The sequence below is a fragment of the Polaribacter sp. genome, assembly GCF_051251875.1.
GTDB lineage: Bacteria > Bacteroidota > Bacteroidia > Flavobacteriales > Flavobacteriaceae > Polaribacter.
On record NZ_JBPOGL010000017.1, the window covers coordinates 1 to 57,671 of the forward strand.

A 57,671-nucleotide genomic window follows, 5' to 3' on the forward strand; every position below is an offset into this window, starting at 1 on the left:
GTACTTTAATATACTAAATATTCTGCTTTTTTTATAGGTTTAATTAAAATTTCTTACATCGAACTCACGTTTAATAGTACGATATCTTTGATGGGGTAAAATGTAGTTTATATTGATTTATTATAAGAACAGAAAATAGCATTTCCTTTTTTAAGTGCAATCATATTAGTTCTTATAGTTCTTAATGGTGATATGCATTTCAAGGTGGTTAATACTAAATTAAGTAGTTTTTAAAAGTTGTATTAGCTATGCTAATGAGTTTTGTAAGGTATTTGTAACAATTAATTAGGTATGAGTTTCCAATTAAGGTGCAATGTCTGTTTTATTTGAATGCTGATATCTTTGGTAGTAATATCAAAATATGGAATAAAAAAAAGCCGAAGCATTGAGCTTCGGCTTTTATAAATACTAAATGAATAGTATTTGTAATTATTTTTGATTGATAACTCTAAAAGTTGTTCTTCTATTTCTTCTGTGTTCAGATTCAGTACAAGAAACACCGTCAGAACATCTATTTGTTAACTTTCTTTCACCGTAACCGTTACCAGTTAATTGGCTAGGATTAGATCCTTTAGAAATTAAGTAGTTTGTTACAGCTTGCGCTCTTCTTTGAGATAAGTTTTCATTACTTTCAGCAGTTCCTCTAGAATCTGTATGAGACTCAATTGCTACAGCTACACCAGTTTTTAATATTGGTAATAATCTAGTATCAATGATTCTTTTTGCTGCAGAAGTTAAAGTAGCACTTCCTAAATCCCAATTAATTGGTAAAGGAGTATTGTTTACTAATTCACACTCAACTTCTTTCCAAGTAGTTAAACCACCTTTATTAACTAATACTTCTTTAGTTACTGTTTTATATTTTGCAGCAACAGTTACTTCTTCCATCCAAGCATCTTTAGCTAAAACTACTTTTGTAATTGTGCTATATACTGCAGGAATTTCAACAGTTTTAGTTGTTGGACCAGAAACCATTACTCTTTTAGTATATGTTTTTTCATAACCAGGAACAGGGCTTTTAGTAGTACTTGCATTAGAAGCTAATTTTGTTAAAGGCACAGTTACGTATCTAGCTGGTACTGGCTTATAACACCAATATCTACAGTCATTAGGATCACTTGATTCACAATCTGGAGCTTTTTCGCTCATTTCCCAGTTTGCAGAAGCTGCTTTGGTTTCAATTGTTTGAGAATCAGGAGAAAAAGAAGCACTTACTGCGTTTAATTTACTAGCATCCTCTTTTGCTACATAAGTAACAACTTTGTTTTCCCATACTGCAGGTACAATTACTAAATTTTGACCAGCTTCTTTTACTAAAACTCTTTCTGTGGTAGTTTCATATTCTGCAGGATGTGTAATAATTTTTTTGTAGGCCGGAGCTACTTCAATTGTTACATCTTCGTTTTTCCATACTTCAGGAGTTTTACAACGTACATAACATTTTCCTGGTTCTGGGTTTGACGGTAAATCTTGTGCAAATGCTGTTGCTCCAAACATTAATAATAATCCGCTTAATAAAATTTTTTTCATGATAATTAGTTTTGAATTTTTTGTTCGTTAATAAGACACTAGTATTTCTCTTGAGTCACACAAATATAGAAAAAAGTTTTAAAAAAGTTAAAGAACAGTTAAAGTATATTTATAGTTTGTTGTGAAACAAACTTTTAATAATTCCGTCAGATAAACCTATTTTTGGAACATAAATCTTTCTAGCTCCGCTCCATTTCATTGCAGACAGGTATATTTTTGTGGCAGGAATTATTACATCGGCTCTATCTGGGTTTAAACTTAATTCAGAAATTCTTTCATCAAAAGACATTTGCTTTAAGAATTGGTATTGTGCATTTAAGTATATAAAAGAAATTGGCTTGCCTTCTGTTCTACCAGACATTTTAAACAACTTATTAATATTACCACCAGAACCTATTAAGGAAATGTTTTTTAAATTATGAGTGTTGCTTTTAATCCATTTTTCAACATTTGCAAATATTTTCTTGTTAACAGATTTTTTATTGTTAAGAAGACGTACTGTTCCCATTTTAAAGGATTTGGAGGAAATAATTTTACCTTCAGAAAATATTGTAAATTCGGTACTACCACCACCCACATCTACGTATAAATATGAATTATCTCCTTCTATAAGTTGATTTAAATCTGTAGATGATATAATTGCAGCTTCCTCTTTACCGCCTATAATATCTATTTTTACACCAGTTTCTTTGAGTATTTTTTCTACTACTTCTTTACCATTTGAAGCTTCTCTCATTGCAGAAGTTGCACAGGCTTTGTATTTTACAACACCGTGCACATTCATTAATAATTTAAAAGCCTCCATGGCATTTACCATTCTAGTAATATTAGAATCACTAATAATTCCTTCTCCAACAAATGCATCTGCACCTAAACGGATAGGTACACGCACTAACGAAGATTTTTTGAACTGAGGTTCTTTGTGTTTACTTACAATTACGTTTGATACTAACAATCTAATTGCATTAGAGCCAATATCTATGGCGCCATATTTTTTTATTTCTAACAAACTAAATTTATTTATGGTTTTTGGGATATTCTACAAGAAATGTTTTCCCTTTTTTTATATTTTTCCAATGTTTATCTTCAAATTGTATTCCAATAATACCGCATGTACTAACATGTGATATAGGAGTACTTCCAAATTTGTTTACAAAAGTATTGATTCCATGATCATGGCTAAAAATTATTGCTGAATTGAATCCATCGTCTAATGCTTTTACTGTTTTTACCAAATAACCATCGCTAAAACTATATAATTGCCTTTTTATTTGCAAGTTGGCTAAAGGATATTCAAAGTTTTCACAAAAGATTACTGCTGTATGCAAGGCTCTGTTTGCACTACTGGATACAAAAACGCCCGGTCTTTCAATCTGTTTTGAAAGGAATTTAGACATTAAATGAGCGTCTTTTATTCCACGTTTTTTTAGAGGTCTGTCAATATCTTCTATGCCTAGATATTCCCAAGAAGATTTTGCGTGTCTAACAATGTATAATGTTTTCATTAAATTTTAATTGTTGAAGTGTAAATATAAAAATTTATGGCGCTAATCGTTCAATTTTCCAAAAAAAATCTTCGGTTAATGTATATCTTATTCTATCATGCATTCTATTAGGTCTACCTTGCCAGAATTCTATAGAAATAGGTTTTACTAAATAACCGCCCCAGTGTTTTGGTCTTACAATTTCTTTACCACTAAATTTTTTTTCAAAAGTTTTTAATCGATTGTCTAATTCTTCTCTAGACAAAACTACAGAACTTTGATTTGATGCCCAAGCACCTAATTTACTACCATCTGGTCTTGATTCAAAATAACCATCAGATAAATTTTCTGACAGTGTTTCTGCTTTGCCTTTAATAATAATTTGCTGTTCTAAAGCTGGCCAAAAGAAAGACAGACATATATTGTTGTTGGTTTCAATTGCTTTCCCTTTTTCTGAATTATAGTTGGTGTAAAAAATAAAACCTTCCCAAGTGAATTTTTTTAGTAAAACAATCCTGGTTTTTGGGAAGCCATCTTTTCCTATGGTAGCAATAGTCATGGCATTACTTTCATCAACCATATCAGAAGTATCGGCATTTAAAAACCAAGTTTGAAACAATTCTATAGGGTTTTCTGGACAAGTACTTTCTAAAAGTTCTTGTTTTTCGTATGATTTTCTGTAATTACTTAAATCTTTTTGCATTTTGTTTACTTGAATACAGTAAAAGTAGGAATTATTTTAAGAGTAGTTACATTCTAAATCTACCTTTTTTAAGGAATTGTATTGATATATTTTGCAAGGTAAACACCAGAACTTACACATCCTTGAATTAAATATCCACCAGTGGGTGCATCCCAATTAACCATTTCGCCAATACAATATTGATTTGGAATTTTATGTAACTGAAAATGAGTGTCTATGGCATTTAAATGAACTCCGCCAACAGTAGAAATGGCTTCGTTTAAGTTTCCTAGTGCTGTAATAGTTAAAGGAAAATTTTTAATTTTTTTTGATAGCATTTCAGAATCTAGATAAGCTGCTTTAGATAGATTTAATTTTAGTAAATCTATTTGTGAATTGCTTAGTTTTAATCCTTTCTTTAAAATTTGTGTGGTGTTTTTAAAGGTTGAATTTGTAAGTTTAGAAGTTACTTTTGCTAGCGTAAGTGTGGGTTTAAAATCGATAAAAATCAACGCTTTTTCTTCGGATTTTAGCTGTTTTCTAATTTGCGGACTTAACCCATAAATGGCGTTTCCTTCTAAGCCAAATTTTGTAATTACAGCTTCTCCTTTTTGTGTTTTATCAGCACAAGAAATTGCAATATTTTTTAAAGGTTTTCCTTCGTTTTTGTTGATGAATTCAGGATTCCAATCAATTTTAAAAGCACAGTTTGAAGCTTCAAAAGGAGTTGTTTTAATTCCCTTTTCTTTAAAAGTTTCTAGCCAACTTCCGTCAGATCCTGTAATTTTCCAGCTTGCTCCGCCTAAAGAGAAAACAGTGTAATCAGATTTTATAATTGTGTCATTAATTATTAAATTATTTTCAGCATTCCAACCAGAAAAAGTCTGTTCAAATTTAAAAACAATTCCTTTTTCTTTCAAATGCTTTAAAATGGTATTTAAAACGGTAATTGGTTTCATACCTTCTTCTGGATACACTCTTTTACTGCTGCCAATATACGTGGGAATTCCAATGGATTTTAACCAATTTCTAAAATCATCATTGGTAAAACTTAATAATGAATTTTCTAAAAAATCACTAGGTGTATAACGTTCAATAAGTTGGGTAATAGGTTCTGAATGTGTGAGGTTAAAACCACCTTTACCTGCAACTAAAAATTTTCTTCCTGCGGTTTTATTCTTTTCATAAATAGTAACATCAAATTTTTTAGTATCTAAAAAAGCAGCTAAAAGTAAAGACGAAGGTCCGGAACCAATAATGGAAATTTTGTTTTTCATTTTATTGATGTATTCAATTGTCTATAAACTTAAGAAGGTAAAATTTTATGATGTTTTTATTTTGTTCAAAAAGAATTCGCCAACATTATCAAGTTTATTCAACGTTTTAATTTTTTAATGTTTCACTAACTCAGCAAGTGAAGTAATCCGAATTTAAGTTTAGAAACAAGCTAAATTATTTCTTAACTAGATACAACCCAATAAAAGTTAATGCACCATTTAATACCAACACAAAAAATCCAAAATCGAAACCAAATTTTTCTTTTGAATAATAACTAATTATCAGAGTAAGAACAGGAGCAATTAAGCAAATGGCAGGAATTAATTTATCCTGAACTTTTATTTTTGTAAACATTCCAAAAGCATACAAACCAAGTAACGGGCCATACGTATAACCGGCAAATGTGAAAATTTTTGCAATAACACTGGCATCGGCAATAAAATATTTAAAAACAAGAATGGTTGCTATCAATACAAAAGAGAATATAATATGAATTTTCTTTCTTATTTTTTCTTGTTCATTTTTATCTTTCTTTTTATTTATTTCTAAAATATCAATACTAAAAGAAGTGGTTAAGGAAGTTAATGCAGAATCTGCGCTAGAATAAGCAGCTGCAATTAACCCTAATAAGAAAAATAGGGCAGTAGCTAAACCTAAAGTTCCTTTGGTTGCTATTATGGGGAAAAGTTGGTCTTTGTGTGCGTCAATGCCGTTTTGTTGTGCGTAATCGGTTAGTAAAACACCCAGGGCTAAAAAGAAAAAGTTAACAATTACCAAGACAATGGTAAACCAAAACATGTTTTTTTGTGCATCTTTTAAGTTTCTACAAGTTAAGTTTTTTTGCATCATATCTTGGTCTAAACCCGTCATAACAACAGCAATAAAAGCACCTGCTAAAAATTGTTTCCAGAAATAATTACCAGCATTTACATCGTCAAAATAGAAAGTTTTAGACAATTCACTATCTGCAACATAGGTAAATAGATTGTCTATTTTCATTTCACCTGAAATGGTGTAAATACAAACGCCAACAGCAATTAACATAAATAAGGTTTGCAAAGTATCTGTCCAAACAATAGTTTTTATTCCGCCTTTAAAAGTGTACAACCAAATTAATAAAATAGTGATAGAAACAGTTACCCAAAACGGAATTCCGTAGGCATCAAACAAAATTATTTGCAGCACATTTGCTACTAAAAAAAGCCTGAAAGCGGCGCCAATTACTCTAGAAAGTAAGAAAAAACTTGCGCCAGTTTTGTAAGAATAGTTACCAAAACGATCTTGTAAATAAGTGTAAATTGAGGTTAAATTTAGTTTATAATAGAGTGGAAGTAAAACCAAACCAATAATTACATACCCAACAACGTATCCTAAAACCATTTGAAAATAACTCATAGAATCTGTTTCTACCCAACCCGGAACTGAAATAAATGTAACTCCAGAAAGTGAGGCGCCAATCATACCAAAAGCTACTAAATACCATGGAGAGGAGTTGTCTGCTTTAAAAAAAGTTTTGTTGTCTGCAGATTTTCCGGTGATGTAAGAAATACCTATTAAAACAGAAAAATAAGCGATGATTAATAATAAGATATAAAGTGGTTGCATTTGATAAATTACGAATTATGATTTAGCAAGCACGAAGATATAGTTTTTAAATTTTTAATTGATTAATTCGTAATTGATAATTGATAATTCGTAATTTTGACGGCTATGGATTTTTCGTCAAAAATATTAGAAAATGCAGTGAATGAAGTATCACGTTTACCAGGAATTGGAAAACGAACTGCTTTACGTTTGGTTTTACATTTATTGAAACAACCATCGGAAACTACAAAATATTTATCAGAAGCGTTGCTACATTTAAGAAATGATATAAAAACGTGTGAGAAATGTCATAATATTTCGGATACTGAATTGTGCAATATTTGCAACAATGTAAAAAGAAATCCAGAAATTGTGTGTGTGGTAGAAGATATTAGAGATGTAATGGCTATTGAAAGTACCTCTCAGTTTAACGGGTTGTACCATGTTTTGGGTGGAAAAATTTCTCCAATGGAGGGTATTGGACCTCAGAATTTAGAAATAGAATCTTTAGTAAATAAGGTAGAAAATGGCGATGTGAAAGAATTAATTTTTGCTTTAAGTTCTACAATGGAAGGTGATACAACAAACTTCTATATTTTTAAACAAATTGAAAAATTTGATATCACAACTTCTACAATTGCCAGAGGAATTTCCGTGGGTGATGAACTAGAATATGCAGATGAAGTTACTTTAGGAAGGAGTATTGTGAATAGAATTCCGTTTGAGCAGAGTATACGAAATTAAAAAACTCATTTTAATAGTTAAAATGAGTTTTAAAAAGTAATTAAAAGTAATGCTATATTTTTTTATAGATGGTTATATAAATATTGTTCGCATCTGTTTCTGTAATTGACATTACGGTGTTGTTTTCAGTAAAATTTACTTTAGAACTATAGGTTTCAGTATCATAAGTTACAGAATAATTAGAGCTACCCGTGTTTTTCCAAGTGCCGTTTTCAGTTTCACTGATGCAATTATTATTTCCATCTTCATAAAAATAGATATCTACAAGATTTCCGGTTGAAGTAAATTCTAACGTAGATTTTTTACTACAAATTGTGGCCCATTCTTTTCCGTTTTCTAAATCAGAAGTTAATTGCCATTGACCAACAATTGGGTCTGAATCTGATAAATCATTGTCATTAGATTCACAAGAAAACAAAATAGCAGAGGCAATAAAGAAGTACAGTAATTTTTTCATAATAGTTTATTTTAAATAATAAAACAAAACTAGAATAAAATTGAGGTTGAAAATATCCCTATAAATAGGTAAAATAAATTTTATTACTTTTTATCATTTTCTAAAACTTCTTTCTCAGCTTTTTCCCAAGACTTTTTTTCTCTTATTTTTTTGTAGAGTCTAATTCCTAACATTAGTAAAACACCAAATAATATAATGCCCACAACGCCCCAAATCCAGTTAATGGCAGATTTTAGGGTTACTAAGAAGACTACAGCAAAAAGTATGATTGTTGGTGCTTCGTTTATAATTCTTAGTTTAAATGCGGTATATTTTATAATATCATTTTGTAATTGTTTGTATATTTTATGACAAAATCCATGATAGACATATAAAGCTAATACAAAAGAAAGTTTTATGTGCATCCAAGGCATTTCTAGATAATAAGGGTTTTTATACATCATCCAAAAACCAAATATACTTGCTAAAATTGCAGATGGCCAAGTAATAATGTACCACAACCTTTTGCTCATTAATTTGTATTGAGTTTGTAAAATTGTTTTTGCAGGTTCGTCTTTTTTTTCTGCTTCTACATGATACATAAATAAACGAACAATGTAAAATAAGCCTGCAAACCAGGTAACAACAAAGATGATGTGAAGTGCTTTTACGTATAAGAAATCCATAGATTTTCAGTTATCAGTTATCAGTTATCAGTTATCAGTTATCAGTTATCAGTTATCAGTTATCAGTTATCAGTTATCAGTTATCAGTGTTCAATAACAACTGATAATTGTTTATTAGTTTTTGTTTTTCCAATCGTTAATCCATTTTACCATTACAGCTACCCAATCATCATTGTCATTCATACAAGGGATGTGTTTGTAATCTGTGCCACCAAATTTTAAGAATTCGTCTTTTCCTTCCATGGCAATTTCTTCTAGCGTTTCTAAACAATCTGCCACAAAAGCAGGAGTAATTACGGCTAATTTCTTTTTTCCTTCTGAAGGAAATTTTTCTATTTCGAAATCTGTATAGGGCTTTAACCAAGGGTCTTTTAATAAACGAGACTGAAAAGAATTGCTATAAGTTCCTTCTTTTAATTGTAGGGTTTTGGCAATTTCTTTGGTGGTTTCGAAACATTGATGTCTGTAACACGTGTGGTGCGCTACAGAATTACGTTCGCAACAAGAACCGTCTATTTTACAATGATTTTTAGTTACATCAGACTTTAAGATATGACGCTCTGGAATGCCGTGATAAGAAAATAAAATATGATCGTAATCAAAACCTTTTAAATGATTGGCAATGTTGTTGCTCATTGCTTTTATATAATCTGGTTCGTTATAAAAAGGAGGTAAAATATCTAATTTTACTTGCGGATATTTCTCTGCTAAAATTTGTTCTGCTTTTACAACTACGGTTTCATAAGAAGACATGGCGTAATGCGGATATAAGGGCGCTAAAAATATTTCTGTAACACCTTTGTCTACTAATTCTTTAATACCGTTTTCCATGGTCATAGAACCGTAACGCATTGCCAACGCAACGGGTAGGTCTACTTTTTTTACTAGTTTATCTGTAAATCTTTGAGATATTACAACTAGCGGAGAACCTTCTTTCCACCATATTTTCTTGTAAGCTGCACCCGATTTTTTAGGTCTCGTTTTTAGAATAATTCCATTTATAAGCAACCAACGTTTCCAATACGGAATGTCTATTACACGTTCGTCCATTAAAAATTCTCCCAAATAACTTTTTACGTCTTTTGTTTCTGTTGAATCTGGTGATCCTAAATTGTTAAGTAAAATTCCTTTCATAAATAAGCCCACCTTAATCCTCCCAAAGGGAGGAGAAGGTTGTGGAAGTTTTTAGTTTTTATTAATTTTTTCAATCTGAACTTGTCTCAGAATTTGATTTTTTTTATATTCTACGTGAAGTTGAAATAAGTTCAGCTTCACGTTTTGTTACCGTATTTTATCCCTTCCCTTTGGGAAGGTTAGGATGGGCTTTTAACTGATTTGTAACTTCATACAGAGTAATTGCCAAACTATGAATAACATTCATGCTAGAGTTTCTACCGTACATTGGTATTGCAACTGTTTCATCAACTAAATGAATGTTTTCGATACCGTTTCTTTCGCTTCCCAAAAGTAATACGATTTTTTCATGATTTTTAAAATTAAAATCTTGAATATCGATGCTTTTATCAGTAATTTCTATACCAATAATTGTGTTGCCTTCTGCTTTTAATTGATGAATGATTTCATTAAAATTACTGTAAACCTCATGGTCTATTTGATTTATAGTATTTCTCGCTGTCTTTTTAACAATTCTATTTTCTGTGGAAGGTGAACTCTCATGAAAATAGATTTTTTGTACTCCAAAACTTTCAGAAATCCTGAAACACATTCCTATGTTTTCTGGTGTTCTTATAGCATCGCAAACAATTGTTATTGGAAATTGCTTTTGATTGTTTACTATGTTATAATGTGTTAATTGTTCCAAATTAATTGATATTCAAAGGTTTAGAGTTCAGTTTCAGCACCGTAAAATTTTTATTTTTACTTACTACTTAAGGTTTAAGACTCATTACATATTTTTTAGGCGTTGTGCCAAACTTCTTTTTAAAGGCGGCTATAAAATGGCTCGATGTACTGTAACCAACTTTAACACCAACTTCATTTACGTTAAACTGATTGCTTTCTAACAATCTACGTGCGTGTTCCATTTTATAATCAAATAAAAAACTGTACACGGTGTCTCCGTAAATTTGTTTAAAACCTTCTTTTAATTTTTTAATATTTAATCCTATTTCATTTGCTAAATCTTGCAAACTTGGCGGTTCTGCCATTCTAGAAATAATAATATCCTTTGCTTTTCTAATTTTTAATACATTTTGTTCATCAACCAAAAAAGGACAATATTCGCCATTTGTATTTTCTTCTTGTTGAAAATGAAGACTTAACAACTCGTATACTTTTCCTTTTACATACAATTCTCTTATAGAACTGTTACTATTAGAGTTTATAATTTGTTGTAATACAATGGCAACAATTGGTTTTATTTCTTGATCATCATAGTATTTTTTGTTGCTATTTTCATCACTTAAAAAAGGAATGTAACCAGATTCTTTTGAGAATAATGAATGAAATTTTTCAATAGAAATTAACAATGAAACTAATGTTGTTTTTGGTTGAATTTCTAAATTGATGGGCAAAGTTCTTTGCGGATTGTATAATAAAATAGATCTATTGTCTAAAACATCAAAAGTATATGAGCTGTTGTTAAATAAGAACTTAGAATTTCCCTTTAAACAAAAATGAATTTGAATAAAAGTACTATTAATTTCTCGTTCAAAACTTTGAACTTCCATACTTTCATTCTGAAAATGAAGCACATAAAATCCTTTTTCTAAAATAATTTCTTCAAAAGTACTTTCTCCGACATTTTTAAACATAAATATTCTTTTGTTTTATTTAGAATCATTCTATATAAAAATAATTCAGAACGACAATTCATCAACAAAAATAGTGCTTTTCGTGATTTTATCGGTAAAAAAGTATTTAAAAAACATCTAACGTTATAAAAAGTACTTCAAGCGACATTTTTTTCTAATTGATGTTTATACTTTTGTTGCACTTTATAAGTTTATGAAAGAATTCGGGCAAGAGCACTTTTACAATATTGGCGTAAGTTATAAAAAAGCAGACGCAGAAACGCGTGGTAAATTTTCTGTATCAAAAGAAAATCAAGTTAAGCTATTACAATCTGCATCACAGAGAGGAATTGCTGGCGTTTTTATAATCTCTACATGCAACAGAACTGAAATATTTGGTTTTGTAAATCGTCCTTGTTTATTAATTGAACTTTTATGTGAATTTTCTGAAGGTAACTCTAAAGAGTTTACAGATATTTCTAATGTTTTTAAAGACCAACAAGCAATACAACATTTGTTTAGAATTGGTACAGGTTTAGAAAGTCAAATTCTTGGAGATTACGAAATTGTTGGTCAATTAAGACAGTCTTTTAAAACGGCCAAAGAATACAAAACCACAAATGCATATATAGAACGTTTGGTAAATAGTGTTTTACAAGCAAGCAAACGTGTTAAGAACGAAACTAAATTAAGTTCTGGAACAACTTCTGTTTCTTATGCTGCGGTTCAATATATCATTAGAAATTTATCTGATTATAATACTAAAAATATTTTGGTTTTTGGTTTGGGTAAAATGGGGAAACATACATGTAAAAACCTTGCAGAATATACCAAAAACAAACAAATTTGTTTAATTAATAGAACAGAAGTAAAAACTACTGAATTTGTAAAAGACCATGTGTCTATTAGAAAATCTGTGATAGAAGATTTAAATGAAGAGGTTGCAAATACAGATGTTTTAATTGTTTCTACAGGATCAGATAAACCTACCATTACAAAAGAACAAATAGCAAAAGATAAAAAAATTCTTATTTTAGATTTATCTATGCCAGAAAATGTTGCGCATGATCTTGCAGATTATGAAAACGTAACCTTGGTAAATGTTGATGAATTATCTAAAGTTACAGATGAAACTTTAGCCATAAGACTTGCAGAAGTTCCGTTTGCAGAAGCCATTATAGAAACTCATAAGTTAGAATTCAATGATTGGCTAAATCACAGAAGGTTTACCCCAGCAATATCTGCTTTAAAAAAATCATTAGAAACCATTAAAAATGATGAAATTAATTTTCAGAAAAAGAAAATTTCAAATTTTGATGAAAACCAAGCAGAAATATTAACATCACGCTTTATACAAAAAATTACCACTCAGTTTGTAAAACACTTAAAAGATGAAAATACTTCTGTTTCAGAAAGTATAGAAGTTATTCAAAAAGTGTTTCAATCTTAATAAAAACTCCATGCAGAAAATAATAAGAATAGGTACTCGCGATAGCCAATTAGCGCTTTGGCAAGCTAATAAAGTGCGCAAAGAATTATTAGAATTAGGCTATGAGTCTGAGTTAGTACCCATAAAATCTATCGGAGATATTGTTTTAGACAAACCCTTATATGAAATGGGGGTAACAGGAGTTTTTACAAAAAATTTAGATATTGCCATGTTAAATGGTGATATTGATATTGCTGTACATTCCTTAAAAGATGTACCAACAGTATTGCCAGACGGAATTGTACAAGCTGCAGTTTTAAAACGAGCAGATTATATAGATGTATTGGTTTTAAAAGATACAGAAGAGTTTTTTGGACAACCAAATGGTGTTATTGCTACAGGAAGTTTGCGAAGAAAAGCAATGTGGTTAGATCGTTATCCTACTCATAAAGTAGAAGATTTACGAGGAAATGTAAACACACGTTTAGAAAAATTACAAAATAGTGAAACTTGGAATGGAGCAATTTTTGCTTCTGCCGGTTTAGAAAGATTAGGTCTTAGAAATGCAGAAGCAATTCCATTAACTTGGATGATTCCTGCGCCAGCTCAAGGTGCAATTATGATTGCTTGCTTAGAAAAAGATGAGTTTGTAAAAGATGCTTGCGAACAATTAAATCATCATGAAACTAAGGTTTGTGTAGGTATAGAACGTGAGTTTTTAAACTTGTTAGAAGGTGGTTGTACTGCGCCCATTGGCGCATTGGCTTATGTAGATGCTAGAACGGAAGAGGTAGTTTTTAAAGGAGTTTTATTAAAAAAAGACGGTTCTAAGAAAATTACAGTTACTAAAAATGCAAAATTAGGCAGCCACAGGTATTTGGCAAAAGATTGTGCAGATTATGTAATTAATAGAGGTGGTAAAGAATTAATGTTAGAAGATGAAGCAACCAATTCAAAAGAGGTTACTGTATATGCTACCAAAAAACTTTCTGAACTTCAAAAAGAAACCTTATCTGAAACCATAGGGATAAAAGATAGCGATTTTATTAAAATTCGTTTTAATAGAATACCAGCTAAAGTGATGAAAAATCAGCATGAAAATGTGTTAATTACTAGTCAAAATGGCGCAGAGGCTCTTTTAAATTCTTTCACCAAAGATGAAATAAATATTAAGAATATTTATTGTGTTGGTAGACGAACCAAAAAATTGATTGAAAAGCGAATTGGTAAAGTTACATATGTTGCCAAAAACGCATTAAAATTAGCAGAATATATTTCTAAAGAAACTGAAATTAAAGAGGTTACGTATTTTTGTAGCGATCTTAGATTAGATGTTTTACCAACTTATTTACAAGCACATGATATTGTTGTAAATGAAGTTGAAGCATACAAAACCATGTTAAGTCCTGTAAAAATGGAAAATGATGTTGATGGAGTTTTATTTTTTAGTCCATCAGGTATCGAAAGTTATTTAGAAGAAAATAACACAAGTAAAGTTGCATTTTGTATTGGTGAAACTACCGCTGTAGAGGCCAGAAAACATTTTAATAAAGTAGAAGTTGCCAACATGCCAAGTGTAGATAGTGTCTTAGATTTGGTAAATACATATTACTCAAAAGAATAGAGAATGTCTTCTCGAGCATTACTGAAATCAGAATGTTTTTTTTGATTAAAAGATTAAACGTAGTTTTCGAGAGGTTTTTATAAATTAGGGTATGCCTTTGCTTAGCCTAACATACATATAAAAATTATGTTTCGTACAAGAAGATTAAGAAAATCAGAAGGAATTAGAAGATTAGTTAGAGAAACAAAACTTTCTGTTGATGATTTTATCTACCCTCTTTTTATTGAAGAAGGAGAAAATATAGAAACGGAAATTGTTTCTATGCCAGGTATCAAACGTTTTTCTTTGGATAGAATTTCTAAAGAATTAGATGAAGTGGTTTCTTTAAATATTCCTGCAGTTTTATTATTCGGAATTCCATCTACAAAAGATAATGAAGGAACAGAAACATGGAATGATAACGGAATTATGCAGCAAGCAATTCGTTTTATCAAGAAAAACTACCCAACCTTATTTGTAATTACAGATGTTTGTTTTTGCGAATATACGTCTCATGGGCATTGTGGAATTATACATGACAATGATGTTGACAATGATGCTACTTTGGTAAATATTGCCAAACAAGTTATTTCACACGCAAAAGCAGGTGTAGATATGGTTGCACCTTCCGGAATGATGGACGGAACCATAGATATGGTACGTCAGTCTTTAGACAATACAGGTTTTGTAAATTTGCCAATTATGGCCTATTCTGTAAAATATGCATCGGCATTTTATGGTCCTTTTAGAGATGCAGCAGATTCTGCACCTAGTTTTGGAGATAGAAGAACGTACCAAATGGATCCGGCAAATAGAGATGAAGGAATGCGAGAAGCTACTTTTGATGACCAAGAAGGAGCCGATATTTTAATGGTAAAACCAGCATTATCATATTTAGATATTATTAGAGATTTAAAAAATAATTTCGACAGACCCATTGCATGTTATAATGTAAGTGGAGAATATGCAATGATAAAAGCCGCAGCAGAAAAAGGTTGGATTGATGGCGAAAAAGTAATGATGGAAAGTTTACTGTCTATGAAAAGAGCAGGAGCAGACATTATTATTACGTATTTTGCAAAAGAAGCAGCAAGATTATTAAATAAATAAGTAAAATGAACCTTTATACTGTTTGTCGTTCTTGTAAAGAAAGCAACAATCTTAAATTTGAGGCTATAACTAGACCAGATTTACAAATGCAAATAGGTTCTGAGTTTGATTTTAAATGTGCTAAGTGTGGTAATTCTGAAAAGGTTCATATAAACGATGTGAGTGCAGAACCCAACAAAAAAATTATGAGAATTGGACTAATTATCGGAATTGTGCTGGCTATATTTTTATTTTATTTCTATGGAGCAATTGCAATGGTTAGTATAATTATACCTTTTTTATTTTGGCAAGTAGAAATACAATCAATAAGATCATTTAACGGTTATATGATAAGAAGAAAATAGAAAATTAACATTTTATCAATGTGGTATCCTAAAGTAATCTCTTAATTTAGAGGTAGATTACGAAACTACGTTTACAATGACAAAAAGTTTAAGAAAGATGGAATTTAAGAAATCACAAAAGTTATACGAAAAAGGGTTGGTAAACCTTGTTGGAGCAGTAAATTCTCCGGTAAGAGCATTTTCATCTGTTGGTGGAAATCCGTTGTTTATAAAAAAAGCAAAAGGCACTAAAATTACCGATGTTGATGGTAATAAATATATAGATTTGGTACTTTCTTACGGACCAATGATTTTAGGTCATAGACATAAAAAAGTACAAAAAGCTATTGAAAAAGCATTGAAAAAAGGGTATACTTTTGGTGCGTCTACAGAAAACGAAATAAAATTAGCAAAAATAGTTTGCGATGCTTTTCCAGGAATGGATAAAGTTCGTTTTGTAAATTCAGGTACTGAAGCTGTTTTAAGTGGAATTCGATTAGCAAGAGCATTTACAGGAAAAGATAAAATAATAAAATTTGCAGGTTGTTATCACGGGCATCAAGACGCTTTGTTAGTTGCGGCAGGTTCTGGTTTGGTAACCTTAAGTTTACCTGGTTCTAAAGGTGTTCCTGAAGGAGCCGTAAAGAATACGTTAATTTCTAATTATAACGATTTAGATAGTGTAAAAAAACACTTTAAAAAATATGATGATATTGCGGGAGTTATTATTGAACCAGTTGCCGGTAATATGGGCGTTGTAGTTCCTGAAGATAATTTCTTAGTAGAATTAAAAAAATACTTAGAAACTAAAGGAGCATTATTAATTGCTGATGAAGTAATGACGGGTTTCCGTTCTAAATTTGGTGGAGCCCAAGAATTACTTGGTGTAGAAGCAGATATTACATGTTTAGGTAAAGTAATTGGAGGTGGTTTTCCTGTAGGAGCTTACGGCGCGAGAGAAGAAATTATGCAAGAAGTTGCACCTTTAGGCGGCATGTATCAAGCAGGAACATTAAGTGGTAACCCAATTGCAATGGCTGCAGGAATTGCTACATTAAAGGAATTAGAAGCGCAAAATCCTTATGAGCAATTTGAAGAAAATGCCAGTATTTTAGAGGTCATGTTATTAGAAACAGCTAAAAAATATAAAATTGGTTTAGTCGTAAATAGATTTGGTTCTATGATCAATCCTTTCTTTGTAAAAGGAGAAGTAACTAATTTTGTAGAAGCTCAATTATCGGATACTAAAAAGTTTGCAGTTTTCTTTTGGGAAATGATAAAAAATGGAGTTTTCCTACCGCCAAGTCAGTTTGAAGCATGGTTTTTATCATCAGCTTTAACAGATAAAGATATTCAGAAAATAGCAAAAGCAATTGATGCAGGAATGAAGAAAGTAGCTGAAATGAAAAAGTAACCGCAAAGAGGCAAAGGAAAACGCAAAGTTCGCAAAGAGTTTTAAACTCTGCGAACTCTGTGAAAAAACTTAGGACCTCTGTGTTTAATAAAATTGCGTTTAAATTAAAAGTAACCGCAAAGAGGTAAAGTAAACCATAAAGGTCGCAAAGAAATATTATAAAATCTTTGCGAACTTAGCGAAAAAACTTAGCGCCTCTGCGTTTAAAATATAGACAATGACAGAGAACGAAATTTCTAAAATAATAGTAGACTGCGCTTTAAAAGTTCATAGAGCTTTAGGTCCAGGTCTTTTAGAAAGTTCTTATGAAGAATGTTTGTTTTATGAGTTAAGAAAAAGAAATTTAAAAGTAGAAAAACAAAAAGCACTACCTTTAATTTATGAGGAAGTAAAACTGAATGTAGGTTATAGAATAGATTTAATTGTTGAAGATAAAGTAATTGTTGAGTTAAAGTCAGTAGAAAATATAAATGATGTTCATTTAGCTCAAGTTTTAACCTATTTAAAACTATCAGAATGTAAATTAGGGTTGTTAATTAATTTTAACGTTGCTTTATTAAAATACGGTATTAAAAGAGTAGTAAATAATTTGTAATTTAAATGAACCGCAAAGAGGCAAAGGAAAGTGCAAAGTTCGCAAAGAGTTTTAAACTATGCGAACTCTGCGAAAAAACTTAGCGCACTTTGCGTTTAAATTATTAAATAATTTGTAATATAAATGAACCGCAAAGAGGCAAAGGAAAGCGCAATGTGCGCCAAGAATTATTCATAAAACCTTTGCGAACTCTGCGAAAAAACATAGCGCCTTTGCGTTTAAAGTTATGATAAAAAACGATTTATTTTTAAGAGCATTAAAAGGAGAAACTGTAGATCGTCCACCAGTTTGGATGATGCGTCAAGCAGGAAGATATTTACCAGAGTTTCAAGAAATCAAGAAAAAGTACGATTTCTTTACCCGTTGTCAAACTCCAGAGTTGGCATCAGAAATTACGGTGCAACCAATTCGTAGATACGGAATGGATGCTGCAATTCTGTTTTCAGACATTTTAGTCATTCCACAAGCAATGAATATTGAAGTGGAAATGAAACCAAATTTCGGACCCTATTTACCAAATCCAATTCGTACTCAAAAAGACTTAGACTCTGTTATTGTACCAGATATTCAAGACACCTTGGGGTATGTAATGGATGCCATTAAAGCAACCAAAGAAAAGCTAAATAATGAGGTTCCATTAATTGGTTTTGCAGGTTCACCTTGGACAATTCTTTGTTATTGTGTACAAGGGCAAGGCTCTAAAAATTTCGATAAAGCAAAAGAATTATGTTTCACAAATCCTGTGGTAGCACATTCTTTATTGCAAAAAATTACCGATACAACTATAGCATATTTAAAAGCAAAAGTTGCTGCAGGAGTAGATGCCGTTCAGGTTTTTGATTCTTGGGGAGGAATGCTTTCTCCAGTAGATTATCAAGAGTTTTCTTGGCAATATATGCAGCAAATAATCGATGCTTTAAAAGATGAAACTCCAGTAATTGCTTTCGGAAAAGGTTGTTGGTTTGCACTAGACAGTATGGCTAAATCTGGCGCTTCTGCGTTGGGTGTAGACTGGACATGTTCTGCTAGAAATGCTCGTTATTTATCCGGTGGAAAAATTACATTACAAGGTAATTTCGATCCTTCAAGATTGTTTTCTCCTCCATCAGAAATCAAAAAAATGGTTACTCAAATGATTAATGAGTTTGGTAAAGACAGGTATATTGTAAATCTTGGCCATGGTATTTTACCTAATATTCCGTTAGAAAATGCAAAAGCATTTGTAGACGCCGTAAAAGAATACAAAGCTTCATAAAAAAATAATTTGGGCGTTACCACACAGAAAAAGTGTGGTCGCGCTTTCCGTTATATCTTTTTTATGCTGAATTTAATTCGGCATCTGTTCTATCATAGAGGAATTTGATAATTAAAAAAAGATACTGAAACGATTTCGGCATAAAAAAGGGTGCCACTTCAATCGCTAACGCAAACCAACGCTAATGATTAAAAATATACTTTCAGGCATTCAAGCCTACGCAGGTGCTTTTGGTTTAATTTCAAAATTAAAACTTTGGAGCTATTTTATAATACCCATTGTTATAAGTGTTGTAACAGCAGCCGTAATTGGTTTTACAGCGTATGGTTTATCCGATACTATTGGTCATTTCTTAGCTAAAATCTGGATTTGGGATTGGGGAAAAGAAACATTTACAACCATTACCTCTGTAATAGGAGGCATTTTTGTTTTAGTCATTGGTTTAATTTTATACAAGCATATTGTTTTGGCATTATCAGCGCCATTTATGAGTGCTGTTTCAGAAAAAATAGAAATTCATATCAACGGAGATTTAAAACACCATCACAGAAAAACTTCTTTTCAAGAGCAATTGTGGAGAGGAATTAGAATTAATATCAGAAATTTAGGAAAAGAATTGTTGATTACTGTTCCTATTTTATTACTAAAATTTATTCCTGTTGTAAATATATTTTCTACTATTTTGTTGTTTTTAGTGCAAGCTTATTACGCAGGTTTTGGTAATATGGATTATACGCTAGAAAGACATTTTAACTACCGAGATAGTATTAATTTTGTAGGGAAAAATAAGGGAATTTCTATTGGCAACGGAATTGTATTTATGCTGTGTTTGCTAGTTCCGGTAATAGGAATCATTATTGTTTTACCGCTTTCTGTTACTGCTGCATCTGTAAAAACAGTAGGTTTATTAAATAAAGAAAATGAAAGATCAGTTTTATAAATACATAGAAAATTTACAAGACCAAATTACTTCTAAACTAGAAGAAGTAGATGGCGGAGCAAAATTTAAAGAAGACCTTTGGGAAAGAGAAGAAGGAGGTGGAGGTAGAACACGAGTTATAGAAAATGGAGCTGTTTTTGAAAAAGGAGGGGTCAATATTTCTGCAGTACATGGCAAATTACCAGAGGCGTTAAGAAGTCAGTTTAAAGTAAAAGAAGGAAACTTTTTTGCATGTGGATTAAGTTTGGTTTTACATCCCATTAATCCGTTTGTACCAACTGTGCATGCAAATTGGCGTTATTTTGAAATGTATGATGAAGCCGGAAATGTGGTAACCCAATGGTTTGGTGGCGGACAAGATTTAACGCCATATTATTTATTTGATGAAGATGCCACTCATTTTCATCAAACTTGTAAAACTGCTTGCGACCGTCATAATAATGGTTTTTATAATCAATTTAAAGAAACTTGCGATTCTTATTTTTGGAATTCCCACAGAAATGAAGCACGTGGAATAGGAGGTTTGTTTTTCGATTACTTAAAAGAAACAGAAGATTTTTCTATTGAAGATAGATTTAACTTTGTTACAGAAGTAGGAAATAGTTTCTTAGAAAGTTATGTGCCTATTGTAGAGAAAAGAAAAGAATTAAAGTTTACAAGAGTACAAAAAGATTGGCAAGAAGTGCGCAGAGGACGTTATGTAGAGTTTAATTTAGTACATGATAGAGGAACGCTTTTCGGTTTAAAAACAAACGGTAGAATAGAAAGTATTTTAATGAGTTTACCGCCAATGGTACAATGGAAATACAACCATCAACTAGAAGAAAATTCTGAAGAAGAAAGACTTGTAAAGGTTTTAGAAAATCCTAAAGAGTGGGTTTAGTAGTTCTTTAAAAGTTTTACCTTGCTTCATATACAAGCCATAAAGAAACGCATATCGGTAGTAATTGTAGCTTCAATTATAAGTTTTAAAATGGGCTCTTTTTTGCATCAACTTTCCTTTAGTTGGGGTGTTTTATTTTGGTATAAGAACCCTAATGCAAACATATAATTTTTAAAAACATTTTATTATAGATAAAATTAATGAATTTTAAGAGTTGTATATTAATTTGTAGTACATTATTACCGTTTTTAGAACATACGAAATAGATGCACAAAAATGGAAATGTTAATTAATTATTAATTATGTTATTTTTAGTAATACAGGCTTAAAATTGAATTTTATATTGAAAAATGTATTATTAGGTTTTTATTTTTGAGAATAATATAATTATTGATTTTTTTAAATGTTATTTTTCATACGTTAATTTGATGAAAAATCAACGATTTTTAGTACTTTTGCATTCTGTAAAATCAGAAAGAAATGGCAAGATTTGAATTAAAGTTACCAAAAATGGGAGAAAGTGTTGCGGAAGCAACCATCACTTCTTGGTTAAAGGAAGTTGGAGATACCATTGAATTAGATGAAGCTATTGTTGAAATTGCTACAGATAAAGTAGACTCTGAGGTGCCTTCTGAAGTAGAAGGAACCTTAGTAGAAATCTTTTACCAAAAAGAAGATGTGGTTGCTGTTGGTGAAACAATTGCTATTATAGAAGTGGACGGTGAAGATGCTGAAATAGATACAGTTGTAGCTTCTGATAAAGATGAAGTATCTAATGTAGCTGAGGTTGAAAAGATGGTAGATAAAGCTGTTGAGGTGGTCTCAACTACTATTAGTAAAACTTCAGATTCAGGAAAATTTTATTCGCCACTTGTTAGAAATATCGCCAAGGCAGAAAATGTTTCTATGGAAGATTTAGAATCAATTGCTGGTTCTGGTGTAGATGGAAGAGTTACAAAAGAAGATATACTTTCTTATATAGAAAATAGAGGAAATAGCCCTAAACCAACACCTATTACTACTTCTGTAGAATCAATCGCAACTAAACAAGTAGAGAGAACTGTTACAAAAGCAGCACCTATTTCTGTAAATGGAGGTGATGAAATTGTACCTATGAGCAGAATGGGTAAATTGATAGCAAAACACATGGTAGATTCTACTCAGAGATCTGCTCACGTGCAATCATTTATTGAAATTGATGTAACCAATATTGTAAAATGGAGAGAGAAAGTAAAAGAGACTTTCCTTAAAAGAGAAGGGGAGAAACTTACTTTTACACCTATTTTAATGCAAGCAATTGCAACAACTATAAAAAAATATCCTTTAATTAATATTGCTGTTGATGGTGATAATATCATTAAAAAGAAAAATATTAACTTAGGAATGGCTGCTGCGTTGGCAGATGGAAATTTAATTGTTCCAGTTATAAAAAATGCAGATCAATTAAATTTAGTTGGCATGACAAAAGCTGTAAATGATTTGGCTTTTAGAGCTAGAAATAATAGTTTAAAGCCAGAAGAAGTTCAAGACGGAACCTATACAGTTACAAATGTTGGTAGCTTTGGTTCTGTTATGGGAACACCAATTATAAATCAACCGCAGGTGGCTATTTTAGCTTTAGGTGCCATTAGAAAAGTACCTGCAGTAATAGAAACTGCGGAAGGAGATTTTATTGGCATCAGACAAAAAATGTTTGTTTCTCATTCCTATGATCACAGAGTTGTAAATGGAGCTTTGGGTGGTATGTTTATTAAAACTTTAAAGGAACTTTTAGAAGCCTGGGATGTGAATCAAGATTTTTAAAGAAACATAAAATAGATACTTAAAACGCTGGCAATTAGCCAGCGTTTTTTTGTAGGTATTTTAATGTTTTTCTAAATAATGACAAATATGAAAGTAGAGAAGCATGAACTAATAATTTAGGTTACAGTTCTTTTTTAAATAATTTAGAGGAGCCTTCAAACTTTACTAACAAAATTTTTGGGTTGCCGTAAATTTCTGTACTACTTTTTTCAGAAGCTTCTATGTTAATTGTATCCATACATTGTATGGAAAAATCGGCAACATCTTTAATTACTGAATTGCATTGTTTTGCAATAAAATTTTTGCCTTTAAATTTAGAAGAATCTATAAAATTTGCTTGGGCAAAACTAGCACTACCAGAAATATCGGCAAATGAGTTTTCTTTCATAAGTACTTGTAAACTATCTGTTCTAATACTAATATCTGAGTTGCTAGATTCATTTAAAGATAAATTAGCATTTACACTTTCTATATTTAATTTAGTTTTTGAACGTAATTGAATTCTAGATCTATTGTTGTTGATAAGTCTAAAATTTTGAGACATGATAATCAAATCAGCTTTTGAATAATCATTTATTTTTAGTACAAAATTAGGAGATTTAATAGTATTTAAAGCTTCCATTTCTGCATCTTCATTTAAAATTATTTCCTCAAGGGGTTTGTTATAAGAGACGGTAATATTTAAACGTTTCGATTTTAGTTTATTACTAGTTGAAATTGAAAGAATAGAATCTACAATACTAAAATCTATTACTTGATGTAGGTTCTCATCTGTTTCTATTTCTATAGAAGATTTTTTTGATTGTACTAAAACTATTTTAAAATCGTTATTAACCTTAATTTTATTAAAGGGCTTTAAGGGTGTTTTTACTATTGTAACATTCTTGTTTCCTTTAATTTTACTTTGAGAAAATGACGTATTTGATAAAGTACACAATACTAAAAGTATTAAAATATTTTTTTTCATAAGATGTTTTTTAGTTCTATTTCATAAAAAAACCATTTCAAAAGTAATCTTTTGAGATGGTTTTTTTTTATTGTGTACTATTTTTTTTTACAAATTATCTATGCTAACATTGTAACTGGGTTTTCAATAAACGTTTTTAATGTTTGTAAAAACTGAGCTCCAACAGCGCCATCTACTGTTCTATGGTCGCAAGTTAACGTTAATTTCATAGTGTTTCCAACTACTATTTGTCCGTCTTTAACAACTGGTTTTTGAACAATTGCACCCACAGATAAAATAGCCGAATTAGGTTGGTTTATGATAGAATTAAAATTTTCGATACCAAACATACCTAAGTTAGAGACTGTAAAAGTACTACCTTGCATCTCTGCAGGAGCTAATTTTTTATTTCTAGCTTTACCAGCTAAATCTCTAACACCTGCACCAATTTGAGTTAAACTTAATTGGTCTGTATGCTTAATTACGGGTACTAATAATCCATCATCAACAGCAACTGCAACACCTACGTGAATATGACTGTGATATACTGTGTTTGTTTCTGTCCAAGATGTATTTACTTGTGGGTGCTTTTTTAATGCCATAGCACAAGCTTTTACTACCATATCATTAAAAGATACTTTAGTATCTGGAATTGCATTTATGGTTTTTCTAGAAGCCATTGCATTGTCCATATCAACTTCAATATTTAAACTGAAATCTGGAGCAGAAAATTTAGAATTCCCTAAAGATTTTGCAATTGCTTTTCGCATTTGAGAATTCTTTACTTCTTCTGAGTTTTCTACACCTGCAGCAGCAACATTTGCAGTAGCAGCAGCAGCTTCTGTTTTAGCAACTGGCGTATAGTTTTCTACATCTTTTTTAATAATACGTCCGTTTTCACCAGTACCATTAATATCAGCAAGATTAAAACCTTTATCAGAAGCTATTTTTTTAGCCAATGGCGATGCAAAAATACGTCCGTTAGAAGTATTGTTTGATGCAACAACTTGTTTTGTTTCTTCAACTTTGGCAGCTGGTTTTTCTTCTTTTTTATCAGAAGTTTTTGCAGGAGCAGCGGTAGTTTCAGTAACGGTAGTAGCACCACCACTTGCAACAATTGCAGAAACATCTGTTCCGGCAGGGCCAATAATAGTTAATAAACTATCTACAGGAGCTGTTTCTCCTTCTTGCACACCTATGTATAGAATAGTTCCTTCATAGAAACATTCAAATTCCATAGTTGCTTTATCTGTTTCAATTTCAGCAAGCATATCACCTTCTTCAACAGTGTCTCCAACTTTCTTTAACCATGTTGCCACAGTACCATCAGTCATTGTATCACTTAAACGAGGCATCATTATAACTTGAACACCCTCTGGAATTGCTGCAGCTTCATTAGAAACAACTTCAGAAGTAGTTTCTTCTTTTACTTCTACTTTCGTTTCGGTTTTTTCTTCTTCAGAACTTTTATTTATAATAGCAGAAATATCTTCTCCTTCTTCTCCTATAATAGCCAATAAAACATCTACAGGAGAAGTTTCTCCTTCTTGAATACCAATATATAATAAAGTACCTTCATGGAAAGATTCGAATTCCATAGTTGCTTTATCGGTCTCAATTTCAGCTAAAATATCGCCTTCTTCAATTTTATCTCCAACACTCTTTAACCATTTTGCCACAACACCTTCTTCCATGGTGTCACTTAATCTGGGCATATTTACAATTGTAGCCATATTTTTAACTTATAAAAGGATAATTTTCTTGTTCATATACCATGTCATACATCTGTTTAGCTTCTGGATATGGAGAATCTTCTGCAAATTTCTCACATTCTTTTACGCTTGCTTTTACTTCTTTATCAATAGCAGCAATTTCTTCATCAGTAGCGTACTTTTTTTCTTTTATAATATCTAAAACTTGCGTAATAGGATCTATTTTTTTGTACTCTTCTACTTCGTCTTTTGTTCTGTAATGTTGTGCATCAGACATAGAATGTCCTCTGTATCTGTAGGTCTTCATTTCTAAAAATGTAGGGCCGTCTCCACGTCTTGCTCTTTGTAAAGCTTCGTCAACAGCTTCTGCTACTTTTATCGGGTTCATAGCATCTACAGGTCCACAAGGCATTTCATAACCTAAACCTAATTTCCAAATATCTGTATGGTTGGCTGTTCTTCCAACGGAAGTTCCCATTGCATAACCATTATTTTCTACAATAAATATTACAGGTAATTTCCATAACATTGCCATGTTAAAAGCTTCGTGTAAAGAACCTTGTCTTGCGGCACCATCACCAAAACATGTTAAGGTAACACCTCCATTACCTTTGTACTTATCTGCAAAAGCAAGACCAGCACCTAATGGAATTTGACCACCAACAATACCATGACCGCCATAAAAACGAAATTCTTTAGAAAAAATATGCATAGAACCACCCATTCCTTTAGATGTTCCTGTTGCTTTTCCATATAATTCTGCCATTACACGTTTAGGATCTTCTCCCATACCAATTGGTTGTACGTGATTTCTGTAAGCAGTAATCATTTTGTCTTTAGTTAAGTCCATTGCATGCAATGCACCAGCTAAAATAGCTTCTTGACCATTGTATAAATGTAAAAACCCTCTTACTTTTTGTTGAATATAAACAGAGGCTAATTTGTCTTCAAATTTACGCCAAAAAAGCATGTTTCTGTACCAATCTAGATAGGTTTGCTTGGTTATTTTTTTCATTCTTGCGGTTGTTGTTTATTTTATGAGTATCAATTTAGATAAGATAATCGAAATACAAAAATAACTTTTTTATATAGAATAAAAAAAAAAGGTTTTTAGAATTTAACTACAACGTTTTCGTTGGGTTTATTTGTCCTTAGCAATGACTAGTGTTGCTTTTGCGCCCGTTGCTAAATTCCATTCGTTTGAAGATAATAACATTCCGGCGTCATTATAAACTTTAAAAGCTGCCGTATTTGGGCCAGAAGTACCTTGATTTAATGCTTTAATTTCTATTTTATTAAGTCCAACTTGAAGTGGAATATTAAATTTTTGATAACGTTGTTCTAAAAGAATATTTACAACTACAGGAATATCATTTACGTAAATAGTTACTCTATCACCATCTGGATATTGATAATCTCTACAAATAATATTTACGCTGTTAGAGTTGGTTCTGAAACTACCCAAATCTTGATCTATTTTTGGGTACACATATTGACCATTAATTTTTCTGAAATTCTTTTGAAAACGTTCTTCACTTAACTTTGCCTGAGAAATAATTCCTTTATTGTTTAAGTTTTCTTCTTCTTGCTTCGTTTTTAATTTTTCGTTTTCTGCTTCGTATGCTTTTTTAAATCCATCATGGGCATCTAATTTTATAGATTTTGGCCTGCTTACAACTTTAGCGTTGTTGCTTACCACCGCTTTTATATTCCCTTTTTCTTGCGTTCCGGTATTGCTGTCTAGTTGAGCCAATAATTGAGATGAAGTAAGAATACAACTGAAAAAGAATAAAAATTTGATAATTGATTTCATAGTGCTTAGATCTAGCAATTTGCAATGCAAAGATAATGCCGATTTACAGGAAGGTAGTTTCTATTTTGTTAAAAATTAGTTATTCTACAGGAAAATTAAAATAAGTATGCCTAAAAGGTTCGTTATTTAACGTAAAATGCCACCATTCTTTGTGGTAAGGTCTAAATCCATTTTCTAACATAATTGTACGCAAAAGGTTCCTGTTTTTTTGCTGATTTATCGTTATTTTTTTATAAAATGGATGAGATTCATCGCCAAAAAAATCATAAGCACTACCCATGTCTATTTCTTTTCCCGATGTTAAATTGATAATGGTTAAATCTACTGTGCTACCTCTTGTATGGCCAGATTTAGAAGCAATAAATCCCTTTTTAAATAAGGTTTTCTTAGCTACTTTTGGGTAAAACTCTTGCTTCATTAATGTGTCATTTAAGACCTTTGCCCAACGCACAAAATGATTTACAGCTTCTTGTGGTCTGTAGCCATCAAATATTTTTAAACTTAAACTGTCTTTTTTTAAAATAGTTTGAATTTTTTTTAATGCTTTGGCTGTTTCTTCAGTAACAATTAAACAGTTTTTATGATAACCATCTATCGGTTTTCCTATAAAATTATGATGCGAAAAATAACGCAATTCCGTTTGTATGGAAGCATCTACATCAGATAAATACACAAAACCATTTGGAAGTTCTTGTGCTTGTATAGAAAAAGTTAGGAAACTTAGTACAAGAATAAATTTTTTTATCATGTTTCTAAATAATAAATTAGAACTTAAATTTTAGGACTAAATATGTGGAACAGTAATTATTGGCGTATGAACTTCTGGTTCAGTTGGTAAAATACGGACTTTATAAATAACTGAAGGACATTGTTTTGCTCCAATTTCACTGACAATTTTGCTGTGCTCTTTTACGTCTAAGTTTTCAGTTTCTATATTTAACCTTACTAAATGTTCATCTAAAGAAGGATACATTTTCTTGTTAAAAATACTATTGCTATGAAAAGTACTTATGGTTTTGGAAATTGTTTTTAAACCTTCTGAATAATTTTTAGACTCGTAATTGGCAGTTATTAAAATAGATATATTTAAGAACAATGGTGGAGATGTTTTTTCAAATGTATTACCCATTTTTTTTTTGGTTAATTGAATTGTTTCTGAGTTAATGTTTAGTAAAGTAATTACTACTTTATTTTTTACATCAACATTTATAGAGCCGTCTAAATTGATAAGATTACCAATTACTACTTTGTTTACATCTGTATTAAAACCTAATTTTAATTCTCTGTTTAAAAAGTCTGACAAAAATTTAAGAGTAGCATGTATCATTTTGTAATTTTTAAATTTATAGTTGTAATTCTATGTAATAGTACTAAAGAGAAGCCCTTTATTTATGTATTAGGTACAGGGTTCATAGTCAATTACATAGGGTTAAAATACGTTTTTTTTAAATATAGTTGTATTAATTATTTGTGAGTTATTAGTAATTTTGATTTATGGAACAACTTACATTAACAACACCAGCACTTTTATTTTCGGCAATTTCTTTAATTATGCTGGCTTATACAAACCGTTTTTTAGCGTATGCAGCGGTAATTAGAAACTTGCATGATATTTATTTAGAGCGTCAAGATGATTCTTTAATAAGACAAATTAAAAATTTAAAAATGCGGTTAAGCCTAACTCGTTGGATGCAAATTTTTGGAATTTCTAGTTTGTTACTCTGTGTATTAACAATGTTTTTAATTTATATACATCAACAATTATTAGCCGTTTGGGTATTTGGTATTGCCTTAATATTATTAATTATTTCATTGAGTTTATTAATTAAAGAAATTCAAATTTCGGCAAAATCCTTACAATATCATATTGCAGATATTGAGGAACATTTAAATAAGAAATAAAATTCTACTTCTTGAAAAGTCTTTAGAGTATATAATTTTTATTAAAATATACTAGCCTCTTTTTATTTCATTTTTAATAACGGATGATTTAAACCACCAACTTCATTTTTAATAACTTCAAATTTATCTATGTTTTCAAAAAGTTTTGTTAGACTTTTAAAACCATAACTTCTAGGGTCAAAACTTGGGTCAATTTTTCTAATATTTAAACCTAAAGCAGAAATATGTGCTTTGTCTTCTTCATTGGTAGAAATATCAAAAGCTTTGGTAACTGTTTTCCAATCTTCTTTAGACAAGCGGACTTTTTTAGGCGTCTTTTTACTCTTTTTTAGGGTGTTTTCTTTATTAGATGTTGGTGTTTTGGTTTCGTTCTCTTCCGTTTCTGCTATTTCTTCAATCTCTTCATTTTTTAGGTTTTCTGTAAAAGTGAAAACTTCGCAAGATTTTACAAAAGCTTCTGGTGTTTTTTTTTCTCCAATTCCCATTACAAACAAGCCTTCTTCTCTAATTCGTTTTGCCAAACCTGTATAATCGCTATCGCTAGAAACAATACAAAAACCTTCTGTATTTTTACCGTGTAAAATATCCATAGCATCAATTATAAGTGCGCCATCTGTAGAGTTTTTACCAGTTGTATAAGAGAATTTTTGAATGGGACTTATAGAGTGTTGATTTATAATTGCTTTCCAACTATTCATTTGTTGTGAAGTCCAATCTCCATAAATTCTTCTAATAGTAGCTTTCCCATATTTAGAAACTTCTTCAATTATTTCTTTTATTAATTTAGGCTGTGCATTGTCACCATCTATAAGAACTGAAATATTAAATTTACTTTCCATATTTGTTTTTGATGTTTAACACTAAGATTAATTTTGCTTAGTATACATGTAGCTAAGTTATAAGAATTTAATTTCAGAAACAAGTAAAATAGAGTCTGAAAAAGATTCAGTAAAAATTATATTTATAAAAGAGAATTAGATTTCTGTAGCAGATCTTTATCATTAAAAACCTAAATCTAAAAACATCTATTTGAAAAATGAAATGCTGGTTTTTCTAGGGGTTTTTTTATTTGGTTGAATATTTTTTAGCACAAAAAAAACCTTGCCAATTTGGCAAGGTTTTCGTTTAATAGTTTCATTTTATATTTGAATGTCATTGCGAAGATTTTTTTTTATTTTCCGTGGCAATCTTGTAATTTAAAATAACAGATTACTACGTTCTAATGCCCTCTTAATGACTATAATTTTATAAGTGAATTACTTCATCATACGCATCTGCAACAGCTTCCATAACCGCTTCACTCATGGTTGGGTGAGGGTGAATTGTTTTTAAAACTTCATGACCAGTAGTTTCTAATTTACGTCCTAAAACTGCTTCAGCAATCATGTCTGTAACACCAGCACCAATCATGTGGCAACCTAACCATTCGCCATATTTAGCATCAAAAATTACTTTTACAAAACCATCAGGAGTTCCTGCTGCTTTTGCTTTACCAGATGCAGAAAAAGGAAATTTACCAACTTTTAATTCGTAACCTGCTTCTTTTGCTTTTGCTTCTGTTAAACCAACAGATGCAATTTCTGGAGTTGCATACGTACAACCAGGAACGTTTCCGTAATCTATTGGTTCTGTATGTAAACCAGCTAATTTTTCAACACAAGTAATTCCTTCTGCAGAGGCAACGTGTGCCAATGCTTGTCCAGGAACCACATCACCAATAGCATAATAACCAGGTATGTTTGTTTGGTAGTAATTGTTTACTAAGATTTTATCTCTGTCAACAATAATACCAACATCTTCTAAACCAATATTTTCAATGTTAGATTTAATTCCAACTGCAGATAATAAAATATCAGCTGTTAAAGTTTCCTCTCCTTTTTTAGTTTTTACAGTTGCAACCACACCTTCACCAGAAGTATCAACAGACTCTACAGAAGAATTTGTCATTACTTTAATTCCAGCTTTTTTAATAGAACGTTCAAATTGTTTAGAAACGTCAATATCTTCTACAGGCACTACATTTGGCATAAATTCTACAATAGTAACCTCAGTTCCCATAGAATTATAAAAATGAGCAAACTCAACACCAATTGCACCAGAACCTACAACAATCATAGATTTTGGTTGGCTAGGTAAATTCATTGCTTGTCTGTAACCAATTACTTTTTTACCATCTTGTGGTAAGTTAGGCAACTCTCTAGAACGTGCACCCGTTGCAATAATAATATTGTCTGCGCTATATTCAGTTACGGTACCATCAGCAGCAGTAACATCTACTTTTTTACCCGTTTTTATTTTACCAAAACCGTCAATAATATCAATTTTGTTTTTCTTCATTAAAAAGGCAACACCTTTACTCATTCCATCAGCAACACCACGACTTCTTTTAATTACCGCTTCAAAATCTTTATCAATAGCTTCCGCTTTTAAACCATATTGGTCTACATGCTTCAAATAATCGTAAACCTGTGCAGATTTTAACAAAGCTTTTGTTGGTATACATCCCCAGTTTAAACAAATTCCACCTAAGTGTTCTTTCTCTACAATGGCAACTTTAAAGCCTAATTGAGAAGCTCTAATTCCTGTAACATAACCTCCAGGTCCACTTCCAATAATAATGATGTCGTATTTCATTTTGATTTATTTAAAAATTTATGAGTAAAAGATTCAAAAATTACCTTTTAATATTTTTTATTTGGGCGTTTTAACGGGCTTTCCATTGTATCTTTTTTGTAAAAACAAAAAAGGATGCCATTTCAATCCCTAACGCGGGCTAATTTACTAACTTTTATGTTTATAGACAATGCTAGTAACAACTATTTTACATTCTCTCCGGAACATGAATTCCCAATAATAAAAATGCAGACTTAATAGTATCAGCAACTTTCTTTGCCAATTGAACTCTAAATATTTTGTTGTCTAAATTTTCTTCACCTAAAATAGATACATTTTGATAAAACGAATTAAATTCTTTTACCAAATCATAGGTGTAATTTGCAATTATGGCTGGCGAATAATTTGCAGCTGCTTGTTGAATTGTTTCTGGATATAACTCTAACTGTTTTAACAATTCTTTTTCTTTTTCGTGTAATTTTATTGTTACAGGTTGCGAATAATCAAAAGCTGCTTTTCTAATAATAGATTGTATTCTAGCGTACGTATATTGAATAAAAGGCCCTGTATTTCCTTGAAAATCTACAGAACTTTTTGGGTCGAATAAAATTCTCTTTTTAGGATCTACTTTTAAAATAAAATATTTTAAAGCACCCAAACCAATGGTGTTGTATAAATCGTTTTTTTCTTCATCAGAATACCCATCTAATTTCCCTAATTCTTCAGAAATCTCTTTTGCTGTTTCAGACATTTCTTCCATTAATTCATCAGCATCTACAACAGTTCCTTCTCTAGATTTCATTTTACCCGAAGGTAAATCTACCATACCGTAACTTAAATGATGCAGTTGTTTTGCCCAATCAAATCCTAATTTTTTTAAGATTAAGAACAATACTTGAAAATGATAATCTTGTTCGTTACCAACCGTATACACCATTCCGCCAACATCTGCATAATCTTTTACACGCTGTATGGCGGTACCAATATCTTGGGTCATGTATACCGCTGTTCCGTCTGAACGAAGCACAATTTTTTCGTCTAAACCATCTTCTGTTAAATCGCACCAAACAGAACCGTCTTCTTTTTTATAGAAAACACCTTTTTCTAAACCTTGTGCAACCACATCTTTTCCTAATAAATAAGTATTGCTTTCATAATATAAAGTGTCAAAATCTACACCCATATTTTTGTAAGTAACCTCAAAACCTTTGTAAACCCAAGAGTTCATTTCTTTCCAAAGTGCAACCACTTGCTCGTCTCCAGCTTCCCATTTTAACAACATTTGTTGGGCTTCTAAAAATAACGGAGCTTGTTTTTTAGCTTCATCTTCCGTTTTACCTTCAGTAATTAATTGCGAAATTTCTTTTTTATATTCTTGGTCGAATTTCACATAATAGTTACCAACCAATTTATCACCTTTTAAGCCCGTAGATTCTGGAGTTTCTCCGTTCCCAAACTTTTCCCAAGCTAACATCGATTTACAGATATGAATTCCTCTGTCGTTAATAATTTGAGTTTTGTACACCTTTTTACCAGCAGCTTTTATAATTTCAGCCACAGAATACCCTAATAAATTATTTCTAACATGACCTAAATGTAAAGGTTTGTTAGTGTTTGGCGATGAGTATTCTACCATCACCGCTTTTTCATCCGCCTTTGGCGAAACAGTACCATAACTAGTATCTGAATATATAGTATTAAAGAAGTTGGTATAAAAAGCATCATCAACAACTAAATTTAAGAACCCTTTTACTACGTTGAAATTGGTAATTTCTGTGATATTTTCAACCAAGTATTTACCTAAATCCTCTCCAATTTGTACAGGATTTCCTTTTTTGTAACGCAATAAAGGGAACACTACAACGGTAATATCTCCTTCAAATTCTTTTCTGGTTGCTTGAAATTCTACAGTTGGAATTTCTATATTGTATAAAGCTAAAAAACCTTCTTTTACTTTGGTTTCTATAATGTTTTGAATGCTCATTTAGTATCGAAAATTGAAATGCAAAATTACATATTTTTATTTGTTTTTTTAGAATGATTTTTGGTTCAGAATAATTGTATTTTTGCACCATGGAAAAACGCTTACAACAACTACCTAAATTAGCAGAAGATGCTAAAAAAGAAAATCTAAAATATTTTACAAATCTTAAAAAAAGAGTTCCTAAAAATTTAGATTATGTTGTGCAAGAGTTACATGACGCTGAGTTTGAAAAAACAGATTGTTTAACTTGCGGAAATTGTTGTAAAACTACTAGTCCAATTTTTACAGATAAAGATACAGAACGTATTTCTAAGCATTTAAAAATGAAAGTTGCAGATTTTCAGAAGCAATATTTGACAAGAGATGAAGATGACTTTATGGTGTTAAAAACAGCACCTTGTTCTTTTTTAGATGAAACAGACAATACCTGTTTTATTTATGATGTGAGGCCAAAAGCTTGTGCAGAATACCCACATACTAATAGAAAAAAGTTTATTGGAATTACAGATTTAACGGTGGCTAATACTGCAATTTGCCCAGCGGCTTACAATATTGTTGAAGCCTTAAAAAAGCGCATTCCTATGGAGTCTAACAAGAAAGTTAGAAGAAAGTAGTTTTATTTTATCTAAAATGTGGTTTGCTTTAATTTTACTATTTTAGTAGAAAATAAAAATTAATTTGGAAACTATTTACACGTATTTTGAGACCATTCCGTCAGCACACAGAAGTTTAATTTTAGTTTTAGGAATTACATTTTTTTGGCTTTTAGAAGGCGCAATACCCTTGTTTAAATTCGATTACAAAAAATGGAAACATGCTTTTCCTAATTTATTTTTTACGCTTACTACCATCATCATAAATTTTGCATTGGCTTTTTTGCTATTAAAATCAGCAGATTGGGTGCAAACCAATAATTTTGGATTGATAAATTGGTTGCCAGCATTGCCACTTTGGTTATATGTAGTTTTAGGCGTGTTGTTTTTAGATTTTTTTGGCGCGTATTTGGCACATTATACAGAGCATAAAATTGGCGTACTTTGGCGGGTTCATTTGGTGCATCATACAGATCATAAAGTAGATACAACTACGGCAAACAGGCATCATCCCATAGAAAGTATAATTCGTTTTATGTTTACGTTATTAGGTGTTTTTGTGGTAGGAACGCCTATTGCTATTGTTATGATTTATCAATCTATGTCGTTGATATTTACTCAATTTACACATGCAAATATTAAAATATCACCAAAGGTGGATAAACTTTTGAGTTACTTTATTGTTTCTCCAGATATGCATAAAATTCATCATCATCATAAATTGCCTTATACAGATTCTAACTACGGAAATATTTTTTCTATTTGGGACAGAATTTTAGGAACTTATATGGAATTTGATCGGGAAAAAATTGTGTACGGAGTAGATACATTTCCTGATGAAATCACAAATTCTTCGTTAAAAGAATTGTTAAAACAACCTTTTCAGGGATACAGAAAACCTACCGAAATAGAAGATATTTAGTGTTCGGTTATTCTGGTTTTTTTTGGAAATGAAACAAGAAAAGTAATGTGATTATTCAAGATGTTCAAAAAAACTAAAAACATTGCCACCATAACGTTTGTCGTAACTATGATTTTTATGTGTAGAAATGTCCGTTTGTTTAGAGTGTTCAACAACTAAAACTCCTTCTTCGTTTAAAAGATTTCTGTCAAAAACGAAGTCAACAATTTTTAAAAATTGTTCTGTTTCAAAATCATAAGGTGGATCAGCAAAAATAATATCTGCTTTTAAAGCTGTTTTTTCTAGGAATTTATACACATCGCTTTTAATGGTGTTAATTGGCATTTCAAAATCTTTAGCCGTAGAATTTATGAATTTAATACATCCAAAATGAGCATCAATGGCGTAGATTTCTTTTGTACCTCTAGAAGCAAATTCATAACTAATATTACCTGTTCCGGAAAATAAATCTATTACAGAAATGCTATCAAAATAGTAATTATTATTTATAATATTAAATAAACCTTCTTTGGCCATGTCTGTTGTGGGTCTAACAGGCAGGTTTTTAGGAGCGTTTAATCGTCTACTTTTGAATTTTCCTGAAATAATTCTCATGAACCTAATTGTATATAATGTGAATGTTTTGAGCTTTCTAAATGGTTAAAAATAGGATTGTTACTTTCTAAAAAGTACACATTTCTAATGTATTTATACAGCATTTTATAAATATCAGCTTCAACTTCTATTTTACCGGTTACATATAACTTAACATTGTCTGTTGCCAGTTTTAATTGTTCTGCTGTAAATAAAATGTGATACATAAAATCTTTATCACTTTCAAAATCAAAAGAATTTACAAATAGTACATTTTTACCTTGTAAAACAACCAAATCAAAATTGCTTTTAGAAACGTTTACAAACATTGTTTTATCATCAGAATTTATACTATTTAAAAGTTTTTCTACAAAGATAGTAAGGTGATGTTTGTATTCAAATTCTCCAAAATTCTGAAATAAATAATTGTTGATGTTTATATACGGCACATAAATATTTTTTATGGGAGCTGTTTTTAAACTATCAAAAGCAATAAAATCTGTTGCTAATGTTTTAATATTTAAGTTTAAATAGTGTGCTAAATGATCTTCATTAAAAAAGGTATTAGGAACAAATGTTGCTAAATTGTTTTGATGAATTACAAGTACTGAAGAAAAATTATGCTGTAAATTAGTGTCATTTTTAAAAATTTCTTCAATTTTAAATAATAAATTTTCGGGTGTTTTTAGGGTTTCGTCAAAAGTATATTCAGAAAAATAAACGATGTTGTTTGTTTCTATTTCTGTAATACAAAAAGAAAATCCATCCAAATTAAATTGGATGGATAACTTTGTGTTTTCTGTATTTTTTACAGTTGTATTGCTATTCTTTTTCTGCACCGTCTTTCTTATCATAAGAAGGAGGCCAGTTACCACCTGTAGTTACTTCATCTAAAGAACCAACAGAAACATATTCTCCTCTAATTTGATCTGTTGCAATTGCTTCTAATTCTTGTTTTACCAAAGAATTGTTCATCCCTTTTAGAATATCTTTTTTATGTGTTTTTACTAGAAAAGTAGGAACTACTAAACCTTGTACTTTTTCTACTGTACCAACTTCAACTTCAAATTCTTTATTATCTAAACCAGGTACTTTAAACATGTTTTTATAATCTCTGTTTTTAAAGTACTTTAATACAGGTTCATGCCCAGTTATTTCTGTAACTCTTTTTTCTTCATCAATAAAAATACCACCACCTTTGTTTACTCTTTCTACAATAGTTTTGGTTTCTGTTAATTCTAATTTAGCAGTGTCTATAAATTTAATTAAACCTGCTTTGTCTTTTGTGTATTTACCAGTAACTTCGTAATACTTTACTTCTGCATCTCTAATAATTTTTAGTTTATCTACTACTTTGGCGTATTTTACTACTTTATCTTTTCCAAATTTAATAGGTTCCATAATTCCAAACCAAATTTTGTAACCTAGTAATACGGTTATTGCCATTAAAATAATAGATGCTATCCATCTTAATTTTAAAGGTAAAAATTTAACTACAATAATTGCTAAAAGTGCAGCAACTAAAACGGCCGCTATAATCATTCCTACTAATCCCATTTTATTTATTTTTTTTAATAGTCTTCTCGCAAATCTACAATTTTTTTTTAATCATAAAAATTTTTATTGATAAATCAGTGTATCTTTACTACTTTAATTATTTTATGATAAAAAAAACTGCTGAATTTTATGAGAAATTGCGTGCAATTTTTCCACATACTCCAACTCAAAAACAACGTAAATTATTACATCTTTTAAGCAATTTTATTTTTAATGAAGACGCTAATGCCTTGTTTTTATTAAAGGGATACGCGGGTACAGGTAAAACAACTACCATAAGTACATTTGTAAATACCTTGGCTTTTGCAAACAAAAAAGCTGTTTTATTGGCGCCCACAGGTAGGGCTGCTAAAGTAATTGCTATTTATTCAAAAAAACCAGCATTTACCATTCATAAAAAAATATATTTCCCAAAAAAACAAGCAAATGGCTCTGTAGATTTTGTTTTACAGAAAAATAAGTATCGAAATACGGTTTTTATTGTTGATGAAGCATCTATGATTCCGGATGGTAAACAAAATCAGAAATTGTTTGATACAAGTTCATTATTAGATGATTTAATTTCTTACGTATATTCTGGCTATAACTGTAAATTAATTTTTATTGGAGACACAGCGCAGTTGCCACCTGTAAAATTATCGGTTAGTCCGGCGTTAGAAGCAGATACTTTACAATATGATTTTGATAAAAATGTAACAGAAATAGAGTTAGATGAAGTTATGCGCCAGCATGAAAACTCTGGAATTTTAGCCAATGCAACTTTGCTGAGATTGTTGATACAAAATAATAGTACCATTTTTAAATTTGATGTCCATTTTCCTGATATCATTCGTTTAGAAGATGGTTATGATATAGAAGATGCTTTGGTAAATGCCTATGAAAATGGTATAGAAGATACTGCTTTTATTGTACGTTCTAACAAAAGAGCCAATTTATACAATGCCCAAATTAGGTTAAATATTCGCGGACAAGAAAATGAAATTTCTGCGGGAGATTTTATCATGATTGTTAAAAATAATTACTATTGGTTGCAAGAAAATTCTGAAGCAGGTTTTATTGCCAATGGCGATATTTGTGAAGTTTTAAAATTATTTTCTATTAAAGAATTATACGGCTTTAAATTTGCAGAAGTAGAAATGCGGATGATTGATTACCCTCAAATGCAACCTTTTGAAACTGTTTTGTTGTTAGATACCTTAACCAGTGAAAGTCCTTCTTTGTCTTATGAAGAATCTAATAAATTATACCAAGCAGTGAAAGAGGATTATGCTGATGAAAAATCGAAATTTAAACAGTTTTTAGCCATTAAAAAGAACAAATACTTTAATGCTTTACAGGTAAAGTTTTCGTATGCCATGACCTGTCATAAATCTCAAGGAGGACAATGGAAAACTGTTTTTATAGAGCAACCTTATTTGCCAGAAGGAGTTTCTAAAGACTATTTTAGATGGTTGTATACGGCCATTACTAGAGCTCAAGAAACGTTGTATTTAATTGGATTTAAAGATGAGTTTTTTGAAAGTTAAAGATTCAAAAAATATAATTTATCTTGTAAAACAAATTAATCTGTTTAGAACTTAGAGACACTATTTTAATAAATAATGTATCATAATACTACCAAATTTATGGCCAGTATCTTTGCGTAAATTTTTAGATTTGTTAGTATTATAATTAAAAATATAACCAAAATTAAACCGATTTACGGTAAATCTAAATCCTACTTCAACATTAAAAACAATAGGATTTAATTCATTTGTAACCACACTATTTTTATTTAAAAAACTGCCTTGTAAAGTAGCGTCATAAAAGGCATAGCGCAACATTGGTTTTATATATAAAAAGGATTCTGTTTCTCTATTGTAACTGGTGTTTTTGTTATTTACTTGTGTGTTAAAAGCAATAGAATTAGCAATACTTTGTAGAGGTTTAAAACCAATTCTACCCATAAAACCACTTGAAACATTGGTGTAAATAGTACCTAGTTTTGCAGAGTTTACCCAAGATATGTCAAACAAATTTGCAGCATCTTTGGTAAGAAGTTTTAAGTAACTGGCTTTAATATTTATACCAATTGCATTTTTAATTTGATATTTCCAACCAACAGCTTTTTTAAAGCCATAAATATCATGTATAAAGTCTTGTAATTCTTCTCCAAAGGCATTTGAGCCAAGCACTCCAACTTGTAACTCAGTGTTAAAAATCTGATTATTTTTATAGACTCTTTTTACGCCAAAACTGCCAAATAAATAAGCGGCAAAAGGTCTGTCATGGTTTTTTAAAGTTGTAACCGTTGCTTTATAAGGCGTAAACATTTCATGCCCAATTTGCCATTCTAAAATTCTTTTTTCTTGATTTTCTTGCTTGTTTTCAGACAAATATCTGTACGAAAAAAACATGCCATTGGTGTAATATCTATCATCAAAGGTAGAAACATATAGGTCATTATCATTTTTAAAACTAAATTCTTTGGAATATTTTTCTTGAGAGATAATTGAAAAAGAACAAATTAAAATTATAAAAAAAAGTAGCTGTTTCATAAGTAGCAAATATAAAATAACTTCATTAATTTGCTCTTTTTTATCCATTATAAAAAAAAAGTAGTTATTTTAGTGCAACAAATTAAATACATGGATCAGAACGTAGGATTAAGTGCCCAAGATTTTCAAGATTTGCAAAATAATAAGGATTTATTGCTTGAAATTGAACAGAAGAATAACCAATATAATAATGTAAAAAAAACGCTGTTATATAATGATGAGCTGCGTTTATTACAGATAGAATTGGTAAAATTACAACGTTGGATCTCTAAAGAAAATTTACGTGTAGCTGTAATTTTTGAGGGTAGAGATGCTGCTGGAAAAGGTGGAAATATTAGACGGTTTATGGAGCATTTAAATCCTCGTTCTAGTAGATTAGTTGCCCTAAACAAACCTACTGAAATAGAAAAAGGGCAGTGGTATTTTCAACGATATATTAAAGAATTACCTAACCCTGGTGAAATTGTTTTTTTTGATAGAAGTTGGTACAATAGAGCAGTAGTAGAACCTGTTATGGGATTTTGCTCAGAAAAACAATACAAAGAGTTTTTAGTACAAGTACCAGAATTTGAACACATGATGTATGAAGATGGTGTTGTCATTATTAAATTTTGGCTGTCTATTACCAAAGAAGAACAATTAATACGTTTTGAGGCCAGAAAAGAAAACCCATTAAAACGTTGGAAATTTAGTCCTGTAGATAAACAAGGCCAATTGCTGTGGGATAAATACACACATTATAAAGGAGAAATGTTTTCTAAAACGCACACTTCTTATAGCCCGTGGATGATTATTAAAACAAATGATAAAAAAACGGCAAGATTAGAGGCTATGAGGCATGTGTTATCTCAATTTGATTATGATGGTAAACAAGAAGCAACAACAATTTTAAATCCAGATCCTAATGTAGTAATGCGTTATTATCGTTCAAATATTCAGGTAGATTAAGCTATGGAAAATAAACTTTCACCAAAACAAATAAAAAAATTAAATTCTAAACAAGGCTTATTGGCATTATTATCTAAGCCTTATAATACAGATAAAGCAATAAGATATGTAGATTATCAACGTAAATTACAAAAGTTACAAGTAGAGTTGATACGTTTACAAACTTGGGCAATAAATAATAATGAACGTATTATAATTGTATTTCAAGGAAGAGATGCGGCCGGAAAAGGAGGTGCAATTAGGAGGTTAACAGAACGTATTAATCCGCGTCATATGCGCATTGTGGCGTTACCTAAACCTACAGAAGATGAGCAATCTCAATGGTATTTTCAAAGATATGTAGAGCAATTTCCGAAAGCTGGAGAAATTGTTTTTTTTGATAGAAGTTGGTATAATAGAGCAGTTGTAGAACCCGTAAATAATTTTTGTACAGAAGACGAATATAAAATTTTTATGAATCAAGTAAATGATTTTGAACGTATGATTCTAGAATCTGGCATTCACTTGGTAAAAATTTATATGTCTATTTCTAAAAAGGAACAAGCAAAGCGTTTTGAAGATATAAAAAGCGATCCTTTAAAACAATGGAAAATGACCAAATTAGATGAAAAAGCGCAAGGTCTTTGGGAGCAATATACAGAATATAAAAATGCTATGTTTAGACAAACAAACACAAAAATTTCTCCATGGAAAGTAATACGTGCAAACCGTAAAACAGAAGCTCGTGTTAATGTAATTAATCACATTTTAGAACGAATTCCGTATGACAAAAATTTAGAAATTTAAGAAACTAGGTCTTTCACTTTAGAAAATATAAAAAATATTTCTGCAGCAATTTGCTTATTTGTTTTCAAATAAGCTTCTGCCTGTAAATTAGTGCCATCAGAAGATTTTGGGTCTACAAATGGTAAGTAAAGTCTTGCAATTGCGTTTGGTATAAAAGGGCAGTTTACATCTGCATTATCACAGGTAAGAATTGCTAAAAAAGGTGTTGTATTTATGGTGTGATCAAACCTTTTAGAAAAACCTAAAATAGAAGAAGATGCCCCCAAAAAAGAAATTAAATAGGTAGGGTTTTGATGAGAAAAATCTTCTAATTGAAAAATAAAACCAGCACGTTGTAGTGTTTTTACAGTGCTTCTATAAAATGCAGTTGTTTCTGTTCCGCCAGAAAAAGAAGAGATTTTTAGATTAAAATAATGTGCAGCAAAAAATCCCCAAACTTGTGCCAACTGACTTCTTCTAGAGTTATGCGTACATATAAAGTTAATGTTTGCACTTTTGTTGTTTACATATTCTTTTGCAATTTGTTCAGCAATATTTTCTAAAAGCACTTTTCTTTCTGGACTAATTTTTATTTTCTTGCTAGCTTCAATAAAGAAGTTTTTGGTAGAAGTAGCTGTGGTTGATTTCATCTTGTTATTTTTGCGACAAAGATATTCTATAAATAAACAAATTAAATTAAGATAAAGTTAAGAATGTATTTAGAAGTTGGTAATAATGTTGCAGTTTTAGATGACGTTTTAAAAGGAAAAGTAATTGCAGTTTCTGCGGATGAAATTTCAGTTGAAACAGAAGATGGTATGGTTTTTAAATTTCATGCATCAGAATTGGTAAGAATTGATAAAGAACAGCATTTGTTAACCAAATTTTCTGATATTAACAACCCGCTTTTAAAGGAAAAAACTACACATAAAAAGCCTAAAAACAGCTTTTTTAATAAGGAAAAAAATGAAGTTATTTTAGAAGTAGATTTACATATTAATCAACTTATAAAATCTACAAAAGGCTTAGATAATTATGATATGCTAAACCTGCAAATAGATACAGCCAAAAGAAAAGTAGAATACGCAATTAGTAAAAGAATACCTAAAATTGTATTTATTCACGGAGTAGGAGAAGGTGTTTTAAAAACTGAGTTGCACTATTTATTAAATAAATATCCTGTAAAATTTTACGATGCCTCTTATAAAAAATACGGTTTGGGCGCTACAGAAGTATACATTTTTCAAAATCCGAATAGTTAAAATAGGTATGTTCTTTTTTGTAAGTGTTTATTCTGTGGAAGAAAATATGTAAGATAGAAATACCTTTAATTATAAATCATATTCTAAATTTGTCTGTTCTTTACACTCTATAAAAACGTATTTTTGCCAAATGAATGCAATCTATTTAGACAACGCTGCAACTACAAAAATTGATGAAGAAGTATTAAAAATCATGTATACTTCTATGCAAGATAACTTCGGAAATCCTTCTTCTACGCATCAATTTGGAAGAAAGGCAAAATCTGCAGTAGAAACTGCAAGAATAAAGATAGCAAAGCAATTTAATGTTTCTGCAAGTGAAATTATTTTTACAGCCGGCGGTACAGAGGCAGATAATTTAATTTTACACAATGCGGTTTTAAATTTAGGAGTCACAAGAATTATTACATCAAAAATAGAACATCATGCGGTGTTACATACTTGTAAGTACCTTAAAAAAACCTATAATATTACATTAGATTTTGTAGCTCTTGATGAATTTGGGAGTGTAGATGTAGATCATTTAGCAACGCTATTATCGTCTACAAAAGAAAAAACCTTGGTAAGTTTAATGTTTATTAACAATGAAATAGGTACTATTTTACCGGTGGATGAAATAGCCAATTTATGCAAAAAACACCAAGCTTTATTTCATTCTGATACTGTACAAGCAATTGGACATTATGCCATAGATTTACAAAAAACACCTATAGATTTTATGGTGGCAAGTGCGCATAAATTTCACGGACCAAAAGGTGTTGGTTTTGCTTATTTTAAAAAGGGATTTGGAATTTCACCCATGTTACACGGTGGCAATCAAGAAAAAGGAGCGCGTTCTAGTACAGAAAATGTACATGCAATTTTAGGAATGGAAAAAGCGTTGGAAATTGCCATGGTAAATCTAGAAGAAGATAAAAGTTATATAGAAAACTTAAAAATCTATTTTATTGCTGCATTGAAAAAAATATCAAAAGACATTGTTTTTAATGGCCTTTCTGCTGATCTAGAGAAAAGTAGTTATACTATTTTAAATGTTCGTTTTCCTTTAAAAAACGATATGATGCTCTTTAGTTTAGATTTAGCAGGTATTGCTGTTTCTGGAGGTTCTGCCTGCCAAAGCGGTAGTAATAAAGGTTCTCATGTGTTGTCAGAAATTCTTTTTGACGAAGAAGCAGATAAAACTTCTATTCGTTTTTCCTTTTCTAAATACACTACAATAGAAGAAATGAATGCAACCATAGAAGAGTTGATTAAAATATGTTAGAGAAATTTTAATTAAAATTTCTCTAACATTTGTAATTCCAAAATTTGAAAAACAGCAGAATTTTAGAATTAATTTATTCCTAATTCTTTTTTAACAGCAGTCATTAAATCTGTACCCTCGGCTAAAAGTAATCCAGAACCAGGAGTTTCATCTAAGATGTATTGAAAACCTAATGATCTACCTACTTTTTGTATGGCAGCTAAAGCTTTTTCTTGAATTGGTTTTGTTAAGGCTATATATTTGTCTTCAGCTGTTTTTTGTGCTGCAGCTTGTTCTTCTCCTATTTTAGCTTCTAATTCTGCTAATTCTTTTTTTCTGGTTTCATTTTCAACGGCAGTTTTTGTAGGTGCTTCGTTAGTATATTGAGTTAGTTTATTTCTGTATTGGGTAACAGATTCTTGAATATCTGCACCTAATTTTTGTTGAAGCTGGTCAAATGTACTTTTGGCAACTTTCATCTCTTTCATAGATGAAATAAGTTCTTGAGTGTTTATGTGTGCTACATTAGTTTGCGCATTTGTAATGCTTAAAGCTCCAAAAATTAGAGTTACAAATAGCACTACCTTTCTTAAGTTTTTCATAATTTAAAAATAATTTGATTTTTAGGTTACTAATGTAACAAAAAAATATGGAGTAGAAATTAGTTGGAAAATTTTGGGTTTATTATTATATAATGAAAACTTGCTGGTATCATTTTCTGAATGTTGATAACAGAAAAAATAAACAAAACCAAATGGTAATAAGGGTAGTTTTCTAATAGTTTAAAGTTTTATAAATTGATGATTATTCAGCAAGAATTTCATTTAAATAATCTGCAATCTCTTTACATTCGGGAATGTAAATTTTTAACATAAAATTTTCGTTTTCAGTTTTGTACTTTTCAAACATGCTTGAACCGCTGTTTTTGGAGTATTGTACATTGGCAATTCTATCACAAATTTTTATAAAAGATGCATTTTTAGTTACTTTAATTCCTTTGTAGTACTTGTCGTTTGCACGTTCTTCTCTTGTTCTACCTTTTTCATTGGTTAAAGCAAAAACAAGTTCAGCAATGGTTTTATTAGTTACTTTTTTTACGTCATTATAACTTTCTCTGGCATCTTCAATAATGTCATGTAACCAACAAGCAGATAACACATTTTCTTGTTCATGCGCTTCTACTAAATGAATAAATTTTAGGGCTACTTCATACACCATATTTAAGTGATACTCATAGCTAAATTCATCATATTTTTGATTTACATGCGCGTGTTTTTCTTTGGCGTAATTCATTGCTTTTTCTAACATCTTTTCCTTTTTATAATTTAATTTTGAAAGTAGCAATTATTTTTTAAAATGAACTTTTTTTAGCTGCTATTTTTTTTAAGAAGGAAAACAAAGCAAAATTATTTTCTTTAATTAAGTATACTTTCGCTTTCTTAAGTAATTAAAAGTGATTCCGAAAAGTAACAGTAAAATAAGCGGTAAAATAATATTAAAAAACTGCCAAAAACGTCTTTCTTTGTAGGCTTTTTGCTTGTCTAAAATGTTTATTTTTATAGACTTATTTCTCAATTCCATCAAGTCTACATCATCAAGTAAATAATCTACAGCGTTTAAAAGAAAATCCTTATTGCCAAACTGTTCATTGGTCCATTTGTCGGTAGCTAAATCAAAAGGTTTTCCCTTTAAAATTTGATTTTTTCCAACATCGCCATCGGCAATAACAATCATTTTATTTGATGTAGAAGTTTCTTTAAAAAGTGTTGTTTCAAAAGGTTTTACACGATTTTTATAAGCAGAATTAAAATTGCCTTCTAACAAAACAGCAAACAATTGTTGTCCGCTTTTATAATCGTCTTCAACGGGTTCTTCTGCAATAGATTGCAGTTCTATAATGGTAGGAGTTCCTACTTTTTGGGTTAAAGAAGAACTGATTAATAAGGGTGTTTTTTTGATGTTATTTTTTAAAGTATCAATCTGATTTGCAAACTGTAATCGTACTTCAGTAATATTTTTTGTAATGGCATTATTGGGGTTTCCAATTACCAAGGGATGATAAAACCAATCTAAGTTTTTAAATTGTGTTTGGTTGCCAACTTTGCCCGTTGCTAACGGAATTTTAGCAGAATACAAGTCTTTAATAAGTGTTGTATTTATGCGAATACCGTAAGAAAATAACATGTCTGTTAAATTTAAATCTCTAGGATAGGCTAACATTTTACCATTTGCAAACAAACTATCTTGGTCTGCTTGCACATTGTCTAACATCCACAATGTTTTTCCGCCATTGGCGATAAACTGATCTAAAACAAATTTTTCTTCTGCTGTAAAACGTTGTGTGGGTTTTGCAATAATTGCCAAATCTAAAGCTGTTAAATCTTCTAAAGTTTGTTGCGGATTTGTAGCTACTGAATCTAAAGTAAACTTTGCTAGTTTGTATTTTTTAGCCACTTCACTTAAAAAACTATATTGATACATATCATGTAACTCGCCATTTCCGGTTATAACAGCAATTCTTTGTTGCTTTTTTTGAGTAACAGCATTAATGGCGTTAGAAAAACTATATTCTAAGTTTTCAATTGCTTTTTGTAATTGTTCATCTTGCGAAGCAACAATAGCATTCGGTAGCAAAGAAACAACGGTAGATTTTTTTTGATAGGTAATTTCTGCCCAAGGAAAAATAATGGCTTCAGAGAGTTTTCCTTCCTCTTCCACAGTTAATTTACTGGGCATCATTCCTCGTTTTATCAGTGCTTCGCGTTGGTTGTCTGGAACTTCGAAATGAATGTTGATGTTTGAATTTTCTGATGCTAATTCTTCTAAATATTGGCGCGTTTCTACCTGTAATCTTTTAAATTCTGAAGGAAAATTGCCTTCTAAATAAAGTGTAACAAAAAGTGGTTTATCAACCTTATGAATAATGTTTTTTGTAGTTTCTGAAAGCGTGTAACGTTGGTCTGAAGTTAAATCTAACCGTTTGTAAAATGATTGATTGATGATGTTTAAAACGATGAGACCAATCAATAAAATTGAAATATTTTTAAGCTTCTTATTCATTTTCTATGCGCATTTTAGTAATGAATAAAAAGAAAACGGTAACACTTAAAAAGTACACAATATCTCTGGTGTCTATAACACCTCTAGAAATGCTTTTAAAATGCTCATTAATTCCTATTTTTTTGAGGATTAAATTATTTCCTAAAGCGTTAGAAATTGCATCAAAACCATAATATAATATGTAGGTTATAAAAACGCCTAATATAAAAGCTACAATCTGATTTTTAGATAATGTTGAAGTAAATAAACCAATGGCTGTATAGGTTGATGCTAATAATAACAAACCAATATAAGATCCTATTGTACTACCAAAATCGATGTTTCCAATAGGATTTCCTAGCTGATAAACGGTATAAACATAGGTTAAGGTAGGAATTAATGCAACTACCACTAATAGTAATGAAGCCCAAAATTTACCCATAACTATTTGCCAATTAGAAATGGGTTTTGTTTTTAAAAGTTCTATAGTTCCGGTATTAAATTCATCTGCAAAACTTTTCATGGTTATGGCCGGAATCAAAAATAAAAATACCAAAGGTGCTAAATAGAAAAAAGGAGTAACATCTGCAAAACCAGCGTTTAGAATGTTAAAACCGTCTTTAAAAAACCATAAAAATAAACCGTTCATCAACAAGAAAACTCCAATAACTAAATAGGCTATTGGAGTTGTAAAAAACGAGTTGAATTCTTTTTTTAAAATGGCTTTCAAATTTTTATTTTTTAAATAGTGGTAAAGTGCTTGTTTTTACAAACAACTAACTTTTTTAAGAATGATTTAAGCACTAAAGTTAACAAAAAAAATCATAGATAGAAAGTTTGAGAGGACTTTAGTACATACGCTTATAACAGCAATTATTTATACAGTTTTTTAACTGTAATTTATTCATTCGGAATGTTCTTTTCTTTGCAATATTTTTCTATTTCAGAATCGTTTTTAAAATAATTATCACAAAATCCATCGAGTTCCTTTTCCGTTGATTCGCTGTATTTTTCATTAGCAGTTAAAAGTTTTTCTGTTTGAATAATAAATTTTTCAAAATCTGAATTTATCTTACAAAGCTTGTCAATTGTTTTAAAATCTAATTCTTTATATTTTGAAGGAAAAAGAACTTTGCTTTCGTATGGATTATGTTTCAATTCTATTATTCCAATTCCAAAGGATTGGTTTAATCTTTCCATTTCTTCATTTAAACTATCTGCAATTTCAAACGCAACTAAATAACCATAATTCGCCCAACTTGAATTAGAAACAGCTTGAAAGAATGTTTTTTTTAGCTCGTAATCAGTGTTTATTTCTTTTTTAACTTCGTAAGATGTAATTTTAAAAATATCAGCTCTGTTTACAGCCTTTAAAAGTGTTTGACTTGCTTTAGATTGAAGATTTAAAAAACTTATTCCAACTAAATCCGGATGAATCCATTTTTGGTGATTATCCTTACTGTTTTTCGATTGTTCGTGAAATATTGTTTTAGAATAAATATTACTACTTTTCAAATAAGTACTTAAAAGCAAATGTAAATCTCTTTCAGAATAAGAATTTTGTTTATCTATTCTTTTTACTGTTGGTTCAGTTTGTGTCAGGACTTCTATTCCTATTTCAGGTTCATTTTTTGTCAAATAATAAGAAAATGTTCCATTTTTTCCTTTGATTCTTTTTACTCGTGAATCTCCATTTCTAATAAAATCTCCTAGTAAAGCAGAAACTGTTGCAGGAGGTGTTTTTGCATCTCCAAAATCATAGTAATTATTCTTAATTATATGTTTACAAACTTGATTCGAAATTGTTAAACCTTTTATATCACTTAAACTTTGTAAAATAGCTTCTTTTATTGTCATTTCTTATCGGTTCAGTTTTATTACAACTAATCACTAACTACTAATTTGTAAATATGATTATCTTCAAAGCCTTCATCTATTCTTTCTGGCTGAAAAACAAAACTATGTTTCTCTAACAACGCAATAGAAGGAGAATTATTTTTGTGTGTAAAAGCTTCTATGGTTTTTAATTTCATTTGTTGAAAACCAAATTTTAAAACTTCCTGAAAAGCTTCGTTCATATACCCTCTTTGTTGGTAGTCTGGATGTATTTCATATCCTATTTCTGCATAATCATCTTCAATTTTAAAATTACGCAAACCAATTGTTCCTAGTAATTCTCCGTTTAAATCTGATTGAATTACCCAAAATATGCCATTATTTTCTGCAACTAAATTAGAAATTGAATCTATAAAACCTCTAGTTTGAGCAAGGTTTTTAGGAATGTCTCTGGTAATAAAAGCATTTACATCTTTACTTGTTCTTAACCCAAAAACTGCTTTTGTGTCGTCTAAATTAATTTCTCTTAAGAGTAGTCTTTCTGTTTCTAAAACAGGAAATGGACTGAAGTTGTAACTCATTTTTTTTCTTTTTTTCTTGTTGCTTATTATTTTTCTTCTAAAGGAGTAAAGACGCAAATTTGTTTGTTCTTAATCTTATTTTTTTTACTCCATTTATTTCAATGTTTACTTTTTTTATTTTTGTTACAGTACGTTTATGGCAAACTCACTTTTTTATCAACACTCCAAGCCAGTGGTTTGTCATTAAAAAATACCTTTGTTTTTGCCCAAACCTCTTTAAACAATTCAGAGTTTCTGTAATTTTCTAAATCTTTAGTAGTTTTCCAATAAGAATAGGTAAAAAATATTTCAGGATTTGTTTTGTCTTGATATAATTCTAATAGTTGACAACCATGAGAAGCTCTTATTAATTTTTTTTTATCTTCAAACATGGATAAAAATTCATCAATGTGTTTTTTATGAAAGCTCATTTTTACAATTCGGACAAACATAAATTTAAGTAATTGAGGTATAAGTTGGATTAGAATCTTTAAAAAATTGAATGCTAATAGAATCTCTATAGGCCAAACCTAAAAGAGAAGAAGCGCCACCAACGGTGTCTAAATTGCTTCTGTAAATGGCAATTTCTAAAAATCCGGCAGCATTAAATAACGCAAGTTTATCACCATCAAACAGAGAGATATCTTGATTTTTTTGTTCGGTAATTTCATTGTATCTGGTAAATATTTTGGAAAACGTATACCGTCTTGCAGTTCCTGAAAAAGTTCTACCCTTACCAATTTCTTGAAACATTTTTTTGCTAATATTTGTAATAACATTACCATAATTATCAATATAAACAACACCACCAGTAATTAGGTTTTGTTCTTCATTTACCTTTGGCTTAATTTCTGTAATTTTCTTAAATTCTTTAATTTCTTTACCAATTACAGTTAAATTTCCACCTCTTGCTATAAAACAAGCCACCTTCACAAAAACATCTAATACAGGAAAACTACTTTCTACGCGATCGTGAATATTAATTTCAACAATTTTTGAAGGTTGTACTTCAGAAGCAATCATAGAAATAATACCATTATCCGGACATACAAAAAAATGATTGTCTAATTCTAAAGCAATATGTTTGTTTTCTGCACTTAATTCTGAGTCTACACCAACAATATGTATGGTGCCTTCCGGAAAACTTTTGTAAGAGTTTTTTAATATATAAGCAGTCTCTGTGATGTTAAAAGGAGAAATTTCATGTGTAATATCTACTATCCTTGCATCTGATAGCTCAGAATAAATAGCTCCTTTAACAGCGCCAACAAAGTGGTCTTTTGTTCCGAAATCGGTTGTTAAAGTGATTATAGACATAAAATAGACGCTGTTAATTAATTGTGTAAAAGTTGTTAACTATTTTACGCAAATCTAATCATTTTAGAAAATTTAATCGCTATTTTTAGATTGAAATAAAATTGTAATTTAACATCAAAAATTAAACATTTGAACGAACGCATTATAGAGCTAACAGAAATCAATCCTAAAGATTTTTTTGGCGCACACAATAGTACTATCGAGCAATTAAAAAGATACTTTCCAAAAATTAAAATTGTTGCTCGCGGATCTAAACTAAAAATTTACGGAGAACCACATATTTTAGATGAATTTGAAATTCGTTTAGAACGTTTAATTAAGTACTATAATAAGTACAACAAGTTGGATGAAAATAGTATTGAGAGAATTTTAACTTCTAATGGAAATGAAGAAAAATCTGTTGCAGCAAAAAATGCAAAAGATGTTTTAGTACATGGTGTAAGTGGTAAGTTGATAAAACCTCAAACAGAGAATCAACGTAAAATGGTTACACTAATGGCTAAAAATGATATGCTGTTTGCTGTTGGCCCTGCAGGAACGGGAAAAACCTATACGGCAGTTGCGTTGGCGGTAAAAGCGTTGAAAGAAAAAGAAGTTAGAAGAATTATTTTAACAAGACCTGCGGTAGAGTCTGGTGAAAATTTAGGGTTTCTTCCCGGAGATTTAAAAGAAAAATTAGATCCTTACATGCAACCTTTGTATGATGCTTTAAGAGATATGATACCGCATGAAAGGTTAGAATCTCACTTAGAAAAAGGCGTTATTCAAATAGCTCCTTTGGCATTTATGCGAGGTAGAACTTTAGACAATGCATTTGTAATTTTAGACGAAGCACAAAATACAACCCACAATCAAATGAAAATGTTTTTAACAAGGATGGGAAAACACGCCAAGTTTATTATTACCGGAGATCCTGGTCAGATAGATTTACCAAGAAAACAAATTTCTGGTTTAAAAGAGTCTTTATTGGCTTTAAAAGATATAGAAGGTATTGCACAAGTGTATTTAGATGACAAGGATGTGGTAAGACACCGTTTGGTTAGAAAAATTATTAGTGCTTATAAAAGTATAGAAACCGAATGATAAAAATAGAAAAAGACAAATTAGGCCTACAAGATTACTTTTATATTGGTTATTTATATCTCATAATTTTAGGAATTGTTAGTGATGCTATTTTCTATGGTATTTTTGGTGTTTCTTATTTAAACTACACTACAATCTTAGATGCTTTAATGTCTCCAATCAGTTTATTAACTAATAATTGGAAAATTTCTATCTTTCTTGTCTTCATGTTTTGGTTGATGCGCCAATATTTTACAAAATGGATGTTTCCACTATATAAATATTTTAGAGTTAAAAAATGGTATCAAAAAATATATAATATAGAAAAATGGGATAAAAAATATGAAGTGTTTGAGAAAAAAAAGAATAGTATTGATGGAATGATGATTCTCTTTTTTTTACTTTTTATTTCTATGAGAACGGGTATGGGAATAGGCATGAAGCAGAAATATACCAAAGAAGAAATTATACCAAATTACACATTGGTGTTTAAAGACAATACAAAATTAGATGTAAGAAAGATAGGACAAAACTCTGCTTATTTTTTTTATTTTATCCCTGGAGAAAAAGTAATTACTGCAACACCAATTGCAGATAATCTAAGGCAAATAAAAGTACTTGAAAAGAAAGGAAATTAATATTTTTAAAATACTATTTTTGCAACATCAACAAACAACAAAATAATAATGAATACAATTAACAATACTAATTTTCAATTTCCGAACCAAAAGTCTGTATACATAGGTAAAGTAAGAGAAGTTTACAATATTAATGATGACGTTTTGGTAATGATTGCTACAGATAGATTGTCTGCATTTGACGTTGTTTTGCCTCGTCAAATTCCGTTTAAAGGACAGATTTTAAATCAGATTGCAACAAAAATGATGAATGATACAGCAGATATTGTTCCTAATTGGTTGCTTGCAAATCCGGATGAAAATGTGGCTGTTGGTCATTTATGTGAGCCGTTTAAGGTAGAAATGGTTATTCGTGGTTACATGTCTGGTCATGCAGCGCGTGAATACAAAGCAGGAAAAAGAACACTTTGTGGTGTAGCAATGCCAGAAGGGTTAAAAGAAAATGATCAATTTCCAGAAGCTTTAATTACACCATCTACCAAAGCAGATAACGGCGAGCATGATGAAGATATTTCTCGTGAAGATATTTTGTCTAAAGGAATTGTTTCTGAAGCAGATTATTTGGTTTTAGAAGATTTTACACGTAAATTGTTTGCCAGAGGAACAGAAATTGCTGCAAAAAGAGGATTGATTTTAGTGGATACTAAATATGAATTCGGAAAAACTAAAGAAGGAAAAATTGTATTGATTGATGAAATTCATACGCCAGATTCTTCTCGTTACTTTTATGCTGATGGTTATCAGGAAAGACAAGATAAAGGAGAAGCACAAAAGCAATTATCTAAAGAATTTGTACGTCAATGGTTAATTGAAAACGGTTTTCAAGGAAAAGAAGGACAACAAGTGCCAGAAATGAACGATGAAAAAGTTATTGAAATTTCTAACAGATATATAGAATTATACGAGCAAATTACTGGAGAAACTTTTGTAAAAGCATCAACAGAAAATGTATTGAATAGAATTGAAAAGAATGTAAATTCTTTTTTGAATAAATAAAATAATTAGCTTTGTCATTGCGACGTGGAACAAGGTGGCAATCTAAAAGTTATAAGAACAGAGTACTTTGTCATGCTTCCTAGTATTGGCAAATTTAACAAAACTAACAACAGTAAAAATGATTATAGAACCAAGAACAAGAGGATTTATCTGTTTAACATCGCACCCAACAGGTTGTGAGCAAAATGTGATCAATCAAATAGAATATGTAAAATCGAAAGGAAAAATAGACGGAGCAAAAAAAGTGCTAGTAATTGGTGCTTCTACAGGTTTTGGATTGGCTTCAAGAATTTCAAGTGCTTTTGGTTCTGATGCAGCTACAATTGGTGTTTTCTTTGACAAACCAGCAACAGAAGGCAGACCAGGTTCTCCTGGTTTTTACAATACGGCAGCTTTTGAAAAACAAGCAAATGCTGCAGGTTTATATGCAAAAAGTATTAATGGAGATGCGTTTTCTAATGAAATAAAAGAACAAGTTGTCAACTTAATTAAAGAAGATTTAGGTCAAATAGATTTGGTAATTTACAGTTTAGCATCACCAGTAAGAACGCATCCAACAACAGGAGTAAGATACAAGTCGGTTTTAAAACCAATTGGAGATGTTTTTTCTAATAAAACGGTAGATTTTCATACAGGAAATGTTTCTGAAATCTCAATAAATCCTGCTGAAGGAGAAGATGTAGAAAATACCATTAACGTAATGGGAGGTGAAGATTGGAAAATGTGGATGGACGCATTGCAATCAGAAAACTTATTAGCAGAAGGAGCTACAACTGTTGCTTATTCTTATATTGGCCCAGAAGTTACAAAACCTGTTTATAGAAACGGTACAATTGGAGCGGCAAAAGATCATTTAGAAGCAACTGCTTTTACCATTTCAGACGATTTAAAATCGATTGGAGGAAAAGCCTATGTTTCTGTAAATAAAGCATTAGTAACTCAGGCTAGTTCCGCAATACCTGTTATTCCATTATATATTTCATTATTGTATAAAGTAATGAAAGCAAAAGGAATTCATGAAGGTTGTATAGAGCAAATTCAACGTTTGTATAGTGAGCGTTTGTTTGGTGGAGATTTAGCTTTGGATAAAAAAGGAAGAATTAGAATTGACGATTTGGAGATGAGAGAAGATGTGCAGGCAGAAGTTGTAAAACTTTGGGAAACTGCATCAACAGAAAACGTATCTGAAATTGGAGATCTAGAAGGATATAGCAACGATTTTTACAACCTTTTCGGCTTTAAAGTAGCAGGTGTAGATTATGATGCTGATGTAAATGAAGTGGTAAACGTACCAAGTATTCAGTAAGATTTTTATCCCGCGAAAGCGGAAAAAGAAATAGAAACCTCACAATTACTACTGATTTTTTTTCAGTAACTATTGTGAGGTTTTTTTGCGCTATTTTGAATGTTGAAAATTATTTTACTGCAATTGCACTAATTTCAACATTTACAAATTTAGGCAAGTTTGCAACTTCTACAGTTTCTCTTGCGGGAGCTGTTTCCTCATTAAAATATTGCCCGTAAACGGCATTTATTTCTCCAAAATTATTCATATCAGAAATAAAAATGGAGGTTTTAATTACGTTTTCAAAAGTCATTTCAGCAGCAGCCAATACTTCTTTTAAATTCTCCATTACTTGTGTTGTTTCTTTTAAAATAGAGTCTAAAACCAATTCTCCTGTTTCAGGATTAATGGCAATTTGTCCGGATGTATACAACGTATTTCCGCTTAATACTGCTTGGTTATATGGCCCAATAGGAGCTGGTGCTTTGGTGGTGGTGATTATTTTTTTCATTTTTGTTCAAAGGTTTAAAGTTTCAAAGTCAAAAGGTAGTATGACTATTCTATTTTTTAATTTTGGGTACTAAAATAAAGTTTTATCTGCTGGTTTTGTTTTATCCCATTTTAAATCTGAAAGCATAGAAGATTTTACACCAATAAAAAAGGTGTAAGAAGAATTTGTACCAAAAGGAACCCAATTAAAATTAAATTGCCAACTGTCTAAATCTCTGGTAAAGTTAAATCTTGAAAATGTAAACGCACCTCCTTTTACGTCATAACCAGAAGAATAACCCATTTTCCATTTTGGTGAAAGTTCTACATTACCACTAAACATAATACTGTGAACACCAATTTCTCCGCCATCTAAGCCGTTGTTGGTATAATTTGTAGAGTACGCTAAATTTATGGACCAGGGAATGTCTGCTGTAAATAATTTTGTGAGATTTTTTTTGTCTTTTTTATCAGAATTATTGTTATTTCTTTGTCCAAAGCTATCTGTAGGATTAATATCTGCACCAATAATATCAGGTGTATTTTGAGCACCATTACCACTAGTATTGTCTTTTTTTACCTTCCCGTCCTTATCAAAATCGCTACTAGAAATGGCATAACTTGCTGTTAAACTAGCGTTTGTTAATCTTAATATGTTAGCATTAAATTCATTTATTCTAATAGCAGAACCAGTTGAAGAAGCTACAACTTTGTATGGGTCCATAGAACCGCTAAGGTTTAAAGATAATTTGTCTTTAAACAAACGAGTTCCTGTAGAAAAACTTACAGGAGACCAGCGTAAACTATCTGCTGTCATATTATAAGAACTACTAAAATTTAAGTTATTTAAAAGTGTAACTTTCTCATCTTCTTCATCGCTATCGGGGTCTTTTGGAGCCATTTTGGCTTCCAAAACGTTGTTTAATGAAATCCCTATTGAATTGCTTACCCCAGAAGAAGGAGTTCCGTAAATACCTTGGTCAAAGACGGTGTAATCTAATAAATCTGTAGCATCTGCACTTTGTTGTACTTGTTTTAAGTATTTGTCTTTAAAATCTGGTCTATAAGAATAAGAAATAGAAGGTCTAAACGTGTGTCTTATTGCTTTTAATCGTCCTTTTTTAAAGTTAAAAGTACCATAAATGTTTGTAGATAAACTTACCCCTGCATTGTATTCTCTATAACTTTTAAAACCTCGTAAAGTATCTGTAACTACTACATTTTCTGTAATGTCATACTCTTTTTGAATATAATCAAACTGCCAGGTTTCTTCATAATTTACACTTGGTGAAACGGTAAAATACTTAAATGCTTTTATGTTGGTATTTGTACCTGTTTTATGTTGCATTCCTGATCTTGCAGTTTCAAACATTTTACTGGTAAAAAAATTATCATCATCAGTATTAATTAAATACTGACCTTGTAATGTATAATTAAAACCCATTTTTTGAATAGGAGTTTTTTGCACGCCACCTTTACCTGCAAACGGGTAAATTCTATTCATGTTTACCGTTAATGACGGCAATGTCATTGTTATTTTTTCTGTATTGGTGTTTTGTTGATGAGTGGCTGTTAAACTCATATTAAAAGGTGTACCTACAAAAGTTTTACTATAATTAATAGAAGAATTAAATGTATTTGTTTGTGTCTGCGAAAGGTTTAATTGATTTAAAGATTCTCTAAAAAACTTGCTACTTCCTAAGTTTACAGATGCGCCAAATCTAGAATTTGGGCTAGATTTAGAATCCTGACTATGAGACCATCTTATATTAAAGTTATTGGCTTTAGAATAATCATCAAAACCTCTAATGCCACTAATATTATTTTCAAAATTTAAACTAAAAGAACCGCTAAATTTATATCGTTTTTTGTAGTTAGAACTAATTCTGGCGCCCCAACTTCCGTTAGAATAAGCATCTCCCAAAACAGTTAAATCAAAATAATCATTAATAGAAAAATAGTATCCACCATTTTGAATTCCTATTCCTCTATCTGAACTCCCAGTATCAAAAGCTGGAATTAAAAAACCAGAAACACTCTTTTCAGTTAAAGGAAAATAGGCAAAAGGTAAAAAGATAGGAGTTGGTACATCTGCTAAAACCAAATTACTAGAACCCACAATTATTTTTTTACCAGGCACTAATTTTGCTTTGTTGGTGGCAATATAATAATCTGGGTTTTCTTTCTCTGAAGTGGTAAATTTTATATTTCTTACGTAAATTGTAGAGTCGTTTACACGTTTTGTTTTTTCTCCATAGGTGTACATTTCTCCTTGTTTACTCTTTAAACCATAAATTATAGCGCGTTTACTTTTAAAGTTGTAGATCATAGAGTCTTGTTCAGATTCTTGATTTCCTTGTTTAAAAACCGGTTTTTGAACATAGCCAGTGCTGTCCATTATTCCTTTGGCAAACAAGGTATTTTTCTTATAATCTATAATTATTTTTCCTGCTTTTAAATCAATGTCTGTATAAACAATTTGCGCTTCGTTATAAAGTGTAACGGTTTGTTCTTTAGCGTTTTGTGTAGTGTAGTCTTTGGCAACAT

General features: G+C 30.6%; 58 protein-coding genes (1 of these 58 running past the window's edge). 23 read left to right on the forward strand and 35 right to left on the reverse strand.

Features of this window, described 5'->3' with window-relative positions; genetic code table 11:
- Nucleotides 1–429: 429 nt before the first annotated feature.
- The 6 genes from ACSHW5_RS09090 to ACSHW5_RS09115 form a co-directional block, all read right to left on the reverse strand.
- Entirely contained in the window at nt 430–1,530 is a 1,101-nt protein-coding gene (locus ACSHW5_RS09090) for an OmpA family protein (RefSeq protein WP_435675808.1), read from the reverse strand.
- 109 nt (nt 1,531–1,639) lie between these two features.
- On the reverse strand, nt 1,640–2,539 hold the full coding sequence (locus ACSHW5_RS09095) for a Ppx/GppA phosphatase family protein (RefSeq protein ID WP_435675809.1): 900 nt from the start codon (nt 2,537–2,539) through the stop codon (nt 1,640–1,642).
- A 7-nt stretch (nt 2,540–2,546) separates the two neighbouring features.
- Complete coding sequence (locus ACSHW5_RS09100) at nt 2,547–3,035, reverse strand: SixA phosphatase family protein (protein ID WP_435675810.1); 489 nt, start codon at nt 3,033–3,035, stop codon at nt 2,547–2,549.
- A gap of 34 nt (nt 3,036–3,069) precedes the next feature.
- A complete protein-coding gene (pdxH, locus tag ACSHW5_RS09105) occupies nt 3,070–3,717 on the reverse strand; it encodes a pyridoxamine 5'-phosphate oxidase (RefSeq protein ID WP_435675811.1) in 648 nt (215 codons plus the stop codon).
- A 68-nt stretch (nt 3,718–3,785) separates the two neighbouring features.
- Complete coding sequence (locus ACSHW5_RS09110) at nt 3,786–4,973, reverse strand: NAD(P)/FAD-dependent oxidoreductase (protein ID WP_435675812.1); 1,188 nt, start codon at nt 4,971–4,973, stop codon at nt 3,786–3,788.
- 175 nt (nt 4,974–5,148) lie between these two features.
- Nucleotides 5,149–6,579, reverse strand: a complete 1,431-nt coding sequence (locus ACSHW5_RS09115; RefSeq protein WP_435675813.1) for a sodium:solute symporter — start codon at nt 6,577–6,579, stop codon at nt 5,149–5,151.
- A gap of 105 nt (nt 6,580–6,684) precedes the next feature.
- Between ACSHW5_RS09115 and recR the strand changes: the two genes are divergently transcribed.
- A complete protein-coding gene (gene recR, locus ACSHW5_RS09120) occupies nt 6,685–7,302 on the forward strand; it encodes a recombination mediator RecR (RefSeq protein WP_435675814.1) in 618 nt (205 codons plus the stop codon).
- 52 nt (nt 7,303–7,354) lie between these two features.
- On the opposite strand, the gene ACSHW5_RS09125 is transcribed toward recR, so the two are convergent.
- The 5 genes from ACSHW5_RS09125 to ACSHW5_RS09145 form a co-directional block, all read right to left on the reverse strand.
- Nucleotides 7,355–7,759: a lipocalin family protein gene (locus ACSHW5_RS09125; RefSeq protein WP_435675815.1), complete on the reverse strand. Its 405-nt coding sequence runs from the start codon at nt 7,757–7,759 to the stop codon at nt 7,355–7,357.
- An 83-nt stretch (nt 7,760–7,842) separates the two neighbouring features.
- On the reverse strand, nt 7,843–8,424 hold the full coding sequence (locus ACSHW5_RS09130; RefSeq protein WP_435675816.1) for a CopD family protein: 582 nt from the start codon (nt 8,422–8,424) through the stop codon (nt 7,843–7,845).
- Between the two features lie 114 nt (nt 8,425–8,538).
- Nucleotides 8,539–9,558 (reverse strand): ferrochelatase, encoded by a 1,020-nt coding sequence (gene hemH / locus ACSHW5_RS09135; RefSeq protein WP_435675817.1) that lies wholly within the window; start codon nt 9,556–9,558, stop codon nt 8,539–8,541.
- A gap of 157 nt (nt 9,559–9,715) precedes the next feature.
- Nucleotides 9,716–10,246: a TrmH family RNA methyltransferase gene (locus ACSHW5_RS09140; RefSeq protein WP_435675818.1), complete on the reverse strand. Its 531-nt coding sequence runs from the start codon at nt 10,244–10,246 to the stop codon at nt 9,716–9,718.
- A gap of 67 nt (nt 10,247–10,313) precedes the next feature.
- Nucleotides 10,314–11,198 carry a helix-turn-helix transcriptional regulator gene (locus ACSHW5_RS09145; RefSeq protein ID WP_435675819.1) on the reverse strand — a complete coding sequence of 295 codons (885 nt, stop codon included), beginning with the start codon at nt 11,196–11,198 and terminating at the stop codon, nt 10,314–10,316.
- 193 nt (nt 11,199–11,391) lie between these two features.
- On the opposite strand from ACSHW5_RS09145, the gene hemA reads away from it, so the two are divergent.
- The 10 genes from hemA (at nt 11,392) to ACSHW5_RS09195 (ending at nt 22,532) form a co-directional block, all read left to right on the forward strand.
- The gene (gene hemA / locus ACSHW5_RS09150; protein ID WP_435675820.1) at nt 11,392–12,627 is read left to right on the forward strand and encodes a glutamyl-tRNA reductase; all 1,236 of its coding nucleotides are present in this window, start codon (nt 11,392–11,394) and stop codon (nt 12,625–12,627) included.
- 10 nt (nt 12,628–12,637) lie between these two features.
- Nucleotides 12,638–14,230: a hydroxymethylbilane synthase gene (hemC, locus tag ACSHW5_RS09155; RefSeq protein WP_435675821.1), complete on the forward strand. Its 1,593-nt coding sequence runs from the start codon at nt 12,638–12,640 to the stop codon at nt 14,228–14,230.
- Nucleotides 14,231–14,356: 126 nt separating this feature from the next.
- Nucleotides 14,357–15,319 carry a porphobilinogen synthase gene (hemB, locus tag ACSHW5_RS09160; protein WP_435675822.1) on the forward strand — a complete coding sequence of 321 codons (963 nt, stop codon included), beginning with the start codon at nt 14,357–14,359 and terminating at the stop codon, nt 15,317–15,319.
- Between the two features lie 5 nt (nt 15,320–15,324).
- The gene (locus ACSHW5_RS09165; RefSeq protein WP_435675823.1) at nt 15,325–15,663 is read left to right on the forward strand and encodes a hypothetical protein; all 339 of its coding nucleotides are present in this window, start codon (nt 15,325–15,327) and stop codon (nt 15,661–15,663) included.
- A gap of 97 nt (nt 15,664–15,760) precedes the next feature.
- The gene (gene hemL, locus ACSHW5_RS09170; RefSeq protein ID WP_435675824.1) at nt 15,761–17,056 is read left to right on the forward strand and encodes a glutamate-1-semialdehyde 2,1-aminomutase; all 1,296 of its coding nucleotides are present in this window, start codon (nt 15,761–15,763) and stop codon (nt 17,054–17,056) included.
- A gap of 217 nt (nt 17,057–17,273) precedes the next feature.
- Nucleotides 17,274–17,651, forward strand: coding sequence for a GxxExxY protein (locus tag ACSHW5_RS09175; protein WP_435675825.1), 378 nt, complete (start codon nt 17,274–17,276; stop codon nt 17,649–17,651).
- Nucleotides 17,652–17,877: 226 nt separating this feature from the next.
- A complete protein-coding gene (gene hemE / locus ACSHW5_RS09180; RefSeq protein WP_435675826.1) occupies nt 17,878–18,906 on the forward strand; it encodes a uroporphyrinogen decarboxylase in 1,029 nt (342 codons plus the stop codon).
- Nucleotides 18,907–19,090: 184 nt separating this feature from the next.
- Complete coding sequence (locus ACSHW5_RS09185) at nt 19,091–19,846, forward strand: EI24 domain-containing protein (RefSeq protein ID WP_435675827.1); 756 nt, start codon at nt 19,091–19,093, stop codon at nt 19,844–19,846.
- The gene (gene hemF / locus ACSHW5_RS09190; RefSeq protein ID WP_435675828.1) at nt 19,827–20,729 is read left to right on the forward strand and encodes an oxygen-dependent coproporphyrinogen oxidase; all 903 of its coding nucleotides are present in this window, start codon (nt 19,827–19,829) and stop codon (nt 20,727–20,729) included. Before ACSHW5_RS09185 ends, hemF begins: the two co-directional genes overlap by 20 nt.
- A gap of 480 nt (nt 20,730–21,209) precedes the next feature.
- Nucleotides 21,210–22,532, forward strand: a complete 1,323-nt coding sequence (locus tag ACSHW5_RS09195; RefSeq protein WP_435675829.1) for a dihydrolipoamide acetyltransferase family protein — start codon at nt 21,210–21,212, stop codon at nt 22,530–22,532.
- Between the two features lie 121 nt (nt 22,533–22,653).
- On the opposite strand, the gene ACSHW5_RS09200 is transcribed toward ACSHW5_RS09195, so the two are convergent.
- The 6 genes from ACSHW5_RS09200 to ACSHW5_RS09225 all read right to left on the reverse strand — a co-directional run bounded on the left by ACSHW5_RS09200 (nt 22,654) and on the right by ACSHW5_RS09225 (nt 28,330).
- Nucleotides 22,654–23,499, reverse strand: a complete 846-nt coding sequence (locus tag ACSHW5_RS09200) for a GIN domain-containing protein (RefSeq protein WP_435675830.1) — start codon at nt 23,497–23,499, stop codon at nt 22,654–22,656.
- A 98-nt stretch (nt 23,500–23,597) separates the two neighbouring features.
- Nucleotides 23,598–25,211 carry a 2-oxo acid dehydrogenase subunit E2 gene (locus ACSHW5_RS09205; protein ID WP_435675831.1) on the reverse strand — a complete coding sequence of 538 codons (1,614 nt, stop codon included), beginning with the start codon at nt 25,209–25,211 and terminating at the stop codon, nt 23,598–23,600.
- A gap of 4 nt (nt 25,212–25,215) precedes the next feature.
- A complete protein-coding gene (gene pdhA / locus ACSHW5_RS09210) occupies nt 25,216–26,205 on the reverse strand; it encodes a pyruvate dehydrogenase (acetyl-transferring) E1 component subunit alpha (protein ID WP_435675832.1) in 990 nt (329 codons plus the stop codon).
- Nucleotides 26,206–26,331: 126 nt separating this feature from the next.
- Nucleotides 26,332–27,003: a hypothetical protein gene (locus ACSHW5_RS09215; protein ID WP_435675833.1), complete on the reverse strand. Its 672-nt coding sequence runs from the start codon at nt 27,001–27,003 to the stop codon at nt 26,332–26,334.
- A 79-nt stretch (nt 27,004–27,082) separates the two neighbouring features.
- Entirely contained in the window at nt 27,083–27,751 is a 669-nt protein-coding gene (locus ACSHW5_RS09220) for a M15 family metallopeptidase (RefSeq protein ID WP_435675834.1), read from the reverse strand.
- Between the two features lie 36 nt (nt 27,752–27,787).
- Nucleotides 27,788–28,330 (reverse strand): DUF4255 domain-containing protein, encoded by a 543-nt coding sequence (locus tag ACSHW5_RS09225; RefSeq protein WP_435675835.1) that lies wholly within the window; start codon nt 28,328–28,330, stop codon nt 27,788–27,790.
- Nucleotides 28,331–28,497: 167 nt separating this feature from the next.
- Here ACSHW5_RS09225 and ACSHW5_RS09230 point away from each other — a divergent pair, with 167 nt between their 5' ends.
- A complete protein-coding gene (locus ACSHW5_RS09230) occupies nt 28,498–28,905 on the forward strand; it encodes a DUF2721 domain-containing protein (RefSeq protein ID WP_435675836.1) in 408 nt (135 codons plus the stop codon).
- Between the two features lie 62 nt (nt 28,906–28,967).
- On the opposite strand, the gene ACSHW5_RS09235 is transcribed toward ACSHW5_RS09230, so the two are convergent.
- The 3 genes from ACSHW5_RS09235 to argS all read right to left on the reverse strand — a co-directional run bounded on the left by ACSHW5_RS09235 (nt 28,968) and on the right by argS (nt 33,502).
- Nucleotides 28,968–29,744: an NYN domain-containing protein gene (locus ACSHW5_RS09235; RefSeq protein ID WP_435675837.1), complete on the reverse strand. Its 777-nt coding sequence runs from the start codon at nt 29,742–29,744 to the stop codon at nt 28,968–28,970.
- 406 nt (nt 29,745–30,150) lie between these two features.
- Nucleotides 30,151–31,539, reverse strand: a complete 1,389-nt coding sequence (gene lpdA / locus ACSHW5_RS09240) for a dihydrolipoyl dehydrogenase (protein ID WP_435675838.1) — start codon at nt 31,537–31,539, stop codon at nt 30,151–30,153.
- Between the two features lie 187 nt (nt 31,540–31,726).
- Nucleotides 31,727–33,502, reverse strand: coding sequence for an arginine--tRNA ligase (gene argS, locus ACSHW5_RS09245; RefSeq protein WP_435675839.1), 1,776 nt, complete (start codon nt 33,500–33,502; stop codon nt 31,727–31,729).
- A gap of 89 nt (nt 33,503–33,591) precedes the next feature.
- Between argS and ACSHW5_RS09250 the strand changes: the two genes are divergently transcribed.
- Both ACSHW5_RS09250 and ACSHW5_RS09255 read left to right on the forward strand, forming a co-directional pair.
- Complete coding sequence (locus ACSHW5_RS09250; protein WP_435675840.1) at nt 33,592–34,116, forward strand: YkgJ family cysteine cluster protein; 525 nt, start codon at nt 33,592–33,594, stop codon at nt 34,114–34,116.
- 64 nt (nt 34,117–34,180) lie between these two features.
- The gene (locus tag ACSHW5_RS09255; protein ID WP_435675841.1) at nt 34,181–35,017 is read left to right on the forward strand and encodes a sterol desaturase family protein; all 837 of its coding nucleotides are present in this window, start codon (nt 34,181–34,183) and stop codon (nt 35,015–35,017) included.
- Nucleotides 35,018–35,068: 51 nt separating this feature from the next.
- Here the strand turns inward: ACSHW5_RS09255 and ACSHW5_RS09260 are convergent, their stop codons facing one another.
- From ACSHW5_RS09260 to ACSHW5_RS09270, 3 genes are read right to left on the reverse strand one after another with little or no spacing between them, the layout of a single operon-like run.
- A complete protein-coding gene (locus ACSHW5_RS09260) occupies nt 35,069–35,611 on the reverse strand; it encodes an RsmD family RNA methyltransferase (protein WP_435675842.1) in 543 nt (180 codons plus the stop codon).
- Nucleotides 35,608–36,444, reverse strand: coding sequence for a DUF3822 family protein (locus ACSHW5_RS09265; protein WP_435675843.1), 837 nt, complete (start codon nt 36,442–36,444; stop codon nt 35,608–35,610). Before ACSHW5_RS09265 ends, ACSHW5_RS09260 begins: the two co-directional genes overlap by 4 nt.
- The gene (locus ACSHW5_RS09270) at nt 36,413–37,147 is read right to left on the reverse strand and encodes a hypothetical protein (RefSeq protein WP_435675844.1); all 735 of its coding nucleotides are present in this window, start codon (nt 37,145–37,147) and stop codon (nt 36,413–36,415) included. Before ACSHW5_RS09270 ends, ACSHW5_RS09265 begins: the two co-directional genes overlap by 32 nt.
- Before the next feature lie 104 nt (nt 37,148–37,251).
- On the opposite strand from ACSHW5_RS09270, the gene ACSHW5_RS09275 reads away from it, so the two are divergent.
- A complete protein-coding gene (locus tag ACSHW5_RS09275; protein ID WP_435675845.1) occupies nt 37,252–38,673 on the forward strand; it encodes an ATP-dependent DNA helicase in 1,422 nt (473 codons plus the stop codon).
- A 60-nt stretch (nt 38,674–38,733) separates the two neighbouring features.
- On the opposite strand, the gene ACSHW5_RS09280 is transcribed toward ACSHW5_RS09275, so the two are convergent.
- Complete coding sequence (locus tag ACSHW5_RS09280; protein WP_435675846.1) at nt 38,734–39,684, reverse strand: lipid A deacylase LpxR family protein; 951 nt, start codon at nt 39,682–39,684, stop codon at nt 38,734–38,736.
- Nucleotides 39,685–39,774: 90 nt separating this feature from the next.
- Between ACSHW5_RS09280 and ppk2 (ACSHW5_RS09285) the strand changes: the two genes are divergently transcribed.
- Both ppk2 (ACSHW5_RS09285) and ppk2 (ACSHW5_RS09290) read left to right on the forward strand, forming a co-directional pair.
- Nucleotides 39,775–40,632 (forward strand): polyphosphate kinase 2, encoded by an 858-nt coding sequence (ppk2, locus tag ACSHW5_RS09285; protein WP_435675847.1) that lies wholly within the window; start codon nt 39,775–39,777, stop codon nt 40,630–40,632.
- Between the two features lie 3 nt (nt 40,633–40,635).
- Nucleotides 40,636–41,418: a polyphosphate kinase 2 gene (gene ppk2, locus ACSHW5_RS09290; RefSeq protein WP_435675848.1), complete on the forward strand. Its 783-nt coding sequence runs from the start codon at nt 40,636–40,638 to the stop codon at nt 41,416–41,418.
- Here the strand turns inward: ppk2 (ACSHW5_RS09290) and ACSHW5_RS09295 are convergent.
- Nucleotides 41,415–42,047, reverse strand: coding sequence for a hypothetical protein (locus tag ACSHW5_RS09295; protein ID WP_435675849.1), 633 nt, complete (start codon nt 42,045–42,047; stop codon nt 41,415–41,417). The two genes, ppk2 (ACSHW5_RS09290) and ACSHW5_RS09295, sit on opposite strands and share 4 nt — an antisense overlap.
- Before the next feature lie 63 nt (nt 42,048–42,110).
- On the opposite strand from ACSHW5_RS09295, the gene ACSHW5_RS09300 reads away from it, so the two are divergent.
- Both ACSHW5_RS09300 and ACSHW5_RS09305 read left to right on the forward strand, forming a co-directional pair.
- Nucleotides 42,111–42,659, forward strand: coding sequence for a Smr/MutS family protein (locus ACSHW5_RS09300; RefSeq protein WP_435675850.1), 549 nt, complete (start codon nt 42,111–42,113; stop codon nt 42,657–42,659).
- Between the two features lie 130 nt (nt 42,660–42,789).
- The gene (locus tag ACSHW5_RS09305; RefSeq protein ID WP_435675851.1) at nt 42,790–43,923 is read left to right on the forward strand and encodes a cysteine desulfurase family protein; all 1,134 of its coding nucleotides are present in this window, start codon (nt 42,790–42,792) and stop codon (nt 43,921–43,923) included.
- Between the two features lie 68 nt (nt 43,924–43,991).
- Here the strand turns inward: ACSHW5_RS09305 and ACSHW5_RS09310 are convergent, their stop codons facing one another.
- The 8 genes from ACSHW5_RS09310 to ACSHW5_RS09345 all read right to left on the reverse strand — a co-directional run bounded on the left by ACSHW5_RS09310 (nt 43,992) and on the right by ACSHW5_RS09345 (nt 50,654).
- Complete coding sequence (locus ACSHW5_RS09310) at nt 43,992–44,504, reverse strand: OmpH family outer membrane protein (RefSeq protein WP_435675852.1); 513 nt, start codon at nt 44,502–44,504, stop codon at nt 43,992–43,994.
- A 202-nt stretch (nt 44,505–44,706) separates the two neighbouring features.
- Nucleotides 44,707–45,210 (reverse strand): phosphohydrolase, encoded by a 504-nt coding sequence (locus ACSHW5_RS09315; protein ID WP_435675853.1) that lies wholly within the window; start codon nt 45,208–45,210, stop codon nt 44,707–44,709.
- A 111-nt stretch (nt 45,211–45,321) separates the two neighbouring features.
- Entirely contained in the window at nt 45,322–46,962 is a 1,641-nt protein-coding gene (gene gldG, locus ACSHW5_RS09320; protein WP_435675854.1) for a gliding motility-associated ABC transporter substrate-binding protein GldG, read from the reverse strand.
- Entirely contained in the window at nt 46,955–47,671 is a 717-nt protein-coding gene (gene gldF / locus ACSHW5_RS09325) for a gliding motility-associated ABC transporter permease subunit GldF (protein ID WP_435675855.1), read from the reverse strand. Before gldF ends, gldG begins: the two co-directional genes overlap by 8 nt.
- A gap of 170 nt (nt 47,672–47,841) precedes the next feature.
- Nucleotides 47,842–48,798 (reverse strand): hypothetical protein, encoded by a 957-nt coding sequence (locus tag ACSHW5_RS09330; protein WP_435675856.1) that lies wholly within the window; start codon nt 48,796–48,798, stop codon nt 47,842–47,844.
- Between the two features lie 26 nt (nt 48,799–48,824).
- On the reverse strand, nt 48,825–49,358 hold the full coding sequence (locus ACSHW5_RS09335) for a GNAT family N-acetyltransferase (protein WP_435675857.1): 534 nt from the start codon (nt 49,356–49,358) through the stop codon (nt 48,825–48,827).
- A 134-nt stretch (nt 49,359–49,492) separates the two neighbouring features.
- Nucleotides 49,493–49,789 (reverse strand): putative quinol monooxygenase, encoded by a 297-nt coding sequence (locus tag ACSHW5_RS09340; protein WP_435675858.1) that lies wholly within the window; start codon nt 49,787–49,789, stop codon nt 49,493–49,495.
- A 4-nt stretch (nt 49,790–49,793) separates the two neighbouring features.
- Nucleotides 49,794–50,654 carry an SAM hydrolase/SAM-dependent halogenase family protein gene (locus ACSHW5_RS09345; RefSeq protein WP_435675859.1) on the reverse strand — a complete coding sequence of 287 codons (861 nt, stop codon included), beginning with the start codon at nt 50,652–50,654 and terminating at the stop codon, nt 49,794–49,796.
- A gap of 129 nt (nt 50,655–50,783) precedes the next feature.
- Between ACSHW5_RS09345 and ACSHW5_RS09350 the strand changes: the two genes are divergently transcribed.
- The 4 genes from ACSHW5_RS09350 (at nt 50,784) to fabV (ending at nt 54,656) form a co-directional block, all read left to right on the forward strand.
- Nucleotides 50,784–51,737, forward strand: coding sequence for a PhoH family protein (locus tag ACSHW5_RS09350; protein ID WP_435675860.1), 954 nt, complete (start codon nt 50,784–50,786; stop codon nt 51,735–51,737).
- Entirely contained in the window at nt 51,734–52,354 is a 621-nt protein-coding gene (locus ACSHW5_RS09355) for a hypothetical protein (protein ID WP_435675861.1), read from the forward strand. Before ACSHW5_RS09350 ends, ACSHW5_RS09355 begins: the two co-directional genes overlap by 4 nt.
- A gap of 48 nt (nt 52,355–52,402) precedes the next feature.
- Entirely contained in the window at nt 52,403–53,350 is a 948-nt protein-coding gene (locus ACSHW5_RS09360) for a phosphoribosylaminoimidazolesuccinocarboxamide synthase (protein ID WP_435675862.1), read from the forward strand.
- A gap of 118 nt (nt 53,351–53,468) precedes the next feature.
- Nucleotides 53,469–54,656: an enoyl-ACP reductase FabV gene (gene fabV / locus ACSHW5_RS09365; protein ID WP_435675863.1), complete on the forward strand. Its 1,188-nt coding sequence runs from the start codon at nt 53,469–53,471 to the stop codon at nt 54,654–54,656.
- Nucleotides 54,657–54,765: 109 nt separating this feature from the next.
- Here fabV and ACSHW5_RS09370 read toward each other — a convergent pair whose 3' ends face one another.
- Both ACSHW5_RS09370 and ACSHW5_RS09375 read right to left on the reverse strand, forming a co-directional pair.
- A complete protein-coding gene (locus ACSHW5_RS09370; RefSeq protein WP_435675864.1) occupies nt 54,766–55,146 on the reverse strand; it encodes a RidA family protein in 381 nt (126 codons plus the stop codon).
- Between the two features lie 69 nt (nt 55,147–55,215).
- Nucleotides 55,216–57,671, reverse strand: the 3' portion of a protein-coding gene (locus tag ACSHW5_RS09375; RefSeq protein ID WP_435675865.1) for a putative LPS assembly protein LptD. It continues 220 nt past the right edge of the window; only the last 2,456 of its 2,676 coding nucleotides appear in the window; the start codon falls outside the window, past its right edge; the stop codon is at nt 55,216–55,218.

Bases quoted from the DNA above. Each gene is read 5' to 3' on its own strand.
- ACSHW5_RS09090 (WP_435675808.1), bottom strand. From the start codon at position 1,530: ATGAAAAAAATTTTATTAAGCGGATTATTATTAATGTTTGGAGCAACA.
- ACSHW5_RS09100 (WP_435675810.1), bottom strand. From the start codon at position 3,035: ATGAAAACATTATACATTGTTAGACACGCAAAATCTTCTTGGGAATAT.
- pdxH (WP_435675811.1), bottom strand. From the start codon at position 3,717: ATGCAAAAAGATTTAAGTAATTACAGAAAATCATACGAAAAACAAGAA.
- ACSHW5_RS09110 (WP_435675812.1), bottom strand. From the start codon at position 4,973: ATGAAAAACAAAATTTCCATTATTGGTTCCGGACCTTCGTCTTTACTT.
- ACSHW5_RS09115 (WP_435675813.1), bottom strand. From the start codon at position 6,579: ATGCAACCACTTTATATCTTATTATTAATCATCGCTTATTTTTCTGTT.
- recR (WP_435675814.1), top strand. From the start codon at position 6,685: ATGGATTTTTCGTCAAAAATATTAGAAAATGCAGTGAATGAAGTATCA.
- ACSHW5_RS09125 (WP_435675815.1), bottom strand. From the start codon at position 7,759: ATGAAAAAATTACTGTACTTCTTTATTGCCTCTGCTATTTTGTTTTCT.
- ACSHW5_RS09130 (WP_435675816.1), bottom strand. From the start codon at position 8,424: ATGGATTTCTTATACGTAAAAGCACTTCACATCATCTTTGTTGTTACC.
- hemH (WP_435675817.1), bottom strand. From the start codon at position 9,558: ATGAAAGGAATTTTACTTAACAATTTAGGATCACCAGATTCAACAGAA.
- ACSHW5_RS09145 (WP_435675819.1), bottom strand. From the start codon at position 11,198: ATGTTTAAAAATGTCGGAGAAAGTACTTTTGAAGAAATTATTTTAGAA.
- hemA (WP_435675820.1), top strand. From the start codon at position 11,392: ATGAAAGAATTCGGGCAAGAGCACTTTTACAATATTGGCGTAAGTTAT.
- hemC (WP_435675821.1), top strand. From the start codon at position 12,638: ATGCAGAAAATAATAAGAATAGGTACTCGCGATAGCCAATTAGCGCTT.
- hemB (WP_435675822.1), top strand. From the start codon at position 14,357: ATGTTTCGTACAAGAAGATTAAGAAAATCAGAAGGAATTAGAAGATTA.
- ACSHW5_RS09165 (WP_435675823.1), top strand. From the start codon at position 15,325: ATGAACCTTTATACTGTTTGTCGTTCTTGTAAAGAAAGCAACAATCTT.
- hemL (WP_435675824.1), top strand. From the start codon at position 15,761: ATGGAATTTAAGAAATCACAAAAGTTATACGAAAAAGGGTTGGTAAAC.
- ACSHW5_RS09175 (WP_435675825.1), top strand. From the start codon at position 17,274: ATGACAGAGAACGAAATTTCTAAAATAATAGTAGACTGCGCTTTAAAA.
- hemE (WP_435675826.1), top strand. From the start codon at position 17,878: ATGATAAAAAACGATTTATTTTTAAGAGCATTAAAAGGAGAAACTGTA.
- ACSHW5_RS09185 (WP_435675827.1), top strand. From the start codon at position 19,091: ATGATTAAAAATATACTTTCAGGCATTCAAGCCTACGCAGGTGCTTTT.
- hemF (WP_435675828.1), top strand. From the start codon at position 19,827: ATGAAAGATCAGTTTTATAAATACATAGAAAATTTACAAGACCAAATT.
- ACSHW5_RS09195 (WP_435675829.1), top strand. From the start codon at position 21,210: ATGGCAAGATTTGAATTAAAGTTACCAAAAATGGGAGAAAGTGTTGCG.
- ACSHW5_RS09200 (WP_435675830.1), bottom strand. From the start codon at position 23,499: ATGAAAAAAAATATTTTAATACTTTTAGTATTGTGTACTTTATCAAAT.
- ACSHW5_RS09205 (WP_435675831.1), bottom strand. From the start codon at position 25,211: ATGGCTACAATTGTAAATATGCCCAGATTAAGTGACACCATGGAAGAA.
- pdhA (WP_435675832.1), bottom strand. From the start codon at position 26,205: ATGAAAAAAATAACCAAGCAAACCTATCTAGATTGGTACAGAAACATG.
- ACSHW5_RS09215 (WP_435675833.1), bottom strand. From the start codon at position 27,003: ATGAAATCAATTATCAAATTTTTATTCTTTTTCAGTTGTATTCTTACT.
- ACSHW5_RS09220 (WP_435675834.1), bottom strand. From the start codon at position 27,751: ATGATAAAAAAATTTATTCTTGTACTAAGTTTCCTAACTTTTTCTATA.
- ACSHW5_RS09225 (WP_435675835.1), bottom strand. From the start codon at position 28,330: ATGATACATGCTACTCTTAAATTTTTGTCAGACTTTTTAAACAGAGAA.
- ACSHW5_RS09230 (WP_435675836.1), top strand. From the start codon at position 28,498: ATGGAACAACTTACATTAACAACACCAGCACTTTTATTTTCGGCAATT.
- ACSHW5_RS09235 (WP_435675837.1), bottom strand. From the start codon at position 29,744: ATGGAAAGTAAATTTAATATTTCAGTTCTTATAGATGGTGACAATGCA.
- lpdA (WP_435675838.1), bottom strand. From the start codon at position 31,539: ATGAAATACGACATCATTATTATTGGAAGTGGACCTGGAGGTTATGTT.
- argS (WP_435675839.1), bottom strand. From the start codon at position 33,502: ATGAGCATTCAAAACATTATAGAAACCAAAGTAAAAGAAGGTTTTTTA.
- ACSHW5_RS09250 (WP_435675840.1), top strand. From the start codon at position 33,592: ATGGAAAAACGCTTACAACAACTACCTAAATTAGCAGAAGATGCTAAA.
- ACSHW5_RS09260 (WP_435675842.1), bottom strand. From the start codon at position 35,611: ATGAGAATTATTTCAGGAAAATTCAAAAGTAGACGATTAAACGCTCCT.
- ACSHW5_RS09265 (WP_435675843.1), bottom strand. From the start codon at position 36,444: ATGATAAGAAAGACGGTGCAGAAAAAGAATAGCAATACAACTGTAAAA.
- ACSHW5_RS09270 (WP_435675844.1), bottom strand. From the start codon at position 37,147: ATGGGATTAGTAGGAATGATTATAGCGGCCGTTTTAGTTGCTGCACTT.
- ACSHW5_RS09275 (WP_435675845.1), top strand. From the start codon at position 37,252: ATGATAAAAAAAACTGCTGAATTTTATGAGAAATTGCGTGCAATTTTT.
- ACSHW5_RS09280 (WP_435675846.1), bottom strand. From the start codon at position 39,684: ATGAAACAGCTACTTTTTTTTATAATTTTAATTTGTTCTTTTTCAATT.
- ppk2 (WP_435675847.1), top strand. From the start codon at position 39,775: ATGGATCAGAACGTAGGATTAAGTGCCCAAGATTTTCAAGATTTGCAA.
- ppk2 (WP_435675848.1), top strand. From the start codon at position 40,636: ATGGAAAATAAACTTTCACCAAAACAAATAAAAAAATTAAATTCTAAA.
- ACSHW5_RS09295 (WP_435675849.1), bottom strand. From the start codon at position 42,047: ATGAAATCAACCACAGCTACTTCTACCAAAAACTTCTTTATTGAAGCT.
- ACSHW5_RS09300 (WP_435675850.1), top strand. From the start codon at position 42,111: ATGTATTTAGAAGTTGGTAATAATGTTGCAGTTTTAGATGACGTTTTA.
- ACSHW5_RS09305 (WP_435675851.1), top strand. From the start codon at position 42,790: ATGAATGCAATCTATTTAGACAACGCTGCAACTACAAAAATTGATGAA.
- ACSHW5_RS09310 (WP_435675852.1), bottom strand. From the start codon at position 44,504: ATGAAAAACTTAAGAAAGGTAGTGCTATTTGTAACTCTAATTTTTGGA.
- ACSHW5_RS09315 (WP_435675853.1), bottom strand. From the start codon at position 45,210: ATGTTAGAAAAAGCAATGAATTACGCCAAAGAAAAACACGCGCATGTA.
- gldG (WP_435675854.1), bottom strand. From the start codon at position 46,962: ATGAATAAGAAGCTTAAAAATATTTCAATTTTATTGATTGGTCTCATC.
- ACSHW5_RS09330 (WP_435675856.1), bottom strand. From the start codon at position 48,798: ATGACAATAAAAGAAGCTATTTTACAAAGTTTAAGTGATATAAAAGGT.
- ACSHW5_RS09335 (WP_435675857.1), bottom strand. From the start codon at position 49,358: ATGAGTTACAACTTCAGTCCATTTCCTGTTTTAGAAACAGAAAGACTA.
- ACSHW5_RS09340 (WP_435675858.1), bottom strand. From the start codon at position 49,789: ATGTTTGTCCGAATTGTAAAAATGAGCTTTCATAAAAAACACATTGAT.
- ACSHW5_RS09345 (WP_435675859.1), bottom strand. From the start codon at position 50,654: ATGTCTATAATCACTTTAACAACCGATTTCGGAACAAAAGACCACTTT.
- ACSHW5_RS09355 (WP_435675861.1), top strand. From the start codon at position 51,734: ATGATAAAAATAGAAAAAGACAAATTAGGCCTACAAGATTACTTTTAT.
- ACSHW5_RS09360 (WP_435675862.1), top strand. From the start codon at position 52,403: ATGAATACAATTAACAATACTAATTTTCAATTTCCGAACCAAAAGTCT.
- fabV (WP_435675863.1), top strand. From the start codon at position 53,469: ATGATTATAGAACCAAGAACAAGAGGATTTATCTGTTTAACATCGCAC.
- ACSHW5_RS09370 (WP_435675864.1), bottom strand. From the start codon at position 55,146: ATGAAAAAAATAATCACCACCACCAAAGCACCAGCTCCTATTGGGCCA.